This is a genomic window from Flavobacterium agricola (genome assembly GCF_025919725.1).
Classification (GTDB): domain Bacteria; phylum Bacteroidota; class Bacteroidia; order Flavobacteriales; family Flavobacteriaceae; genus Flavobacterium; species Flavobacterium agricola.
Window position 1 is genome coordinate 1,668,685 of record NZ_CP081495.1, and the last position, 57,671, is coordinate 1,726,355.

The 57,671-nt window shown below is 32.7% G+C and carries 48 protein-coding genes, 4 tRNA genes and 1 pseudogene (2 of these 53 only partly in view); 25 read left to right on the top strand and 28 right to left on the bottom strand.

The window, feature by feature from the left end; all coding sequences use genetic code 11:
• The 5 genes from K5I29_RS08350 to K5I29_RS08370 form a co-directional block, all read right to left on the bottom strand.
• Window positions 1-912 carry the 5' portion of an acyl-CoA dehydrogenase family protein gene (locus K5I29_RS08350; protein ID WP_264432399.1) on the bottom strand. It extends 231 nt beyond the left edge of the window, so only the first 912 of its 1,143 coding nucleotides appear in the window; the start codon lies at window positions 910-912; its stop codon lies off the left edge, out of view.
• 24 nt (window positions 913-936) lie between these two features.
• Window positions 937-1,833 carry a ComEA family DNA-binding protein gene (locus K5I29_RS08355; RefSeq protein WP_264432400.1) on the bottom strand — a complete coding sequence of 299 codons (897 nt, stop codon included), beginning with the start codon at window positions 1,831-1,833 and terminating at the stop codon, window positions 937-939.
• A 5-nt stretch (window positions 1,834-1,838) separates the two neighbouring features.
• Window positions 1,839-2,069, bottom strand: a complete 231-nt coding sequence (locus K5I29_RS08360; protein WP_264432402.1) for a PspC domain-containing protein — start codon at window positions 2,067-2,069, stop codon at window positions 1,839-1,841.
• Entirely contained in the window at window positions 2,066-3,328 is a 1,263-nt protein-coding gene (locus K5I29_RS08365; RefSeq protein ID WP_264432404.1) for a DUF2851 family protein, read from the bottom strand. The genes K5I29_RS08360 and K5I29_RS08365 overlap by 4 nt, the downstream gene beginning before the upstream one ends.
• 97 nt (window positions 3,329-3,425) lie before the next feature.
• Window positions 3,426-4,346 carry a helix-turn-helix transcriptional regulator gene (locus tag K5I29_RS08370; RefSeq protein WP_264432406.1) on the bottom strand — a complete coding sequence of 307 codons (921 nt, stop codon included), beginning with the start codon at window positions 4,344-4,346 and terminating at the stop codon, window positions 3,426-3,428.
• Window positions 4,347-4,518: 172 nt separating this feature from the next.
• Here K5I29_RS08370 and K5I29_RS08375 point away from each other — a divergent pair, with 172 nt between their 5' ends.
• The 3 genes from K5I29_RS08375 to K5I29_RS08385 are packed head-to-tail and all read left to right on the top strand — an operon-like array spanning window position 4,519 to window position 6,729.
• The gene (locus tag K5I29_RS08375; protein ID WP_264432408.1) at window positions 4,519-5,187 is read left to right on the top strand and encodes a hypothetical protein; all 669 of its coding nucleotides are present in this window, start codon (window positions 4,519-4,521) and stop codon (window positions 5,185-5,187) included.
• A 9-nt stretch (window positions 5,188-5,196) separates the two neighbouring features.
• On the top strand, window positions 5,197-5,976 hold the full coding sequence (locus K5I29_RS08380) for a hypothetical protein (RefSeq protein WP_264432410.1): 780 nt from the start codon (window positions 5,197-5,199) through the stop codon (window positions 5,974-5,976).
• A gap of 3 nt (window positions 5,977-5,979) precedes the next feature.
• Complete coding sequence (locus tag K5I29_RS08385; RefSeq protein WP_264432411.1) at window positions 5,980-6,729, top strand: hypothetical protein; 750 nt, start codon at window positions 5,980-5,982, stop codon at window positions 6,727-6,729.
• Window positions 6,730-6,767: 38 nt separating this feature from the next.
• On the opposite strand, the gene K5I29_RS08390 is transcribed toward K5I29_RS08385, so the two are convergent.
• The 4 genes from K5I29_RS08390 to K5I29_RS08405 all read right to left on the bottom strand — a co-directional run bounded on the left by K5I29_RS08390 (window position 6,768) and on the right by K5I29_RS08405 (window position 14,841).
• Window positions 6,768-8,129 (bottom strand): pyridoxal-phosphate dependent enzyme, encoded by a 1,362-nt coding sequence (locus K5I29_RS08390; protein ID WP_264432412.1) that lies wholly within the window; start codon window positions 8,127-8,129, stop codon window positions 6,768-6,770.
• Between the two features lie 115 nt (window positions 8,130-8,244).
• Complete coding sequence (locus K5I29_RS08395) at window positions 8,245-10,215, bottom strand: putative porin (protein ID WP_264432414.1); 1,971 nt, start codon at window positions 10,213-10,215, stop codon at window positions 8,245-8,247.
• A gap of 161 nt (window positions 10,216-10,376) precedes the next feature.
• Window positions 10,377-11,765 carry a RagB/SusD family nutrient uptake outer membrane protein gene (locus tag K5I29_RS08400; RefSeq protein ID WP_264432416.1) on the bottom strand — a complete coding sequence of 463 codons (1,389 nt, stop codon included), beginning with the start codon at window positions 11,763-11,765 and terminating at the stop codon, window positions 10,377-10,379.
• 7 nt (window positions 11,766-11,772) lie between these two features.
• Window positions 11,773-14,841: a SusC/RagA family TonB-linked outer membrane protein gene (locus tag K5I29_RS08405; RefSeq protein WP_264432419.1), complete on the bottom strand. Its 3,069-nt coding sequence runs from the start codon at window positions 14,839-14,841 to the stop codon at window positions 11,773-11,775.
• A gap of 173 nt (window positions 14,842-15,014) precedes the next feature.
• On the opposite strand from K5I29_RS08405, the gene K5I29_RS08410 reads away from it, so the two are divergent.
• Window positions 15,015-15,620, top strand: coding sequence for a ribonuclease HII (locus K5I29_RS08410; RefSeq protein WP_264432421.1), 606 nt, complete (start codon window positions 15,015-15,017; stop codon window positions 15,618-15,620).
• 37 nt (window positions 15,621-15,657) lie between these two features.
• Here K5I29_RS08410 and lipB read toward each other — a convergent pair whose 3' ends face one another.
• Together lipB and K5I29_RS08420 are read right to left on the bottom strand one after the other, a co-directional pair.
• Window positions 15,658-16,365 (bottom strand): lipoyl(octanoyl) transferase LipB, encoded by a 708-nt coding sequence (lipB, locus tag K5I29_RS08415; protein ID WP_264432424.1) that lies wholly within the window; start codon window positions 16,363-16,365, stop codon window positions 15,658-15,660.
• A gap of 6 nt (window positions 16,366-16,371) precedes the next feature.
• Window positions 16,372-16,539 carry a YqaE/Pmp3 family membrane protein gene (locus K5I29_RS08420; RefSeq protein ID WP_264432426.1) on the bottom strand — a complete coding sequence of 56 codons (168 nt, stop codon included), beginning with the start codon at window positions 16,537-16,539 and terminating at the stop codon, window positions 16,372-16,374.
• A 113-nt stretch (window positions 16,540-16,652) separates the two neighbouring features.
• Between K5I29_RS08420 and lysS the strand changes: the two genes are divergently transcribed.
• Both lysS and K5I29_RS08430 read left to right on the top strand, forming a co-directional pair.
• Window positions 16,653-18,350, top strand: a complete 1,698-nt coding sequence (gene lysS / locus K5I29_RS08425; RefSeq protein ID WP_264432429.1) for a lysine--tRNA ligase — start codon at window positions 16,653-16,655, stop codon at window positions 18,348-18,350.
• Window positions 18,351-18,546: 196 nt separating this feature from the next.
• A complete protein-coding gene (locus K5I29_RS08430) occupies window positions 18,547-19,086 on the top strand; it encodes a hypothetical protein (RefSeq protein ID WP_264432432.1) in 540 nt (179 codons plus the stop codon).
• Window positions 19,087-19,114: 28 nt separating this feature from the next.
• Here the strand turns inward: K5I29_RS08430 and hemL are convergent, their stop codons facing one another.
• From hemL to K5I29_RS08450, 4 genes are read right to left on the bottom strand one after another with little or no spacing between them, the layout of a single operon-like run.
• A complete protein-coding gene (gene hemL, locus K5I29_RS08435; protein ID WP_264432433.1) occupies window positions 19,115-20,407 on the bottom strand; it encodes a glutamate-1-semialdehyde 2,1-aminomutase in 1,293 nt (430 codons plus the stop codon).
• A gap of 3 nt (window positions 20,408-20,410) precedes the next feature.
• Window positions 20,411-21,253, bottom strand: a complete 843-nt coding sequence (locus K5I29_RS08440; RefSeq protein ID WP_264432435.1) for a glucosaminidase domain-containing protein — start codon at window positions 21,251-21,253, stop codon at window positions 20,411-20,413.
• On the bottom strand, window positions 21,253-22,149 hold the full coding sequence (locus K5I29_RS08445; RefSeq protein ID WP_264432437.1) for a 1-aminocyclopropane-1-carboxylate deaminase/D-cysteine desulfhydrase: 897 nt from the start codon (window positions 22,147-22,149) through the stop codon (window positions 21,253-21,255). Before K5I29_RS08445 ends, K5I29_RS08440 begins: the two co-directional genes overlap by 1 nt.
• A 48-nt stretch (window positions 22,150-22,197) precedes the next feature.
• Window positions 22,198-24,162 carry a T9SS type A sorting domain-containing protein gene (locus tag K5I29_RS08450; RefSeq protein ID WP_264432438.1) on the bottom strand — a complete coding sequence of 655 codons (1,965 nt, stop codon included), beginning with the start codon at window positions 24,160-24,162 and terminating at the stop codon, window positions 22,198-22,200.
• A gap of 330 nt (window positions 24,163-24,492) precedes the next feature.
• Here K5I29_RS08450 and K5I29_RS08455 point away from each other — a divergent pair, with 330 nt between their 5' ends.
• The 3 genes from K5I29_RS08455 to K5I29_RS08465 all read left to right on the top strand — a co-directional run bounded on the left by K5I29_RS08455 (window position 24,493) and on the right by K5I29_RS08465 (window position 27,358).
• Window positions 24,493-24,663: a DUF5522 domain-containing protein gene (locus K5I29_RS08455; protein WP_264432439.1), complete on the top strand. Its 171-nt coding sequence runs from the start codon at window positions 24,493-24,495 to the stop codon at window positions 24,661-24,663.
• A gap of 40 nt (window positions 24,664-24,703) precedes the next feature.
• Window positions 24,704-26,692, top strand: a complete 1,989-nt coding sequence (locus tag K5I29_RS08460; protein ID WP_264432441.1) for a urocanate hydratase — start codon at window positions 24,704-24,706, stop codon at window positions 26,690-26,692.
• A 78-nt stretch (window positions 26,693-26,770) separates the two neighbouring features.
• Entirely contained in the window at window positions 26,771-27,358 is a 588-nt protein-coding gene (locus tag K5I29_RS08465; RefSeq protein WP_264432442.1) for a DUF4136 domain-containing protein, read from the top strand.
• Window positions 27,359-27,418: 60 nt separating this feature from the next.
• Here the strand turns inward: K5I29_RS08465 and K5I29_RS08470 are convergent, their stop codons facing one another.
• The 5 genes and pseudogenes from K5I29_RS08470 to K5I29_RS08490 form a co-directional block, all read right to left on the bottom strand.
• Entirely contained in the window at window positions 27,419-28,228 is an 810-nt protein-coding gene (locus K5I29_RS08470) for a TPM domain-containing protein (protein ID WP_264432445.1), read from the bottom strand.
• Window positions 28,228-28,668, bottom strand: coding sequence for a TPM domain-containing protein (locus K5I29_RS08475; RefSeq protein WP_264432447.1), 441 nt, complete (start codon window positions 28,666-28,668; stop codon window positions 28,228-28,230). The genes K5I29_RS08470 and K5I29_RS08475 overlap by 1 nt, the downstream gene beginning before the upstream one ends.
• 11 nt (window positions 28,669-28,679) lie before the next feature.
• Window positions 28,680-29,273, bottom strand: coding sequence for a LemA family protein (locus tag K5I29_RS08480; RefSeq protein WP_264432450.1), 594 nt, complete (start codon window positions 29,271-29,273; stop codon window positions 28,680-28,682).
• A 50-nt stretch (window positions 29,274-29,323) separates the two neighbouring features.
• On the bottom strand, window positions 29,324-29,653 hold the full coding sequence (locus tag K5I29_RS08485; protein ID WP_264432453.1) for a MerR family transcriptional regulator: 330 nt from the start codon (window positions 29,651-29,653) through the stop codon (window positions 29,324-29,326).
• Window positions 29,653-30,613 (bottom strand): annotated as a pseudogene (locus tag K5I29_RS08490) (M23 family metallopeptidase). The gene K5I29_RS08485 and the pseudogene K5I29_RS08490 overlap by 1 nt, the downstream one beginning before the upstream one ends.
• Window positions 30,614-30,855: 242 nt before the next feature.
• Between K5I29_RS08490 and alaS the strand changes: the two are divergent.
• The 6 genes from alaS to K5I29_RS08520 all read left to right on the top strand — a co-directional run bounded on the left by alaS (window position 30,856) and on the right by K5I29_RS08520 (window position 39,712).
• The gene (alaS, locus tag K5I29_RS08495; RefSeq protein WP_264432456.1) at window positions 30,856-33,492 is read left to right on the top strand and encodes an alanine--tRNA ligase; all 2,637 of its coding nucleotides are present in this window, start codon (window positions 30,856-30,858) and stop codon (window positions 33,490-33,492) included.
• Window positions 33,493-33,694: 202 nt separating this feature from the next.
• Window positions 33,695-34,492, top strand: coding sequence for a GLPGLI family protein (locus tag K5I29_RS08500; RefSeq protein ID WP_264432459.1), 798 nt, complete (start codon window positions 33,695-33,697; stop codon window positions 34,490-34,492).
• A 519-nt stretch (window positions 34,493-35,011) separates the two neighbouring features.
• On the top strand, window positions 35,012-35,227 hold the full coding sequence (locus K5I29_RS08505; RefSeq protein ID WP_264432462.1) for a hypothetical protein: 216 nt from the start codon (window positions 35,012-35,014) through the stop codon (window positions 35,225-35,227).
• Window positions 35,228-35,308: 81 nt separating this feature from the next.
• Window positions 35,309-36,124 carry a GLPGLI family protein gene (locus K5I29_RS08510; RefSeq protein ID WP_264432464.1) on the top strand — a complete coding sequence of 272 codons (816 nt, stop codon included), beginning with the start codon at window positions 35,309-35,311 and terminating at the stop codon, window positions 36,122-36,124.
• 40 nt (window positions 36,125-36,164) lie between these two features.
• Window positions 36,165-38,765: a hypothetical protein gene (locus K5I29_RS08515; RefSeq protein ID WP_264432467.1), complete on the top strand. Its 2,601-nt coding sequence runs from the start codon at window positions 36,165-36,167 to the stop codon at window positions 38,763-38,765.
• 146 nt (window positions 38,766-38,911) lie between these two features.
• Window positions 38,912-39,712 (top strand): GLPGLI family protein, encoded by an 801-nt coding sequence (locus K5I29_RS08520; protein WP_264432469.1) that lies wholly within the window; start codon window positions 38,912-38,914, stop codon window positions 39,710-39,712.
• A gap of 34 nt (window positions 39,713-39,746) precedes the next feature.
• Here the strand turns inward: K5I29_RS08520 and K5I29_RS08525 are convergent, their stop codons facing one another.
• A complete protein-coding gene (locus K5I29_RS08525; protein WP_264432471.1) occupies window positions 39,747-41,525 on the bottom strand; it encodes an aminopeptidase P family protein in 1,779 nt (592 codons plus the stop codon).
• 293 nt (window positions 41,526-41,818) lie between these two features.
• Here K5I29_RS08525 and K5I29_RS08530 point away from each other — a divergent pair, with 293 nt between their 5' ends.
• Together K5I29_RS08530 and K5I29_RS08535 are read left to right on the top strand one after the other, a co-directional pair.
• Window positions 41,819-42,769 (top strand): GSCFA domain-containing protein, encoded by a 951-nt coding sequence (locus tag K5I29_RS08530; protein WP_264432474.1) that lies wholly within the window; start codon window positions 41,819-41,821, stop codon window positions 42,767-42,769.
• A gap of 6 nt (window positions 42,770-42,775) precedes the next feature.
• Entirely contained in the window at window positions 42,776-43,405 is a 630-nt protein-coding gene (locus tag K5I29_RS08535; protein ID WP_264432476.1) for a DUF4230 domain-containing protein, read from the top strand.
• 33 nt (window positions 43,406-43,438) lie between these two features.
• Here K5I29_RS08535 and K5I29_RS08540 read toward each other — a convergent pair whose 3' ends face one another.
• From K5I29_RS08540 to K5I29_RS08550, 3 genes are all read right to left on the bottom strand, one after another.
• Window positions 43,439-46,228, bottom strand: coding sequence for an outer membrane beta-barrel family protein (locus K5I29_RS08540; RefSeq protein ID WP_264432477.1), 2,790 nt, complete (start codon window positions 46,226-46,228; stop codon window positions 43,439-43,441).
• Between the two features lie 40 nt (window positions 46,229-46,268).
• A complete protein-coding gene (locus tag K5I29_RS08545; protein WP_264432480.1) occupies window positions 46,269-48,239 on the bottom strand; it encodes a sensor histidine kinase in 1,971 nt (656 codons plus the stop codon).
• Window positions 48,240-48,303: 64 nt separating this feature from the next.
• On the bottom strand, window positions 48,304-48,447 hold the full coding sequence (locus tag K5I29_RS08550) for a hypothetical protein (RefSeq protein ID WP_264432481.1): 144 nt from the start codon (window positions 48,445-48,447) through the stop codon (window positions 48,304-48,306).
• Between the two features lie 104 nt (window positions 48,448-48,551).
• Between K5I29_RS08550 and K5I29_RS08555 the strand changes: the two genes are divergently transcribed.
• Window positions 48,552-49,211: a response regulator gene (locus K5I29_RS08555; RefSeq protein WP_264432484.1), complete on the top strand. Its 660-nt coding sequence runs from the start codon at window positions 48,552-48,554 to the stop codon at window positions 49,209-49,211.
• Between the two features lie 474 nt (window positions 49,212-49,685).
• Here the strand turns inward: K5I29_RS08555 and der are convergent, their stop codons facing one another.
• Together der and era are read right to left on the bottom strand one after the other, a co-directional pair.
• Window positions 49,686-50,996, bottom strand: a complete 1,311-nt coding sequence (gene der, locus K5I29_RS08560) for a ribosome biogenesis GTPase Der (protein ID WP_264432486.1) — start codon at window positions 50,994-50,996, stop codon at window positions 49,686-49,688.
• A gap of 67 nt (window positions 50,997-51,063) precedes the next feature.
• A complete protein-coding gene (gene era / locus K5I29_RS08565) occupies window positions 51,064-51,948 on the bottom strand; it encodes a GTPase Era (protein WP_264432489.1) in 885 nt (294 codons plus the stop codon).
• Between the two features lie 115 nt (window positions 51,949-52,063).
• Between era and K5I29_RS08570 the strand changes: the two genes are divergently transcribed.
• From K5I29_RS08570 to K5I29_RS08600, 7 genes are all read left to right on the top strand, one after another.
• Window positions 52,064-52,136, top strand: a tRNA-Met gene (locus K5I29_RS08570).
• Between the two features lie 46 nt (window positions 52,137-52,182).
• Window positions 52,183-52,255: transfer RNA gene (locus K5I29_RS08575), tRNA-Met, on the top strand.
• 45 nt (window positions 52,256-52,300) lie between these two features.
• Window positions 52,301-52,373 (top strand) — tRNA-Met (locus tag K5I29_RS08580).
• Between the two features lie 46 nt (window positions 52,374-52,419).
• A tRNA-Met gene (locus K5I29_RS08585) sits at window positions 52,420-52,492 on the top strand.
• A gap of 46 nt (window positions 52,493-52,538) precedes the next feature.
• Window positions 52,539-52,991 (top strand): KTSC domain-containing protein, encoded by a 453-nt coding sequence (locus tag K5I29_RS08590; protein WP_264432492.1) that lies wholly within the window; start codon window positions 52,539-52,541, stop codon window positions 52,989-52,991.
• A gap of 174 nt (window positions 52,992-53,165) precedes the next feature.
• Window positions 53,166-54,254 (top strand): linear amide C-N hydrolase, encoded by a 1,089-nt coding sequence (locus tag K5I29_RS08595; protein WP_264432494.1) that lies wholly within the window; start codon window positions 53,166-53,168, stop codon window positions 54,252-54,254.
• A gap of 49 nt (window positions 54,255-54,303) precedes the next feature.
• Window positions 54,304-54,936 carry a SanA/YdcF family protein gene (locus K5I29_RS08600; RefSeq protein WP_264432496.1) on the top strand — a complete coding sequence of 211 codons (633 nt, stop codon included), beginning with the start codon at window positions 54,304-54,306 and terminating at the stop codon, window positions 54,934-54,936.
• A gap of 33 nt (window positions 54,937-54,969) precedes the next feature.
• Here K5I29_RS08600 and K5I29_RS08605 read toward each other — a convergent pair whose 3' ends face one another.
• Entirely contained in the window at window positions 54,970-56,901 is a 1,932-nt protein-coding gene (locus K5I29_RS08605) for an ABC-F family ATP-binding cassette domain-containing protein (protein WP_264432497.1), read from the bottom strand.
• Window positions 56,894-57,671, bottom strand: partial view of an NAD(P)/FAD-dependent oxidoreductase gene (locus tag K5I29_RS08610; RefSeq protein WP_317134273.1) — the 3' portion only. It continues 323 nt past the right edge of the window; only the last 778 of its 1,101 coding nucleotides appear in the window; its start codon lies beyond the right edge, outside the window; it ends in the stop codon at window positions 56,894-56,896. The genes K5I29_RS08605 and K5I29_RS08610 overlap by 8 nt, the downstream gene beginning before the upstream one ends.

The following is a 57,671-nucleotide window of genomic DNA, read 5'->3' on the forward strand; positions in this document are numbered from 1 at the left end:
ATATGCCGCTTTATGTAGTAATAATTCAGAAGCTTCAATTTCGGTTGCCATATCAGCCAACTTAAAACCGATAGCTTGAAACTCAGAAATTGGTTTACCAAATTGCACTCGCTCTTTAGAATATTTTAAAGCAGCCTCGTAAGCTCCTTTAGCAATTCCTAAAGATAAAGCACCGATTGAAATACGTCCTCCGTCTAAAATTTTCATGGCTTGAATAAAACCTTCGCCAACCTTACCTAAACGATTTGCATCAGGAATACGGCAATTATCAAAAATTAGTTCTGCAGTTTCTGAAGCACGCATACCCAACTTGTTTTCTTTTTTACCAGAACTAAATCCTTTGGTTCCTTTTTCAACAACAAAAGCAGTCATGCCGTGCGAATCTCCTTTTTCACCAGTTCTAACAATTACCACAGCAACATCGCCAGAAATGGCATGCGTAATAAAGTTTTTAGCGCCATTAATTATCCATTCATCTCCGTCTTTAACCGCTGTTGTTGCCATGCCTCCAGCGTCAGAACCGGTATTATGTTCTGTTAACCCCCAAGCACCAATCCATTCGGCAGTTGCAAGTTTCGGAATCCATTTTTGTTTTTGTTCTTCAGTTCCAAAAGTTAAAATATGATTGGTACACAACGAATTATGCGCTGCAACTGAAAGTCCGATTGATGAATCAACCTTAGAAATTTCTTCTACAACCGTAATATATTCGTGATAACCTAAACCAGAACCACCAAGTTCATGCGGTACTAAAACCCCCATATAACCCATTTGTCCTAATTTTTTAAACAATTCAACAGGAAAGGTTTGATTTTCATCCCAATCCATCATAAATGGTCGAATTTCTCTTTCTGCAAATTCACGAATTGCTTGCGCAATCATGCTCTGAGTTTCATTCGTTTCAAAATTCATAAAGTATTCTAGTTTTTGTTTGTTTTAATTAAAAGTAATGTAATGCTGAATGATTACTGCTTTTTCTTTCGGAAAATTAGGCACAGCAACCAAATCTTGCATGCTTTTAAAATCGCCAAATTTGCTACGATAAATTACAATTTGTTTGGCCATATTGTAATTGATGTACGGAACTTGACTAATTGTTTGTATATCTGCTTCGTTAATGTCAATTTTAGCAATGTTGGACCAATCTGAAATTTCGAAATGTTTTTGCAAGGCAACAACAACATCGGCCGATAAACCATAAATTTCTTGCACTTGCTCCCAAGCTACAAAAGCCTGCATTTTTTGTCGATCACTAATAATGCGTTGCGATAAAACCGGGCCAATGCCAACAACTTTTTGTAAATCAGTTAAAGTTGCTTTATTTAATTCTGTTTTTTGAACCGTTTGTTTCACATTTTCACGAACAGTATTTGTTGCGCGAATGCAATTTGTTTTGGATTGATTTTGCTGCGTCCAAGCAGGAAATTTAAAATATGGGCTTAAAACCTGCAACAACGAATCTGATATTTGAGTTACCTGCTGAAATTCTGAAGCCGAATTCACGAATTTATTTTTTGCCCGAAAAGCAAATAACCGATCTATTTCTGCAACCGACATGCCCAATTGATAACCTTTAAAATCGGTTAAAAAATTAGGATTAAACGGATATATAGTTTGACTATTTACCGAATCAGACGTTTGAATGCTATCTAAAATTATTTGTTGATTAAGCCAAGCTTTATCTTGATCAGATAATTCATATTTTTCTTTAGCTTGAAATTTTACATACAAAAAGATAGATCCTTGCACGCATAGTACCAAAATAGCCAAAGCAAAAATTCCTTTTCGTTGTTTTTTAGAAAATTGAAAGAGATATTGCTTAGGCCTTTTCATGAATCTTATAAATCAAAAACAGACGAACGTTTGGCGTAAACCAAATCTTTTAATCGCAATACAAAAGCCAAGGTTAAGTAAAAAGCAAAACCAAGACCTAAAGTAAAAAACGACATGTAAACAAAAAACAAACGCACCGTTGCTACACGCATGCCCAAACGTTCGGCAAAACGCGTACATACAGCAAATCCGTTTTTCTCAAAATAATGCCTCATACGGGCTACAATTTTCATCATGAAATTAAAAATTTACCAACAGCACAATGTAAACATTGAAAAGCATCGCAGTACTTATTTTTAAGTTGTAATAAAACTTGCGAATCGAACGCCGATTGTGCCTTGATATGCAATATATTAAAATTTTTTATTGTATTGTTATTTTCTGGAGGTAAAAAATTCATTAAATGCATTAAATCTTCAATATTATCTTTATTTATATTTTTATTATAAGAATAAAGCAAAGGAATTATGATATTAATCAACAAAAGTTGAACAAATGGTTTAGTTGTAGGTTTTATTTTGTGTTTGCTTTCGGATTGAAACGTATAATGGGTTTCCCAAAAAGGTGATGTTTTTGTGATAAAAACTTGCTCATAATCTGCAGCCGATTGCGCAGATAATACAGCATCAAACAAATGTTGATGTTGGGCAAACAAATGCGCTAATTGAGAAATTCGGATGGTAGGAAAATTATCTGGACGGTGCTTATAAAAACTTGGAGCAAAAGATAAAGGAGTTAATTTATATTTATGTTTTAAATATGTAAATGTTTTAACAAGTTCAGCTTCGTAAGCTGATGCAGGGTTTTCGGTAAGCAAATTTAACATTCCAAAAAACAAAGCTTCTAGCTCCAAGCTATTTTGTCGTACTTTTAAAAATACAGAAAAAGGAATACGCAGCGCCATTTGCTCAAACGCATCTTTATTGGTATTTAGGCCAAAACCTTTACAAAGGGCAATAAACAACACGTGCTCCCAATTGGATTGCGAAATTGTAATGTAATGTTGCAATCCGGTTGCTTTATCTTCTAATCGTTCAAAAAACAAACGTTCTTTATAAAACGTCCAAATATGATTGGGCACAGTATGAATTTGATTTTGACACGGAATAAAGGAAACGGACTGTTTTATGGTATTATATTTTTCGAGCAACTGCGGTGCAACATATTGTTGCAAAACCAGAACCGGAATGGGTTTGTTATCGGGGTAAAAAACATCAACATCATGTTCCCAAACTACATGTAAAATAACATTGTTATAATTTGTATCGTTTTGGTGTTGATGCGCGTACCAATCTGAAGATTTGAGGTGCATTTCTATATTTCCGGCCCAAATTTGTCCATCAATTTTAAGCAAAGCATTAAAAAAATCGGGGCCTTGGTTGCCGGTAAAAGTTCCGAAATTCAGGACTTCAACAGGAACGTTTGTTGTCGTTTTTAAATTGGTTGCATCAAGCAATTTAAACTTCCAGATGTAATGCAAAAAATCTTCTTTCATCAGTTTTGGCTAAAACTTTATAATGCGGATCTTTATTTTTTTATTGCAAGAAATGGAAAAAGAATAAAAAAACTCGGTAAAATAACCGAGTTCAATTTTATTGATATTGCTTTAAAGCATTTTGTAAAACTTCTTTCACTTTGTTTTTTAAACTTGTTGGCTGAATGACCTTAACTTCTGCGCCCAATTTTACAATTTCGTGAACCAATTCGCGGTTGATTACCAATTGATATTCCATTAAAACGCCGTCTTTGTATTTTGTATTTACAATTTCTTGTTGTGATTTATGTAAAGGTAAAGTTTTAATATATTTTGCTGTAATGGGATTGAACAACAATTGTACTTTTTCTATGTTTTGAGAGGATCCATCGCCCAATCCAAAAACATGATCTAAATGGGTTTTAATGTCAAAATCGGTTGGATATTCAAAAGTAGCATCTGTACAAACAATTGGGCCGATAATTCGGTCTAAACCGAAACTTTTTCTTGTTTTTTCTGCATCAGCAACTTCTTCTGCAACCATGTACCAACGTGAATTATGCTCGCGAATGGCTAACGGACGTACTGTACGAGTGCTAGAAACCTCTTCATTAAACTTTTGGTAGTTGAATGTTATAATTTTAGAATCGCGAATAGCAGTTAAAATATCGGCTATGTAATGAAAACCTTCAAACTTACGTTGCTCAAAAACTAAAATATCTTTGTATTGGTTGTGATTGCTTGCTAATTGAAAAAGTTGCAAGGATTCTAACAACTTATGTTTTTTCTGATCTTCATCATCATGAAAGCCTTTTTCTATTTCGTAATATTTGCCCGAACGATTAAAAGAAATTTCGAACCCGAAAATTTCTTTTATATCTGACAAATCACGAGATAAAGTTCTGCTTGAATAGCTTGAACTATAATCTTTAAAATTTTCAGCAATCTGATCTACCAATTCTTGCACGTTTAGCTTACGGCGATTGAGCAAATCGATTATAAAAAAATAACGTTGAAAAAAACGGATTTTATTAGACATGAATTTGGGATGATTAATAACGTTTTGTTACATTTTCATTAAAGTTAAAATAAATCTTTGGATTTTCATGTTAAATATAGCTACAATTTTAGTTATTATAAAAATATTGATGTAACTTTTCATTTTATTTTATGATTGAAGTAAAATAGGTTTTCTTAAGCCCCCAAATACTATGAAAAAGAAACTTATACTTACATTTTTGTTCATAAATAGTTGCTATTTATTTGCTCAAGAAGGAATCGGGATTAACAATCCGAATCCTAAGGCTCCGCTTGACATAAACGGAACCATGCGCTTAGAACATTATTCGCAAGGCGAAGGTAAAATATTGGTTTCTAACGCGGATGGGGATTCACGTTGGACTTCTCCTTTTAGCTTAAAGTTTTACACTGGCGAACTTCCTCCAAGTAGAACTGGTTTATATTTAGAAGGAATTGCGGCAAAATATACCAGTGCCAAAATTACCTTAAAGCCAGGCGGTTATTTAATAAAAACCATTCTTCTTTTAAACAACTCCGGAACATTAAATTACAATCAAAGTATTTTTGTTACGGCTTACTTTTCAGACAGCACAGAAAATCCGGATTATTCTGCCGATTATATTTTAGATTCTGCAAAAGAAATGTCAGGTTCTTTAATTGGACCCAGTGTTTACGGATTAATCGATGGTAGTGTTTTAATTAGAAATACATCTAATGAAGAAAAAACCTATTATTTATGGGCAAAAAAAGAAGATTTTAAAGACAACTCAACATCTCCAAGTCCAACAACTATTAGGTTGAATGATTTAGCTTCTCAGGCTTGGGGAGAAAATGTAATATATGCTATTCCTATTGAATAACTGCGCATCATGAAAAAACTTCTATTATTATATCTGCTTCTATTTGATTTGGGAATTTTAAATGCCCAAGTAGGAATTGGTACAGCAGAACCAACTGCAGGTTTGCATGTTTTAGCACAAGAAAAACATCCTTATATTCTTAGTATTAAAGATGGTCAAAATGCAGAAGACAGTTATGTTTTAATACATGAGAATGATGGTTTTATAAAAAAAGAATCTACCAATATTTTTAAAAATTTAAAATTTGCAAAATTAAGTGCAAAGCCAGCAATTACTTATCCAATTATCCCAAACACCGAACTTTATAAAACAAAATATGTTGGTGATTGGCTTGGTTTACCCGATGATGTTACTTTAGCATTACCTTATGGCAAATGGGCAGTATATATAACCAGCTTAATTTCATTAAACAATACCACCGATGTTTTAAGTTACAGAAGTTCAGCTATAACAACAGAAATTATGCTAATTGATTTAGATAATTATAACAACAATATATTTGATAAACCATCTAAAGATACAGAAGGAAATAGCCAGAATAGCTTAAATGGAAATGGTTTTGTAGCTGGAAACATTGTTTTTCCGAGTAGTAAAGATATTGTAAAAGGAATCATTATTATAAACAATAACGATAGTAATAGAAGAATACGCAATTACCGTTTTGCAGCGCGCATTTCTGTTGATACCAAGCACTCAAATACATTTAATAGTTTAAAAAACAATTCACTAAATGCTATTTTGCATAAAGATTTTAGACAAAATCAAGTTTATGCAATTCCGCTTAATTAAATCATGATGAAACTATTTTTAAACATCATATTATGTAGTTTATTCTATTTTAGCTCACAAGCTCAAATAGGTATAAATTTTGTGCCTAATCCAAACGAAGTTAACAACAGCCCTTTAATAATAAAAACTGATCAGCCAAATGCTTTACGCTTTGTACCTGAAGGAACTGAACCTTTACCTGGTCAGGTTTTAATATCTGATGATGAAGGAAACGTAAGATATGGTGATTTAACAGCAACAGAAATTGATTTTGTGAATGGCGTTTTTAATGGAGGTGTTAATGCCGAAGATTTATACAGAAACAATAAGGTATTTGATTCTAATGCTTATATAGATTTACCACCGGGAAGATGGGCTGTAAATTTTAGCATCAAATTTCAAGTAGTTAAGTATTCAACCGTTAATGAAACAACTGAAAATTTAGAACGTGATGAAGCCATTTGGGCGAGAATTATTTTATCAAACACTTCTGGGAACACAACAAATTACAATACTGATAGTACAAAAGATATCGCTATTCCTAATCTTTATTTAGCTTCTGGTAGTTTAGTAGGCCCAACGCAATACACGAATGTTAAAGGGGAAATTTATATTCTAAATAGCTTAACCACAACTAAAAGATACTATTTAAAAGTATTTTTAGAGAAATATAATTTAGATGATCGTAGAAGAATAAACTACAAACTAATAGATTTTGCAGCAGGTCCAATATTAAACGGAGTGGATCGTTTTTTTGCTATTCCTGCAAACTAATACAAATAAAAAAAGCCGAAACAATGTTTCGGCTTTTTTTATTTAATTGCGTTAATTATATCGTATTTAGTAATAATATGGTGTTTACCATTTTCTAATTCTAATAAAACTGCATGATTATCTTTCGTAATTAATTTAGAAACCTCATCAACCGGAGTATTTGCTTTTACTACCGGATAAGGTTGCCCCATAATTTCACGAATAGGTTTTTCTGCAATGTTTTTATCGCTTACATAAGCTGCAAATAAATCCGACTCATCAATAGAACCAACAAATCCGTTTACGTCTAAAACCGGAATTTGAGAAATTTTAAATTTACGCATTCTATCAATTGCATGCGAAACCAATTCTTCAGTACGCGCAACAACCAAAGGTTTATCAATGTGAGATTGAATTAAATCTGATGCTTTAATAATTTCATCATCTAAATACCCACGCTCACGCATCCAATCATCGTTAAAAATTTTACCTACATAACGAGAACCTGAATCATGGAACATTACCACAACCACATCTTCTGGCTTTAACTCGTCTTTTAATTGTAATAAACCTTTAATAGCAGAACCAGATGACATACCCACAAATAATCCTTCTTCTAAAGCTAAACGACGGCAATATACAGCAGCATCTTTATCTGTTACTTTAGTAAATTTATCGATTAAAGAAAAGTCCACATTTTTAGGTAAAATATCTTCACCAATACCTTCGGTTACGTACGAGTAAATTTCATTTTCGTCAAAAACACCCGTTTCATGATATTTTTTAAAAACCGAACCGTAGGTATCAACACCCCAAATTTTAACGTTAGGATTTTTTTCTTTTAAATATTTTGCAATACCAGAAATTGTTCCTCCAGTTCCAACTCCAACAATAAAGTGCGTTACTTTACCATCTGTTTGTTCCCATATTTCAGGACCAGTTTGCTCGTAATTTGCTAATGCGTTAGATGGATTATCATATTGGTTTACGTACCATCCGTTTGGTGTTTCTTCAGCTAAACGCTTAGAAACTGAATAATATGAACGTGGATCTGTTGGTTCTACATCAGTTGGGCAAACCACAACTTTAGCACCTACAGCACGTAAAATATCAACTTTTTCTTTAGATTGTTTATCAGTGGTAACACAAATTAACTTATATCCTTTAACAATTGCAGCAATAGCTAATCCCATTCCGGTATTACCAGATGTTCCTTCTACAATAGTTCCTCCTGGTTTTAGGCGGCCGTCTTTTTCTGCATCCTCAATCATTTTAAGTGCCATACGGTCTTTACATGAGTTACCAGGATTAAAGAATTCTACTTTAGCTAAAACTTGACAAGGAAGCTCTTTGGTGATATTGTTTAGCTGAACTAAAGGCGTATTTCCAATAGTTTCTAGCACGTTTTTTGCGTATTTCATTGTTTTTTATATGAAAATTTGCACAAAGGTATTGAATTTAAATGTTTTTAAAAAACATCGATGTTTAAGATTATGATAAAATAAAAACCATTGCAAAAGCAATGGTTTTTATTTGTTATGAGAAAAACATCCAGGTAATTCCGAATCGAATCATAAATGGTTTGGCTGGATAATTTGGTGAAGCATAAAAATCTTGTTTGGTAACAAATTTAGAATTGATATTTTCAGCTTTTAAAAACAATCTAAAGGTTCTAATTTTTGCGTTTACAAAAAAATCTAAAACCGGATAATCTCCAATTTCTTTATCGTGTTGCACGGTCATATCTCCCAAAATGGTATTATACTCATTGGCATAATATTTTGTAAAGTAATTTATTGTAAAACCGGTTTGCATGTACAACGCTTTATTAAAAAAGTGATTGTTGTAAAAAATACTGTTACGAGTTAAAATTTCGGGCACATTTACAATTGGATCGTTTTGCGAAACTTTTTGATACAGCACCGTGTGATCTGAACCAAATTTACCAAACTTAAATTGACGACCAACTTTAGCTGAGAAATAATTTATAGCACCGCTGTACTGAAACGGTTTTGCTAACAAGGTTGCTGGTAATCCGTCTAAATTTATTTCGTTAGATGTGTTTGCAAAATACAAATGGTTATTTAATACGCGGTAATTTACCTCTGCATTAATCCATTTGGTATTTGCTTTTGCTAAAAAGCTGGTACTTTTTTCGTTAATAAAATTATTATACCAATTGTAGTTTAAATATGAACTTTGAAAAAGCGTATAATTTAAATCAGGAATTTTTGATAAGCGCTGAAAACCAAGTTCAACAACATTTTCGTTAGCATCATCAAACGCATAACGCGCAGTTAAATCTAATTGATTGGTTGCCGGACCAACAAAACCAACTTTAGCATCTGCATAAAGTTTCCATTTATTAATCTGATAAAAATAATTCGCCCCTAATGTATTAATACGATCCGTTTGTTTATTCGGAATTAATCCGTTTAAAGAATAAACATACGATTTGTAAAAATAATTGTAATTAATATCCTCTATATAAGCTTTTAAACTTCCGTAACGATCGTGTTTGTACGCAACACCAACCTGATTGTACATGCGGTTAAAACGTGTTTTATCGTTTAGGTTTGATGTAAAATAATCGCCAAAACGCGAAGTTGCGCTAGCATTTATATAATTATAAAACTTATTATCGTAAATAAATTGATGATGTAAAACTAACGAATTAGGATTTGTTTTGTTGATACGAAACGAATGATCTATAAAAATGCGTTGACCTTTAAGCATCGAATTTCCTGTTTCCATATAAACATCAACTTGTGCTTTATTGGTATACGGTCCTTCAGGATTTTCGTATTGCGATAAATTAGAAAGCCCACCGTTTTCACGCAACATAAAATCTTGCGCAGCAAAATGTGCTTTTAAATAATATCGTTTATCAGGCGTATTATACGAGGTTAAAAATCTAAAACTTCCGGTACTGGTTAACTCGTTAAAATAATAACCAGTAGAACGCAAACCGCGGTAACCAATACCAAAGTTTAAATTAGGTTTAAGATTGGCTGTTACAAAGGCATCTAAATTTTGCCCTCGTCCCATAACCGATTTGTAATACAAATCTGTAAACGGCGTTGGTACGTGGTAGTATTTAATATCATCAACCGTTAAATAAGCCATGCTTCTGGCTTTAAACCCAAAATCGGGTAAGCTATTGGTTTTATTCAAATTAAAATCTAACGTATTGTAAACGTGTCCTTCGTTATCAAACTGCAACAAACCAAAATTATCTTTACGTAAATAATTGTGTTTGTATTCTGCCTGAATGGTTAACGTAGTATCAACATATGTGGTATCTTTATGAATACTGATGATTTTATATTCATCGATGGTTGTTTTATCGAATTTGAAAGATTTATGCTGAACCGTGTCATTTTCGGTTGCCGAAAACACATTCAGTCCGCCTTGTTGTGAAGCATTGCCGTATTGCGACCCGTTATTGAACTGAGCAATAGATACCGAGCTGAAAAGTACTAATAATGCGAAAAGTAATTGCTTCATATAAAAAAGAATTGAAAGGCAAAGAAACGAGAAATATAGAAATATCGCAAATATTTAAACAGCAATATGTGCCTTGCAAATAGGTTAAAATACTATTAAAAAGCCCAGTAAAACAAAAAGCCACGAAGTACTTCGTGGCTTTTATATAAAGTAAGAATAAATTAATACCCTTGGTTTTGTTGAATTGGAGAAACGTTAGTTTCTCTTTGTGGAATTGGGAAAGCCAATCTGTAATCACCATAAGCTGGTGTATTAGCTACACTACGTCCTGTAACTTGAGGAACATTCATTTGTAAACGCATTAAATCGTCAAAACGGAATCCTTCAGAAACAAATTCTTTATGTCTTTCATTAATAATAATGTCTAAAGTAACAGCAGTATATGCTTCAATACCTCTATTCTCAGCAATCTTATTAACTAATTCTAAAGCTTTAGCAGTGTCGCCCATTCTAAAAGCAGTTTCTGCAGCAGTTAAAACAATTTCTTCAAAACGAATAATTTTAACATTATCTGCACGGTCCCCGTATTTACCAGTATTACGTAAAACACCTTTAGCATCAACCGTTACAAAAGTACCACGAATATCATTTTCATCAGCAAAAAGTACATCTTTAACTTCTTTAACAACATAAACATCCCCGTAAGGTGTGTTATTATAAATTTGATATAATGAGTTTGTACCTAAGTTATCATTAGCTAAAAATTGTAACTCAAAAACAGAGTTAATACCAACTTCACCTAATTTAAAATTAGCAGCTAATTCAGTTGCAGTAGCTACCTGACCACCTAAAGCTAAAGCTTCAGTAGCAGCTTGATTTGCTACAACGTATTTTTGATCACCAAAGAATGGAGCTAAATATAAATTAACACGAGCTTTTAAAGCTAAAATTGCTTGCTTGTTAAATGCTGTTTTAGTAGTGATATCATTACCAGCTAAGGCAATAGCTTGATCAATATCTTCATTTAATTTCGCATCTAATTCTGTTAAAGTTATACGTGTGTAATTTGCATCTGTAACAACACCGTATAAAGAAATATAAGGAATAGTTAAAGATTCTTTAGTTAATGTAACATTTTGTTGACCAAAAAGTTTCATCAAGTCAAAATGAGCCAAAGCACGAATTGCATAAGCCTCTGCCTTAATTGCATTAATAGCATCTGGATCACCATCAGTTACATCTGCATTAATAGCAATATTTGACATAGCTATTACTTGGTAAATAGCCGCCCAAGTATCAGCTGGATATGAACTTGTAATAGTTGTTGTAAATTCTCCTTCGCTTACAAAACGACCTGAAGCACCATTTGATAAAGAGTTATCAGAGTGAACTTCATTAAAAATAACATAATCTCTACCATAATATGCTGCAGCAGACATATATTTATAAGCACCATTTACAGTCATTCTTAACTGTGTTTCACTAGAAACTGGGTTAACAGAAATATTTTCTTGGTCTACAACATTAGGTTCTAAACTATCATTACTACAAGATACAGTTGCAGCACTAAGTGCTACAATTGAAGCTATTGAATAAATTATTTTTTTCATGCTCTAATTAAAATTTAATGTTAGCAGATAACGAAACTTGTTTAATTGGAGGGTTCGCTAAATTAGTGAATCCGTCTGCACGAACTTCTGGATCATATTTTAAGTCATTGTCTTTAACCCAAGTCCACAAGTTTGTACCTCTTACTGAAACTGTTACACCATCAATATGTGTATTTCTCAATAATTCAGATGGGAATTTGTATCCGATTGCTACGTCACGTAAACGAATAAAATCACCATCGTGTAAAAATCTAGTTGAAACTTGTTCTGAAGTTGACGTAGTAGAAATTACTTTCGGAACGTTAGTAACATCACCAGGTTGTTGCCATCTATCTAAAATTGGAGTTCCGTAGTTATATGTATAAGAACGGTTACCAGTATTGTTAGTATATGTAGCCCAATCTTCGTAAATTTTATTTCCTCCAGAATAGTAGAATGTACCATCAATAAAGAAATTATAAATATCAAAATGTAACGTTAAGCCACCTGTATATTTTGGTAAAGCAGATTCACCTTGTAAAGCTACTGCAGCATCACCATAATTAGTAGTTGTAGCACCATCGTGTCCATTAATATAATATAGAGCTTGTCCTGTTTGAGAATCTACACCAGCATATTTACGCATATTCCATGCATATAATGGTTGCCCTTCTTTAATGATACGAGTTGATGAAACAATTTCCATTGGTTCACCTTGAATAGCGTCATAAGGCATTGATAAAATTTTGTTATTTACCGTTGCAAAGTTTCCGCTAATATTGAAGTTGAAGTTTTCTGTACGAACAACATCAATATCTAATTCAAATTCCCAACCTCTGTTACGCATTGCTCCAGAGTTAATTGCTTTAGTTGTATAACCAGTTGTAGATGTAATTGGGTTGTTAACAAATAATAAATCGCTTGATTTAGAATTATAGAATGCAACCGAACCAGCAATTCTGTTATTTAAAACACCAAAATCAATACCTACATCTGTTTTTGCTTGAGATTCCCAAGTAATAATAGCTGGTAATTGCCCTAATTCGTATGACATTTGACCACCATAGCTAGATGTACCTAGTAAAGATTGGTAGCTATTAATTGCAATACCGTTATTACCTGTTGTACCGTAAGAACCACGGATTCTTAATAAATCAATAAAATTAACATTCTCCATGAAGTCTTCGTTCATAATATTCCAAGCCCCACCAAGTGCCCAGAAATTACCCCAACGATTTTCAGGATTAAATTTAGAAGATGCTTCACGACGGAAAGAACCATCAATTAAGTATTTCCCATCATAGTTGTAGTTTACCATAGCTGTGTATGATAACTGCGCCCAATCATTATATGTATTGCTTGCATCCCAGTTAGCAGAAGTGTTTCCTAACATATCAAATCCTGGAGCAAGTTTTTCACCATAACCATATAAACTAGTGAATTTATTTTTTTGGTATTCCATTAATGCTTTCACATTAAATTTATTTTTACCAAAACCAAATGCGTAATCTAATGAGTTTTGAATTACGTAGTTGAAATTCTTGTTAATTATATTTTCAGCATATCCTTGTGGAGTAACACCGTCACCGTGGTAAGGATTTGCATAATAGTTATGATCAGATAAGTTAAAGTCTAAATTAGCTGTTGAATTCCAACGTAAACCTTTTGCAATTTCATAATCAACACCAAACGAACCCATTAAACGTGTTAAATCAGTAACGTTTTTGTTGTTTGAAATTGTATACAACGTATTATGTAAAGAACCTACGTTTGTATTGTAAGAACCATTTGCATTGTACGGATTGTACCATGGGCTCATGAAATACTGTGTTAACATTGGATTTGAAAAGTACGATCCATTTTCCATAATACCATTTTGTTTAGTATTAGCAATACGGATGTTTGTTTTGAATCTAAATTTGTCTGTTAACTTAGTATCGTAAGCTAAATTTCCAGTAACACGACGGAAATCACTACCAAAAGCAATAGATTCCGTTTTGTTGTATCCTAAAGATGAATAAAAGTTAGATTTTTCGTCACCACCTTGTGCAGAGAAATCTAAATTATAATACAATGCATTTTTGTTAGTTAATTTACCAGCCCAATCATAATCTTGAGATCCAGCAGCTTTCCATGCATTTAAATTATTAAAAGCAGCAGAAGCAGTAGCATTTGGTAATAACCCAGGGTTTGCAGTATAAAAATTATAGGTCTGATCTTTAGTAAAACCTTGAGCGACACCGTAATCATTAAATAATGATTCTAAAAATAATTCTTCTTTCTGAGCTCCGTTTGCCATTTGCAAACCTCTAACCGCACGATTCTGAATACCTGCTGTAGTTGTTAAAGCAAATCTAGTTCCTCCAGATTTTCCTTTTTTAGTTGTAATTACAATTACCCCAGCAGCACCACGAGCACCATAAGGAGCTGTAGCTGTTGCATCTTTTAAAACCGTAATCGACTCAATATCTGAAGAGTTAATAGATGACAACGGAGATAAAGTTGATAAACCATCTTGCCCCATGTTAGAGTTAATCATTGGCATACCGTCAATTACGAACAATGGTTCTAAATCACCACCAATACCAGAAATACCACGAATACGGATTTCTTGAGCAGAACCCGGAGTACCAGAAGTTGTAGCCATTTGTAAACCAGCCACACGTCCTTGTAATGCTTGGTCAGCAGAAACTAATGGTGTATTTTCAATTACACTACCATCAACTTTTACAGCACTACCCGTAACTTCGTTTTTCTTTTTAACTTGTCCGTATGCCATAACAATTACTTCTTCTAACTGAGAATCTGAAGTAACCATTGTTACATTAATTGTGTTGGATTCACCAACGGTTTGAGTAACAGTATCCATTCCGATGAACGAGAATAATAATGTTTCTCCTGTTTTTACTTGAATAGAATATTTTCCATCAAAATCTGTTTGTGTTCCCATTGTTGTACCTTTGACAACAATACTAACACCCGGTAATGGAAATCCATCTTCCATTACGGTTCCTGTTACAGTTTTCTCTTGTGCAAAAGATAACTGAACAAAAAACGCTGTAAGCAGCGTAAAAAACCATTTTAAATTCAATTTCATGATGATTTTATTTGAGTTAGTCATTGGCAACAAATTTGATTAATATTAAATTCGGACACAAAAATTTAATATTAAAATAATTCTTTACAACTTGTTAAAGTCAACAACAATAAGCAATAAGAAGTTTTTTATGATAATTTTATTAAAAAAACACATATTTTAACACAAAAGACATGTTATTAAAAAAATACACAGATTATAATTACGAAGCTGGCGCTGATGAAGCTGGAAGAGGATGTCTTGCAGGACCAGTAACATGCTGTTCTTTAATACTACCTTTACATTTCAGTAACAATACTTTAACAGACTCGAAAAAATTAACAAATTCCGTAAGGCAAGAGCTACGAAAAATCATTGAAGAAGAAGCTTTAACATTTAAGGTCATTCATATTTATCCAGAAGAAATAGATCGCATCAATATTTTGAACGCTTCTATAAAAGGAATGCAAGAATGTACCCTAAATCTTAACATAAAACCAGATTTTTTAATTGTTGACGGAAATAAGTTTAAACCCATAGATGGTATTCCGCATCAAACAATTGTTAAAGGCGATGCTAAGTTTATGAATATTGCGGCTGCATCTATATTAGCAAAAACACATCGAGATGCGTACATGGACAAAATTCATAAAGAATACCCCATGTACAATTGGAAAAAAAACAAAGGTTATCCAACTAAAGAGCACCGAGCGGCAATTGCCAAATTCGGCCCATCACCATATCACAGAATGTCGTTTAAACTTTTACCAGATGATGAGCAATTATCTTTAGATATATAAACAAAAAAAACCGGAAAGTTACTTTCCGGTTTTTTGTTTATTCTTTAATTAGTAGTTCTGCATCAAACAAAGTTGCAAAATGTTTTAAAATTTTAGATTTCACTTCTGCTTCATCTACTTTATCAACATCTAATTCAACATTTAATGATGCTACGCCTTTACCACGAATACCACAAGGAATAATATTATCAAAATATCCTAAATTAGAATTCACATTTAAAGCAAAACCGTGCATGGTAACCCAACGCGAAGCGCGTACTCCCATAGCGCAAATTTTACGTGCAAAAGGTGTTCCAACATCTAACCAAACGCCAGTTTCGCCTTCGCTACGCGTACCTACAATATTATATTCGGCCAACGTTAATATAATAGCTTCTTCTAAAAAGCGCAAATATTTATGAATATCAGTAAAAAAATTATCTAAATCTAAAATAGGATAACCAACAACTTGTCCTGGTCCATGATACGTAATATCTCCTCCACGGTTTATTTTATAAAAAGTTGCATCTTTTTCTTCCAGTTGTTTTTCGTTTAACAACAAATTTTCTAAATGACCGCTTTTACCTAATGTGTAGACGTGCGGATGTTCCACATAAAAAAAATAGTTCGGTGTCGGAACATCAGTAGCATTTTTTCGGTTAGCCGATTTTATATCTAAAATAGATTGAAAAACAGCTTCCTGATAATCCCATGTTTCTTTATAATCTTTATAACCTAAATCGGTTACTATAACTTTTTTATTCATTTTGTATTAGTTTTTATTGTATTTGGGATTGTTTAAAATAACCAATGCAGCAATTACGCCTGGTACCCAACCAGCTAAGGTTAAAATAAAAACGATTAAAATAGAACCGCAACCATAACCCCAAACAGCCAAAGGGGGAAATAAAATGGCTAAAAGCACTCTCCAAAAACTCATAACTTAAATTTTTATTCTTAACAAATTTACAACAAAACCGGCTATTTTAATCATAAGTTTTATAAAATTAATCCGTACCTTTGCGTGTTAAAAATTAATATTAATATAGTATCATGCAACTTTCAGAACAAGAAATCATTAGAAGAGAGAAATTGAGCAAGTTAAGAGAACTTGGCATCAATCCTTATCCAGCAAATTTGTTTCCAGTAAATCATACTTCGAAACAGGTCAAGGAAACTTTTGAAGAAGGGAAGCAGGTTATTGTTGCTGGTCGTTTAATGAGCGTTCGTGATCAAGGTAAAGCATCGTTTGCCGAGTTACAAGATTCTGAAGGACGTATTCAGCTATATTTAAACCGAGATGTAATTTGTCCTGGAGAAGACAAAACTTTATATAACACCGTTTTCAAAAAATTAATCGATTTAGGCGATTTTATTGGAATTGAAGGCGAATTGTTTACTACACAAGTTGGTGCAAAATGTATTCGCGTAACAAACGTAAGCTTATTAAGCAAAACGTTACGCCCATTACCATTACCAAAGGTAGACGAAGAAGGACATGTTTTTGATGCCTTTACCGATCCAGAATTACGTTACCGCATGCGTTATGTAGATTTAGTTGTAAATCCGCATGTAAAAGATGTGTTTGTTAAAAGAACTAAACTTTTTACTGCTATGCGAGATTTTTTCAATCGCGCAGGTTACATGGAAGTTGAAACACCTGTTTTACAAGCAATTCCTGGTGGTGCTGCAGCGCGTCCGTTTATTACCCATCACAATTCTTTAGATATTCCTTTGTATATGCGTATCGCTAACGAATTATATTTAAAAAGATTAATTGTTGGTGGTTTTGATGGAGTTTACGAATTTTCTAAAAACTTCCGTAACGAAGGAATGGACCGTACCCACAATCCAGAATTTACAGCTATGGAAATTTACGTAGCCTATAAAGATTACAATTGGATGATGGAATTTACCGAAAACTTGTTAGAATATTGTGCTACACAAGTTAACGGAACAACCGAAGCAACTTTTGGCAAACATAAAATTAATTTTAAAGCGCCTTATGCACGTGTTACCATGACCGATGCCATTAAACAATTTACTGGTTTTGATATTACAGGTAAATCAGAACAAGAAATTTTTGAAGCAGCAAAAGGAATGGGAATTGCGGTTGATGAAACCATGGGTAAAGGAAAATTAATTGATGAAATATTTGGAGAAAAATGCGAAGGCAACTTTATTCAGCCAACCTTCATCACTGATTATCCAAAAGATATGTCGCCGTTAACAAAAATGCACCGTGATAACCCAGAATTAACCGAACGTTTTGAGTTAATGGTTTGTGGAAAAGAAATTGCGAATGCGTATTCTGAGTTAAACGATCCAATTGATCAACGTGAGCGTTTTGAATCGCAAATGGCGCTTTCTGAACGTGGTGATGATGAAGCAATGTTTATTGACCAGGATTTTTTAAGAGCTTTAGAATACGGAATGCCACCAACATCTGGTTTAGGAATTGGAATGGACCGTTTAATTATGTTTTTAACTAACAATCCATCAATTCAAGAAGTTTTATTCTTCCCACAAATGCGACCAGAAAAAGCTGCTCCTGCATTTGAATTAACAGCTGAAGAAAAAATAATTGTAGATTTACTTGAAAAAAATGACAACCAATTTGAATTGGGCGCTCTAAAAATAGCTGCTGGTTTAAGCGGAAAAAAATGGGACGTTTCGATGAAAAATTTAGCAAAACACGGACTAACTTCGGTTGAAGTTTCTGATGATAAAAAAACAGTGATTTTAAAATAATCACAAAATAATAAATAAAAAGACGAGCTTAAAGCTCGTCTTTTTTTATTTGCAAAAAGAAAATCTATTTAAAAAAATAACACAACGCACTGAAAAACAAGCGCTTTAGAAGTAGTATAAAAATCTTTAACAAATAAAAATAAAGTTTGGCACGGATTTGTATAGTAGGTAAGTACAATAAAAAAATTAAAAGATTATGAAAAGAATAATTGTATTAGCTGCTATAGCTTTATTTAGCTTTGAAATGAATGCTCAGGAAGTAAAAACTGAAGTTGTTCAGAAAGAAAAAACAGAAAAAACACGTGCCATTAAAGCCAAGCGAGCTAAAATAGCCGATTCTAAACGCAATCATGCGGTAAACAGAAAACAAAACATAAAATTAACTGCAGAGCAACGTAACGATTTACGTGTTAAACAATTAACTTTAGCTTTAAACCTTTCAGACAAACAACAAAACAAAGTTGCCGAGCTTAATGCGAAAACATTTAACCAAGATACAAAATTTGTACGTGGAAAGAAATTAACAAACGATGAAGTTTACAACTTAAAAGCTGAACGTTTAGATAAGCAAATTGCTTATAAAAGAGGAATGAAAAAAATTCTTTCCAAAAATCAATTTGCACAGTGGGAAAATATGAATAAAGAAAACAGTGCTCGCTATCGTCAATTAAAGCATAAAAATAACAGAAATTTTGCACACAAACCAAAAACTGAAAACAACAGAAATAGAATGTAAAAAAAAGCCCGATTATATCGGGCTTTTTTTATTTATCTAATAATGTTGCAACCTCAGCTACAACAGCAATGGTTTGATCTAAATCAGCATACGTTAATGCATCGGTTATAAACCAAGTTTCGTAAGATGATGGTGCAATATAAACACCACGTTCTAACAATCCATGAAAAAACTTTTTAAAGTTTTCGTTATTTCCGTAACCAGCAGTTTCAAAATCAACCACTTCACGATCGTCAAAAAACACAGAAATCATTGAACCTACACGATTTATTGTATATTTTAATCCAGCAGCTGTCAAAACTTTTCGCATACCAGCTTCTAAATAAGCTGTTTTTTCTTCTAAACGCGTAAATAAATCCTTATCATTATTAATAGCTTCTAACATAGCCAATCCGGCAGCCATTGCTAAAGGATTTCCTGCTAAAGTTCCGGCTTGATAAACAGGACCAACTGGAGCTAAATAATTCATAATTTCGTTACGTGCTGCAAAGGCACCAACTGGTAATCCGCCACCAATAACTTTACCAAAAGCAACAATATCAGCATCAACACCAAACAATTGTTGTGCTCCACCTTTAGCTAAACGGAATCCCGTCATAACCTCATCAAAAATTAACAAAGCACCATTGGCAGTACATAAATCTTTTAATCCTTGCAAAAATCCTGGTTTTGGTGGTACACAGCCCATATTTCCTGCAACAGGTTCAATAATAATAGCTGCAATTTCATTTTTATTAGATTCAAAAATTTCTGCTACGTGAGCCAAATCATTGTAACGAGCTAAAATGGTATCTTTTGCTGTACCTTGCGTAACGCCAGGAGAATTTGGTGTACCAAAAGTACTTAGTCCTGATCCGGCTTGAATTAAAAATGAATCAGAATGTCCGTGATAACAACCAGCAAATTTTATAATTTTATCGCGATTGGTGTAACCACGAGCTAATCGAATTGCCGACATACAAGCTTCTGTACCAGAGTTTACAAATCGGATTTTATCAATATTAGGAACCATAGCAACTGCTAATTCAGCAATTTTAGTTTCTAATTCAGTTGGCATCCCAAAAGATGTTCCTTGTTTTGCTTTTTCAATCACTGCATTAACAACAGGTTCAAAAGCATGACCCAATAATAACGGCCCCCAAGAATTTATATAATCAATATATTTATTATCATCTTCATCATAAATATAAGCTCCTTTAGCTGACTTGGCAAAAACAGGCGTTCCTCCTACTCCTTTAAAAGCGCGAACTGGTGAATTTACACCACCAGGAATAACTTTTTCTGCTTCAGCAAAAAGTTTACTACTTCTTTGATATAACATAGTTTAAATTTTTAAAATTTGTCCAACACTAATAATATCAGTGCTTAAATTATTTACAGTTTTAATATTTTGAACGGAAGTATTAAACTTGCGCGCAATTGAATATAATGTATCACCAGCGCTTACAACATAAGTTGCAGCAGTTGCTTGCGAATTAGATTCTGAAGATGCAATTTGCCCTTTATAACCAGGCATTTGTTTATCTAATTCTTGCAAATTGTAGCGCTCTATTAACGAAATTAATTTATCTGGGTATTTTGGATCTGTCGCATAACCTGCAGCTTTTAAACCGCGAGCCCACGCTTTATAATCATAAATATCTAATTTAAACAAGTTGTTATAACGGCTTCTTGTAGTTAAAAATAAAGAATGATCGCGGTATGATTCTGCCGGATCGTTATATTTCCTAAAACATTCTTGTGCCGCATCATCATCATGGCGCACGCTGGCTCCCGTCCAACCTGAATGGCATTTTATGCCAAAATGATTATTTGCTTTTTGAGCTAAAGTTCCGTTTCCTGAACCCGATTCTAAAATTCCTTGAGCCATAGTAATACTTGCAGGAATTTTATGCGTTTTCATATTATCTATAGCAATATGTTTATAACTTTCAATATAATCAGTAACCGAATTTTTAGCAGTAGATTGGGTTGGTGCAGATTCTATAACAACAGTTTTAGAATCGGTATCAACATTATTTTTTGTTGAAGACGAAGTACTTTGTGTAGATTTGATTTTGTGCGTCTTGCTTGATTTTTGCTTCTGTTTGGTAACTCGAATTTTATTTGATGTTGAACATCCAACCAGAACAAAAGCGATAACCGATAAATAAATATATTTTTTCATTAAAAAACCACTTGAATTGTTGTTTTATTTTTTTTTATACGTTGTTTATTGATTCCATCAATCCCTTGTAAACCACCGGTATGAATAGCTAAAATTTGAGAACCTGGAGCTATAATTTGTTTGTCAATTAAATCAATAATTCCGAAAAACATTTTACCCGTATAGATCGGATCTAATGGAATTCCAAATTTATTAAAAAAATCATTAATAAAGGCTATCAGCGCATCATTGATTTTTGCGTAAGCACCTAAGTTATAGTCAAAACAAAAATATAAATCATTCCTGCGGTTGGTCGTCCAATTAACAACAGCATCTAACACCGAATAATCATTTAAGGCCATAAAAGCAATCGCTTTTTGATGGGGTTGTAATTGATTGTAAATTCCTGATATTGTTGCCCCCGTACCTGCAGCACAACAAACATAATCAAACTTTGCATCTTGCTCAGGGTTTATAATCTCTTCACATCCTAAAACCGCAAGCTTATTTGAACCGCCTTCTGGTACAAAATAATAATCTGGAAATAAGTTTTGTAATTCTTGAATTACAGAAACATCTTGTTTATTTCGATATTTATCTCTGCTAAAAAAATGTAAATGCATTCCGTTTTGTTTTGCAAAAAGCAACGTAGGATTTTCATCACTTTTAAACTGCCATTCTTCTCCGCGAATTACTCCTACTGTTGGAATACTATATGCAAAACCGGCTGCCGCTGTGGCAGCAATATGATTAGAAAATGCACCACCAAAGGTTAAAATTCCTTTGAATTTATTTTGTTTAACAATTTCAATATTATGTTTTAATTTTCTGAATTTATTACCCGAAATAAAAGGATGCAACAAATCGTCTCGCCTAATGGTTATAGTAACTTTTTTATATGTAATAATTTGATCCATAAAAAAAAGCAACCAATATTGGTTGCTTTTATAAATATAGTTTAAAATTTAATTTTTAACAATAACTTTTTTACTTACTGGTTTACCAGTTGCTGTTGCAATTTTAACAATATAAATACCGTCTGCTAAACCTGAAGTTGAAAATCTATATTCTGGTTCACTACCTAAGTTTTTCTTAGCTAAAACCAATCTACCTCTAATATCAAACATTTCGGCTGAAGTTAAATTCAATGCTTCTGGATTGCTAATAGTTAACGCTCTTTCTTTGTTGTTTTGTAACACAACAAATGAGTTGTTATTTACTACATCATCAATTCCATTTTTATTATCACGGTTAAACGTAATAAAATATCTTCCTTTATTTACACCAGCCGGAACGTTAAAAGAAACTCTTTCTGATTTTACATCTTTATATTCTCCTGTATAATCATCATAAATATAAATATTATCAGCTAACTTAAAGTTTACTAAATTGTCTAATTGGAAGTAAACTGATCCTTCTTTAGGATTATCAACCGTTAATGGAATTCTTTCATTAACATCAAACTTGTCTGTTAAAAAATTAAAGTTCTTATCGTATTTTTCAACATATAGATTAAAGTTACCTTCAGTAGGTGTAACTTCTGTTCTCGACATTCTAAGTAAGTTTTCATCATTTAAATCATTAAAAACAAAACCTAAAGCTTTTATTTCATTTTCCTGATTTGCTACAATACTAAACATAGGAGCTGGAGCTTTTGAAACTTTAGTATAATCAACTCCGTTAGTATTAATTATATTAGAATAGTTACCATATTCAGTAACTTCACTGTTTGAGCGCGCAGCACCAGCAGCACCTAGCGCTGTTGTCATTAATTCTGACTGATCTGACACAGCTAAACGGTGACTGTTATTAAAAACTACTGTTGTTCCAGGAAGAACACCTTCTTTAGCTCTAACCCAGAAACCTGTTCCTAAAGGTAAAAATGAAGGAACATCATTTGAAACAACTGGCTGATTAGCACCATCTTGAGGACTTTCAGCTTCACTAACAAAAACTCCTTGATTTCCAACTTTATAGAAAGAAGTTGGAGCAACTAAATTTCCTCTTGTTCCTTCAGGAGCTTCAGGATCACCAGGGGTAGGCGTAGGAACATATTTAATATAACCATAGTTATATTGATCTAGATGATGAGAATTTTTATTTAACTCAGCGTAAAAATAAACTCCTTCAATAACAGCATCATTGTCTTTAATAAATTTATTTAAATTAAAATCTGATGGGTAAGGGTTACCCAGCATAAACAAAACACCTGGTTGATCAACAACAACTTTAATTTCACCATCATTTGGTATACCACGAAAATCAAATCTTTGAGGTAGCTTATTTCCAGCCTTATTATCATTAAGTTCACCATGAGCTTTTGTATCATCTGTACCACTAGTCCCTTTCATGTACAAACCAACCCCTTTAGGAATTGCATTGTCACTTGCAGGTCTTCTTAAAGGATATCTCCAGCTACTGTACTGTCCGGCTCCATCCATCCAAGCAATATAATTTGGAACCAAACGTATGCTTCCGCCATTTCCAGCTTCACCATCTTTACTATAAGGCACTCCACTAAAATCAATTGGTTTATGAGTTCTGACATCAACAACTCCTCCAACAGATGTAGTATTGAATTTAAAAACATTAGATTTATTAGCACCCGAAACCTCATTTGTACTTACAGGTAAACCGTAATGCGAATAATTAAAATGATCTGTAGGTTTAGACATTACAAAAGCAGAAAGCGCACCAGAAGGCGTTCCAACATTATTATCTACTTTTGCTCCATTATTACCTTGAAGTAATTTTGCATTACGTCTTAAATATATTTTTCCATCATCAAGTCGTACTTCTTGATTTACAAACAATGTTTCATCGCCAACATACATGAACGCATCATTTCCCTTAACTGTTAGCTGAGCATTCATATCAGATATCTGAAATAAAGCGAATGCTATAAAGCTATGAAATATTATTTTCTTCATAATTTTTTAATTAATAATAATTAAACCATATCATATAAACTTCATTTTTCACAAAATATTATATAACACGTATTATATTTTCTCTCTTTTTATCCTTTTGCAAATTTACGAGTTATTACCTAATTTACAATAATTTACAATGTTTTTTTAACAAAAAAACAAAGCTTATAATCCTATTCTTACACTCTGTATTAACAATATTTTATAAACCTTATTTTTGTAATAAATAAAACTTTTTTCAAAAACAACGGTGGTGTTAAAATTTAAACATAAGTTTCAGATAACGCGTTTATCAAATCAAAAATTCAAAACATTTATTAAATTTGTTATATGACTATAAATAAAAATCATGCCAAAATTGACGAAGATTATTATTTAACCACAGAAGGTTACAAAATTTTTACGGCAAAATGGCATTTAAAACGTGGGCATTGTTGCAAAAGCGGCTGTAAACATTGCCCATACGGATTTGATAAAAAAACTGGATTAATAAAAAAATAATTTTCATTTTTTATAAAATGGAAACTTAAAATTATAAATTATGACTTTCAAAGAAATCATTCAACAAGGAATCCCGACTGTATTACCAGCAGTAAAACCTTATGAATCAGACATAAACCATGCACCAAAACGCAAAGAAATTTTAAATGATGCTGAAAAAAAATTAGCATTACAAAATGCTTTGCGTTATTTTAAGCCAGAACATCATGCAACCTTATTACCTGAATTTAAAGAAGAATTAGAAAAATACGGCCGCATTTATATGTATCGTTTTCGTCCCGATTATAAAATGTACGCGCGTGATATAAACGAATATCCAGGAAATTCGTTACAAGCCAAAGCAATCATGATGATGATTCAGAATAATCTGGATTATGCCGTAGCACAACATCCGCACGAACTTATAACATATGGAGGTAATGGAGCTGTGTTTAGCAACTGGGCGCAGTATTTACTAACCATGCAATATTTGTCTGAAATGACAGACGAGCAAACGTTGGTTATGTATTCTGGCCACCCAATGGGATTATTTCCTTCGCATAAAAACGCACCTCGCGTTGTTGTTACAAACGGCATGATGATTCCGAACTACTCAAAACCGGACGATTGGGAAAAGTTTAATGCTTTGGGTGTTACGCAATACGGACAAATGACCGCAGGTTCTTACATGTACATTGGTCCACAAGGAATTGTTCACGGAACCACGATTACGGTTTTAAATGGATTCAGAAAAATTGGTAAAGAACCGAAAGGGAATTTATTTGTAACTTCTGGATTAGGTGGAATGAGTGGCGCTCAACCTAAAGCAGGAACAATTGCTGGCTGTATTACGGTTTGTGCCGAAGTAAATCCAAAAATCACTAAAATTCGTCACGAGCAAGGTTGGATTCATGAAGTGATTTCAGATTTAAATGAATTGGTTGCTCGCGTTAAAAAAGCAAAAGAAAATCAAGAAATTGTTTCTATCGCCTATTTAGGTAACGTAGTAGATGTTTGGGAAAAATTTGATTCCGAAAACATTCAAATTGATTTAGGATCAGATCAAACTTCATTACATAATCCTTGGGCTGGTGGATATTATCCTGCAGGAATTTCGTTTGAAGATGCAAATGAAATGATGGCAAATCAGCCGGAATTGTTTAAAGAAAAAGTGCAAAAAACCTTGCGTCGTCATGCAGCAGCGATTAATAAACATACCGCAAAAGGAACGTACTTTTTTGATTACGGAAATGCCTTTTTATTAGAAGCTTCTCGCGCTGGAGCCGATGTTATGAATCCAAACCCTTCTTTAGGACGTGAATTTAAATATCCGTCATACGTACAAGATATTATGGGTCCAATGTGCTTTGATTATGGTTTTGGTCCTTTCCGTTGGGTTTGTGCATCAAACAACCCGGAAGATTTAGCTAAAACAGATGCCATTGCTTGTGTAGTTTTAGAAGAGATGATAAAAACTTCTCCTGCAGAAATTCAGCAACAAATGAAAGATAATATTCAGTGGATTAAAGGCGCTCAGGAAAATAAATTAGTAGTCGGATCTCAAGCTCGAATATTATATGCTGATGCACAAGGTAGAACAAATATTGCTAAAGCTTTTAATGATGCAATTGCAGCTGGTAAAATTGGTCCGGTTGTTTTAGGACGAGATCATCATGATGTTTCTGGAACAGATTCACCGTACCGTGAAACATCAAATATTTATGATGGTTCTCGTTTTACAGCAGATATGGCCATTCAAAACGTAATTGGAGATAGCTTTAGAGGTGCAACTTGGGTATCTATTCACAACGGCGGTGGCGTTGGTTGGGGAGAAGTTATTAATGGTGGTTTTGGCATGTTACTTGACGGAACTGCTGAGGCGGAACAACGTTTAAAATCGATGCTTTTTTGGGATGTAAATAACGGAATTTCACGCAGAAGCTGGGCTCGTAATGAAGGTGCTATGTTTGCAATTCAGCGTGCCATGGAAGCAGAACCTTTATTAAAAGTTACTATGCCAAATATAGTTGACGATTCTTTATTAGAATAATATTTTTTTTTAACAGCTAATGCATACTAAAAATGTACGATATTTCGTTGAAATGTATAAGAAATAAAAAATAAACTTATGAAACACATTAAATTTTTACCCGCATTAATTCTTTCTTTATTTATTGCTTCTTGTAGCAGTATTTCTGTAAGTTCAGATTACGAAAGCAATGTAAATTATTCAGGTTTTAAAACCTATGCTTTTCATGAAGAAGGTGTAAAAAACTCGAAAATAAACGACATTGATAAAAGAAGAATTTTAAAAGCAATTGAAACACAATTGGATGCTAAAGGTTTAACTTTATCTAACAATCCGGATTTAATTGTAAACTTTTTTACTAAAGAAAATACAGATTTAAATGTTTACACATACAACAACAATTACGGTTGGGGTTGGGGTGCACCTGGTTATCCTGGATATTACGGAGCATGGGGATATATGGGACCATGGGGACCAAGTATTTCTAATACGTCTGTAAGCACAGTACAAGAAGGAACTTTATATATTGATATTGTTGATGCTAAAAAGAAACAATTAATTTGGCAAGGTGTTGGAAAAGGAACAATTAATCCGACAAGCAATGTTGAAAAAAGAGAACAAAAAATTCAAGAATTTGTTACAGACATCTTAGCACAATATCCTCCAAAACCAGGAGCTAAAAAATAAGCATAAAAAAACCGAGATAAATATCTCGGTTTTTTTATTTCTATAAATAAGCTGTTTGTTTTACCAACTTCCTCCTGCTCCACCGCCAGAGAAACCTCCGCCGCCAAAACCACCAGAAAATCCGCCACCGCCAAATCCGCCGGAAGAACTTCCTCCACCAAATCCGCCAGAACTACGTCCTAAACTGCTTAATAAAATTACATCCATTAAATCTAATCCGCCAGAACGATGCCCACGATTGCCTCCGCCACCTTTACCTCCTTTGCTCATAAAAGCAAATAGTAAAAATAGAACTACAATGGCAAAAAACAAAATTGCCCCAGCAGGAAATTCTTCTTGATTCTTTTCTTTGGCTTTATACGTTCCAGAAAAAAGTTCCATTAAAGCAGTTGTACCATCGTACAAACCTTGATAATAATCGCCTTGTTTAAAATTTGGGATAATTACATTTCTAATAATTTCACCATTTATTCCGGCTGTTAAAATATGTTCTAAACCATAACCTGGAGAAATCCATATTTTACGTTCATCTACAGCTAATAAAATAAAAACGCCATTATCGGTTCCTTTTTGACCTATTCCCCATTTTTGCGCCCATTCAGGAGTTAACATGCCAATATTTTCACCTTTAAGGCTCGGAATTATAGCAATCACAATTTGGGTTGAAGTTGTATCGGCATAATTTATTAATCTACTTTCTAACGTTTTTTTCTGAGATGCATCTAATAAATTTGCATAATCGTAAACGCTGGTTTGACTACTGCTCTTAGGTTGAGTTGGAATATCAAATTGCGCCCAACCAATACTAGAAAGTAAAAAAATAAAAACACCAATAATAAACTTGGATATTTTTACAATAATTTGTGTCATTAGCTTCTTGATATTTCGTTAGATAATTCATCCACATCAGTAGCTGCGCAATATGGAAAGTGTTCTTTTAGCGCTTCGCCCGCTTTTAAAATACCGCGAATTAATCCTTCTTTATTCTGGCCTTGTTTAAAATGTGAAATAACCACATCTTTTGTTTCATGCCAAAAATCGGGAGCAACAACTTTATTAATTCCTTCGTCACCTAAAATAACAAAATGATGATCTACAACACAAACATAGAAAAGTACGCCGTTTCTAGAAGCGGTATTGTGCATCTGTAAAGACAAAAAAACCTCCTTAGCTCTTTCTAGAGGAGGTTTTTTTGATGAATCTTCAAGATGAACCCTTATTTCACCCGATGTACTTGTTTCTGCTTGTTGTATAGCTTCAACAATGGCACGTTCGTCGGCTACTGATAAAAATTGTTCACTTGCTGACATAGTTTATTTTTTTAATTAAAATCAAATTGAACTTCTGGTGCTTTTTCTGCTCCAGCTTCAGATTTAAAGAATGCGCGTTCTGCATAACCAGTTAAGAAAAACTTATTAGGCACGCTTAATACATATTTGTTGTATTCACGAACCGCATCGTTATAACGCGTACGAGCAGTTAAAATTTGATTTTCTGTGCTTGCTAATTCGTCTTGTAATTTTAAAAAGTTCTGATTTGTTTTTAAATCAGGATATCTTTCTACCGTTACCAATAAACGTGATAAAGCACTAGAAACACCAGATTGTGCTTGTTGAAATTGTTCTAATTCTGCCGGTGTAATGTTAGACGGATCAATTTGCACTGAAGTTGCTTTTGCTCTTGCATTTACAACCGCTTCTAAAGTAGATTTTTCGAAATCTGCTGCACCTTTAACGGTATTTACTAAATTTCCGATTAAATCATTTCTTCTTTGATATGCGCCTTCTACGTCTGCCCATGTTTTATCTGCATTTTGCTTTACGTTTAATGCGCCGTTTTGATAAATCATAGATAGGATAAAATATCCACCAATAAGTACTACAAGTACAAGGATAATAGGAAGTGCTTTCTTCATCTTTAAATTTTAATTTAGTTATTGTATAAGTCGATAAAAATTGGATTTTGTTACAAACTTTCTTTAAGTAATAACAAATCGGCTTTAATTTGTTTTAATTTGGTTAGTAAAGTTATTTTATCTGTTGGTTCATTTAGCTTGGCTTTTAAGTGCATTTTGGCTCCGTCTAAGGTAAATCCACGTTCTTTCACTAAATGATAAATCATGGTTAGGTTTTTTACATCTTCTTGTGTGAACATGCGATTGCCTTTCGCATTTTTTTTAGGCTGAATAATATCAAATTCTTTTTCCCAAAAACGCAACAACGAAGCATTTACTCCAAAATGTTTAGCCAATTCGCCAATAGAAAAATATCGTTTATTTGGTAATTTTTTTAGCATTAATCTAAAGACTGATTTTCTTGTTCGGCTTGCTCACGTAATAATTTATATTCAATAGGCAGCATAGAACTGTAATAAAAATTAATTGGGTTAACGGCTTGTCCATTTTTATAAACCTCGTAATGTAAATGCGGCGCTTCACTCCTACCGGTACTACCTACATAACCAATTACATCACCGCGTTTTACTTTTTGACCAACTTTTACGTTGTATTTACTTAAATGGGCATATAAGGTTTGGTAACCAAATCCATGATCAATCATAATATGATTTCCGTAACCGCTTAACGAATTATCTGCGCGTTTAACCGTTCCGTTTGCAGTTGCAAAAATAGGCGTTCCGGTTGGGGCTGTAAAATCCATACCTTTATGGAACTTTCTGATTTTTGTAAACGGGTCATTTCGGTAACCAAAACCAGAAGCCATGCGTTTTAAATCTTCGTTTCGAACGGGCTGAATTGCCGGAATTGCCAACAAAAGTTCTTCCTTATTTTTTAGCAATTCAATTACCTCATCTAAATGTTCAGATTGTAAAGCGATTTCTTTAGCCATGTTTTCTACACGGTTTTCGGTAAACTTTACAATATTTTCGCTTGATGCTAAAGATAAAGATTTCATGCGATCATGAATACTCGTATCTTCTTCAAAATTATCATTAAAATATTTTCGGTATAAGTTACGCTCGCGTTCATCCAATTGCAGCAAAACTTCTTGTAATTGCGACACGCGCTTATTTAACAAGTTGTAATTTATATTTAGTTCTGCCAATTCTCTCGATTTTTGTTTTTCTTTAGGAGATTCGAAAAAAGGAACCATCATATAGGTAGCAAAACAAAAATATCCAAAAAAGGCGAGAAGCTATTAAAAACAACAAAACCGAAAGTATTTTATTGGTTTTTTTAGGCTCTATCCTTTTATACGCTAACTTTTCGGGATCGTAATAATATTTTACCTTCGCCATATGCTAAAAATATACTATTTTTGCACCTTAAAAATGCAGTTAAATTTTGCATTTAAAAATGCGTTGTCAACAAAGATAATTATTTTTTAAATATTTACTTTTTAATAAAGGTTTAGTTTTACCTTTTTTAATGGATTTGTTTTAAGAATACACAATTAAAAACAAATATTTTAGTAGCTTTATCTTAAATAGCGTATAAAAATTAGTGCAAACAGTTATTAAATAATTCGATAATTCGACCTATGAAATCACAGGACATTAGAAAACAATTTCTACAATTTTTTGAAAGCAAAGGGCATTTAATTGTTCCTTCGGCTCCTATCGTTTTAAAAGACGATCCAACTTTAATGTTCAATAACTCGGGAATGGCCCAGTTTAAAGAATATTTTTTAGGAAACGCCACGCCAAAAAGTAACAGAATTGCCGATACGCAAAAATGTCTTCGTGTTTCTGGTAAGCATAATGATTTAGAAGATGTAGGTTTTGATACCTACCACCATACCATGTTCGAAATGTTAGGAAACTGGAGTTTTGGTGATTATTTTAAAAAAGAAGCAATTACTTGGGCTTGGGAATTTTTAACCGAAGTTTTAAAGTTAGATAAAGATCGTTTGTACGTTTCGGTTTTTGAAGGAAACCCAGACGAAAATGTTCCTTTTGATCAAGAAGCTTGGGATATTTGGAAACAATTTGTAGCCGAAGACCGCATTATTTTAGGAAACAAAAAGGATAACTTTTGGGAAATGGGCGACCAAGGACCATGCGGGCCTTGTTCTGAAATTCATATCGATTTACGTACCGATGCAGAAAGAGCTGCTGTTGCAGGCCGATCTTTAGTTAACGAAGATCATCCACAAGTTGTTGAGATTTGGAATAACGTATTTATGGAATTTAACCGTAAAGCAGACGGATCTTTAGAAAAACTTCCTGCGCAGCACGTAGATACCGGAATGGGGTTTGAACGTTTATGTATGGCAATGCAAAACGTAACATCAAACTACGATACAGACGTATTTACACCGCTTATTGCAAAAGTTGAAGCCATTACAGGTTTAAAATATACCGACAATACTGTTAAAAATATTTCGGAAGAACAAAACAAAATTAACATTGCTATTCGTGTAATTGTAGATCACGTTCGTGCGGTTGCTTTTGCTATTGCAGACGGACAATTACCATCTAACAACGGAGCAGGTTACGTTATTCGTCGTATTTTACGTCGTGCCATTCGTTACGGATTTACTTTTTTAGGAACAAAAGAACCATTTATTTATCAATTGGTTGATGTTTTAGCTGCTCAAATGGGTGAGTTTTTCCCAGAAATTGTTGCTCAAAAAGATTTAGTAAAAAATGTAATTAAAGAAGAAGAAGCTTCTTTTTTACGTACGTTAGATCAAGGTTTACATTTATTAGATACTGTTATTGTTGGTACTGAAGGTAAATTTGTTGACGGAGCTAAGGCGTTTGAATTATACGATACGTTTGGTTTCCCGATTGATTTAACTGCACTTATTTTACGTGAAAAAGGTTATGAGTTAGATGAAGCTGGTTTTGAAGCAGCAATGAAAGCACAAAAAGATCGTTCTCGTGCAGCTTCTGAAGTTTCTAAAGACGACTGGAATGTTTTAATTGAAGGAAATGTTGAAACTTTTGAAGGTTACGATAAAGTTGAAAACGAGGTAAAAATTACGCGTATTCGTAAAGTAGAATCTAAAAAAGACGGAACTTTATACCAAATTGTTTTAAACCATACGCCGTTTTACGCAGAAGGTGGAGGGCAAGTTGGGGATAAAGGTGTTTTAATTTCGGCAAACGAAACCATCGAAATCATCGATACCAAAAAAGAAAACAACCTCATTATTCATTTCACCAAACAATTGCCTGAAAATTTAGAAGCCAACTTTGTTGCTAAAGTAAATACAAATTTACGTAGTGCATCTTCTAAAAATCACTCAGCAACGCACTTATTGCACCAAGCTTTACGTGCCGTTTTAGGTACGCATGTAGAACAAAAAGGATCGTTAGTTGCACCGAATTATTTACGTTTTGACTTTTCGCATTTTTCTAAAGTAACTGACGAAGAATTAAAAAAAATCGAAACATTTGTAAACGCACGTATTGCAGAACAATTACCATTAATTGAACGCAGAGCAATTCCGTTTAACCAAGCGGTTGAAGAAGGAGCAATGGCTTTATTTGGCGAAAAATATGGCGATTTAGTTCGTGCTATAAAATTTGGCGATTCAATGGAATTATGTGGAGGAATTCACGTAGCAAATACAGCCGAAATTTGGTCGTTCAAAATTATTTCAGAAGGAGCGGTTGCAGCCGGTATTCGTCGTATTGAAGCGATTACAGGCGATGCTGTACGCGATTTTTATGTAGCACAAGAAAATACGATAAAAGATATTAAAGAAACGCTTAAAAATCCTCAAGATGTTTTAAAAGCGGTACATTCTTTACAAGATGATAATGCGAAACTGAAAAAACAAGTTGAGCAATTATTAAAAGAAAAAGCAAAAAATTTAAAAGGCGATTTATTAGCCGAAGTTCAAGAAATTAACGGCGTTCAGTTTTTGGCAAAACAAATAGATTTAGATGCTAACGGAGCTAAAGATTTGGTTTACGAAATTGGAGGAACAGGAAATAACTTCTTTATTGTTTTAGGAACGGTAACCGAAGGAAAGCCGATGTTAACCGCTTATGTTTCTAAAGAAATTGTTGAAAGTAAAAACTTAAATGCAGGGCAAGTAGTTCGTGAATTAGGAAAGCACATTCAAGGCGGCGGAGGCGGTCAAGCATTTTTTGCTACTGCAGGAGGTAAAAATCCGGATGGAATGGCAGATGCAATTACAAACGCTATACAATTCATAAAATAACAAAGAATTCAAGTAATAATAAAACCCCAATCATTTAAAGATTGGGGTTTTTGTTTGCATTACCAACGATTAGCATATTAACAAAAAGTAACTTAAAAAACGCAACATCGTTAAACATATAATAAAACTTACTTAACAAAATAATAAACACGTTACGATTAAAATGATTTAATCGTAATTTAGATATATAAATTCACTGATTATGAAACATTTAGCAACAATGCTATTTTCATTGATTTGGATATCAGGAATAGCACAGGTAGATGAAGGATTTATGAGATATTATTTTGATTTAACCATTACCAAAACGACAGATTCTACTCAGGTTAGAAAAATTACTACCGTTTTAGATGTGTTTAAAGACCGAAGTTTTTTTGCAGAAAAGAATTTTATTTTATACCAAAACGGATTACATGAAGCAAACAATTCTATTGGAACTAAAGAATATGTTAACCTACTTAAACAAGCTGCAGCAAATTACGACAGACCAGCCTATTTATTAGTAAAATCAAATGCAAATGAAAATAAAGTATTCGAAAAATTTAAAAACAAAAAATTTTATGTAATTCACGATAAAAAAAACTTAATCTGGGATGTTGAAGACAGCATTTATGTTTGGAATAATTATAAAGTTAAAAAAGCGACTACACAAACAGACGGTAGAAATTGGACCGCACTTTTTATTTATGATATTAGTGTACATTCTGGCCCTTATAAATTTAACAACTTACCAGGTTTTGTTGTAAAAGCATGGGATGAAGGCGAATATTTTGTTTTTGAATATAAAGACAGAAAAAATGTAGCTGACTTAAATGTTTACCTGGTTAAACCAGAAACGTATGATGAAATCAGTTTTCATGAAAGAAAATTAATTAAAGAAGTTTATTATCCTGACTTAGCTTCAACCAAAAATGACAAATCTAGAGCTAGTAAAATTGCCATTGATGACATACAAAATCCAATTGATATAAGTTTTATAGAACAATTGGCTTATAAATAAAAAAAGAAAGCGCTTGATTATCAAGCGCTTTCTTTTTTATTTATTCTCATTCATGTTATCAATTTAATTTTGTTAACAAAAAATTAACTATAAATTAAAAAACCGTAACATATTAGATATAAAACACTTAACTATAAATTAAATTATAAACTTAATATTGAATGTGTTTAAGAAACGTATAAAAGACAACAAAAAAATGGAATTTATAAACAATCGAAGATGATTAAAAATTATTGAAACAAGCAAAAATCCCTATACCAAACTATTTGAATTTGAAAATAAATTCAAACTAAAAAATCGCTTGGTACCCTTAATCAAACCTCGATGCATTTAATAATCTCATTATTAATTTTTTTTAAATTCAGTCTTTTTAAAAAAAATCTCGAAAATTTCGAGATTTTTTTATTAAAATAAAAACCGCAACAATTTTAACAAAAAAACCGTAACATTATATATATATATATTAGTAAAACTAACTAAAAACGGGAAACAGCGGTTTAATTCTGAATTCAATAAATTATGAAAAAAATATTTTTAAGCACAGCTTTTATGCTAATTAGCGGTTTTTCATTTGCAAACGAAATGAAAAATGAAGAAATAGTTGTAGATGCTTCAGAACAAGATTACCATTGTATGTACTTGACTAATGGTTGCAATCAATTAGTTTTAGTATGTTGGCCTGATAGCAGACATCCAAGCACAGATGATTTTGCTGATCTAGACTGGTCATGCTAATAACAAATATGACATTGTTATAAACAATAATCTAACTTAAAAGCAAGAAACTTTTAGGTTAGATTATTTAATTTTAATCAAATGAAAAAAAAAATCCTTTTATTACTAATGCTTGTTACTTATTGTCTACAAGCACAAACTAACGAATCTTTTACACGTTATACTTATGAGCTTACATATACCAAAAGATTAGATAGCAAAACAAAGCAAACAAGTATTTGCTATTTAGATGTTTATAAAAACAAAAGTATTTTTGGAGATAAATATCTAATAGAATTCCAAAATATTTGGACAAAAAACGATACTCTAAAAGATCGAGATAAACGATACAACATATTAGCTGATGCAAAACAAAAGTATTCAGGTCAGGCTTTTTCATTCATTATAGAAAAAGAGAATAATAAATTCAAACAATACAACAAAATTTGGACCAATGCTTTTTATGTAATACAAAATGCTAATGAAATAATTTGGCACATTGAACCTCAAACAATAAAATGGAATAACTATACCGTACAACAAGCAACTGCATTTTTTGAAGGTAGAAACTGGACCGTTTTATTTACTAAAGAAATTGCGCTTAATAACGGTCCGTATAAGTTTACAAACTTACCTGGTTTTGTTGTTAAAGCTTGGGACAGCGACTTACATTATACTTTTGAATTTATTAACAGTGAAAAAATAACGGAACATTACAATTATTTAGCGAGAATAAATCAATATCAAGAAGTTACATTACCTCAATATCAAAAATTATTTAAAAACCATTACAACAAAACTTACAGAGCATTTTGGGGAGAAAGCCAAACCAATGTAGAGCAAATGGCAATAGCATTTCCTTTAGATAAGAAAATAGGAGAAGTGGAAAACCCAATAGATTTAAGTTATAAACAATAAATTATACATGAAATACTTATCTTTTTTTCTGTTTTTTAGCATGAGTATTTTAAAGGCTCAAAACAGTTTTAGCGGTAAAGTTATACACACAGATTCAGAATCTATAATAGATCATGCTATTGTTTCTATAAACCACCCTGAAAATCAAGCTGTTTTGTCTTATACATTAGTGAATGAAAAAGGGGAGTTTAAAATTACAGTAAACTCCGACTTACCCGAATTGCTATTAGAAGTTACAGCAATGAATTTCGAAAAGTTTTCTGTTTTAATACCAAACCAAAGTCAAAACAAAATTATTGCGCTTAATCCACAAGAAACAATTTTAGAAGAAATTATAATTAAACCCACTTTAATTACTCAAAGAGGAGATACTATAAGTTATGATTTAAACAAGTTTGCAACAAAAAATGATCGTGTTTTAGAAGATGTTTTAAAACGAATTCCCGGCATTGAGGTTGAGGCAGGAGGTAAAATAAAATATCAGGGCCAAGCTATAAACAAGTTTTATGTTGAAGGCATGGATTTGATGCAAGGTCGCTATGCTTCTATTACTCAAGCTATGCCCAATGTACATGTTAGTAAATTAGAAGTTTTAGAAAACCATCAACCAATAAAAATGCTAGACGGCAAAGTTGTATCAGACAGCCCAGCTATAAACATAAAACTTAAAAGAAACATTAGTGTTAGCGGAAGTGCTAAAATAGGACTGGGATGTACTCCGTTTATAGGCCAAGCAAACATAACACCGATGTTCTTCAATAAAAACATTCAGTTTTTGGCAAATTATGATGCAAATAATGTAGGTAAGGATGTGAGCGGAAAATTAACAAACTTAACAAGTTTTGGAAGGTTTGAGAACTATAACTTTAGCTCTCAAGTTACAAACTTACTTCAAATATCTGATATCGGTTTACCCACTATTAATAAAGAACGCTATAATTTTAATAAAACACACTTAGCATCTATTAATACTTTATTTAAGCTAAACAAAACTTTAGACTTAAACACGAGCTTATTTTATTACAACAACGAGTTTGATAGTAATGGAAAACAAGTAACTCAAATCAAAGATCTAGAAAACAACAACGTAATTGAATATTATAAAATAAGCGAAGCTGCCTTGTTTAACGAAAACATGAAAGCTGTTTTTACTTTTACAAATAATACCGAAACAAATTTTTTAAAAAACATAGTAACTATTGATATACAAAAAAATAAAAACAGGAATAATTTAGAATTAAACAATAATCCTATACTACAAAATGTAGTATCACCGAATTATGCAATTCAAAATTCATTAAGCACCTTAATCCCGTTTAGAAAAAAACTATTTATAAACTTAAAATCTATTTTAGATTTTACTAATGATAAACAAACGTATCAAGTTTCACCAACCCAACATTTGTTTTTACCAGATTCGCAGTTGTATCAAAACAACAAGTTATTTCAACATTACTTAAACACACATTTTTATACTCAAAACTCAGTCTCAATATCTTTTGCTTACAAAAATTGGAGAATTACTCCACAATATGAAATAGAACTAACCAATAAAAAATTAAATACAAATTTATCTGGAGATCAGAATACTCATCCTGTATTTGTAAATAACTTAAACTACAGTTTTTTAAAAAACAACTTTAATATCTTATTGAATTATAAAAAAGATAAGTTTAATGTTTCGGTTACATTACCAATAATTTTAAATAGCATTCAATTAAACAATCAAGAAAATTTTAATAATCTGAACAGAAATAGTTTTGTATTTAATCCTACTATTCATGCTAACTATGAGATAAATTCAAGAGTAAAAATTAGAGGTGGAGGTAAATATACAAATACTTTCACCCCTTTAAGCCAACTATATTCAAACTACATTTTTAGTGGCTTAAACTTTACTACATACAACAATACAATACAAAAAAGTGGTTTTTATAGTACAAATATTGCTGCTGAATATAAAAACCCTTTCAACAATATATTTAGCAACTTTGGGGTAAATTATAACTTTGGACAAAACGCAGTCCTTCTTAGTACATTTATAAGTGAAAATGGGCAACAAGTAATTGAAGCTATTGACAGAAAAAATAAAAACAAGAATAAAAATGCTTGGATTTCTTTAGGTAAATATTTCACAGATTTGTCAACAAATTTAAAAGGCGATGCAAAGTTTATGCAAACGGAAAGTGAAGTGTTAATCAATAGTTTATTAAGTGATGTTAATATTTCTAGTCAAACGTATTCTATTCAGTTATCAAACGCTACTTTAAATTGGATGGGAGTAGTTTACACGTATAATTATACAAAACAAGAACGAAAACAATTAAGTAATGTAACCAATACTTATAATTCAGGTCATTTATTAAAAACAGAATTATTTTTAATAAAAAACCAAAGTATTTCTTGGCAAATAGATTACCAGGAAAGTAAATTTAATAAACAAACATTTGTAAACAAATTTATGGATTTGAAGTATCGTTATAAATGGACACAGAAACGCATTGATTTTGACATAGACTGGACTAATATTTTAAATACGAAATTATACGAACAAGTAGTAATTAACAACATTCAAACTACTGGAACAAGCTATAGAATAAGACCATCGCAAATTTTAGCTTCCATCCGTTTTAATTTTTAAATCGTTTACTTAAATGTTAATTTTTTAAGTTTTAACAGTATTATTTAAAAAATTCAGTTAAATGTATCTTAAAAAAGCATATATTTATATCACTCAAAAAAAACACGCAACACAAACAGAATCAAGATGATATAAATATTCTTACTATGAAACTCCCCCATTTTCTCGTTATAATACTATGCAGCCTGGCCGGATATGCCCAACCGCCAAGTGCCAAAATTAGATATGAATATTATTTAACCATGGTAAATGATACAAATCCGGATTTGTCAAGCAAGGTTGAAATGGTTTTGGACGTTGCTCCAGACACCACTTTTTTTGCTGAAAAAAACTTCATTAATTTTCAGAATGACGTACATACCGCTTATCAATCTACCGATAGAAAAACATACATTAAGCTTTTACAACAAGCCAATCAAAAAAATAACCAATCACATTACTTACTAATAAAATCGACCGATAACGAAAATATTACGTACGAAAAGTTTAAACAACAAAAGTTTTACATTAATGAAACGCGTAAAAATTTAGTTTGGGATATTGATTCAACTGAATTTACTTGGAACAACTTTACCGTTAAAAAAGCAACAGCAGTTTGTGACGGACGTTTGTGGACCGTATATTTTACAGAAGATATTGCAACCCAATCGGGGCCTTATAAATTAAACAACTTACCTGGATTTGTGGTAAAAGCATGGGACAAACACAATCATTTTATTTTTGAATATGTAAAAAGCGAAAATTTGATTCATACTCCTGTTTACATTCATAAACCTGAAAGTTATGCCGAATTATCGGTGCATGAAAAAAAGGTCTTAAAAGAAGTTTTTTATCCGCATTTGGCATCTAATAAAAATGATGAAACCCGAGCAACTTTAGATAAATTGAGAGATATAGAAAACCCAATTGATTTGAGCTTTATAGAAAAAACGACCATAATGCATTAAAAAACGCCAACTTTAAAGTTGGCGTTTTTTAAATTTATATAGCTAATGTTTTTGAACGTAACCAGGTTGCATCTTCATCAGATAATCTTGTAGAAAGCACGTTGTATACGTTTTGGTTGTATTCATTCAACCAATTAATTTGATCATCGCTTAGTAATGATTTTTCAACCAAAGCTGTATCAATATAACATAAGGTTAAAGTTTCAAAATCCATAAAATCACCGAATTGATTGCTAACTAAATCACGAGAAACAACTAAGTTTTCGATACGAATTCCGTGTTTACCTTCACGATATAATCCAGGTTCAATAGAAGTTATCATACCGGTTAAAATTGGAATATCAGTTGCTGTACCGTTAAATACATGCGGACCTTCGTGCACGTTTAAAAAGAAACCAACGCCGTGCCCAGTTCCGTGTCCGTAATTTCGTAATGAAGCTAACAAAGGCTGACGTGTTAAAGCATCAATTTGATATCCGCGTGTACCTTTGGTATAAATAGCACGAGAACCTTCTATTAAACCTTTTAAAACATAGGTATAATCTTCTTTCTCTTCGGCTGTTATTTCACCTAACGAAATAACACGAGTAATATCTGTAGTTCCGGTTAAATATTGTCCGCCAGAATCTACTAATAATAATCCTTTTGGTTCTAATTTGTAATTTGAATCTTCTTCTGCTTTATAATGCGGTAAAGCTCCGTGATCTTTATAACCAGCAATGGTATCAAAAGAAATATCTTTAAAACCAGGTTGTGCAGCACGTAAACTTTGTAATTTTTCTGCAATAGAAATTTCTGACAATTCGCCAGATGCAACATTTTCTTCAACCCATTTAAAAAACTGCGTCATAGCAACGCCGTCGTTTATCATAGCTTGACGCGTATGTGCCAATTCAACTTCGTTTTTAACAGCTTTTAATAAGTTTGAAGGATTTAATGCTTCAATAATTTCGACTTGTTCCGGAATTGAATCGTAAATAGCAAAACAAGTACGTTTTGGATCGATTAAAATACGATCGTTACTTGTTAAGTTTTTTAAATCGGCATAAACCGAATTATATGGTTTAATGGTAACACCAAATTGTTCTAAAGTTTTTTGGCTTTGAATATCTAACTTGTTCTCGGCAATGTAAAAGTTTACCGCTTTTTCTGTTACCAAAACAAAACCTAAAACAACCGGATTAGAATTTACATCGGTACCACGAACGTTTAAAAACCAAGCTAAATCGTCTAAAGATGAAATTAGATGCGTGTTGCAACGTTGCTTTTTCATTTCAGCACGTACCTCAGCAATTTTTGTTGCGGTATCTTTTCCAATAATTTTTTCGTCTAAAACATAAGCAGGATTAGTTGGTAAGGTTGGGCGCCCTTCCCAAATTGGAGCTAATAAATCTTCGTGCCCATTAATTTCAAAACCTAAAGGTTGTAACGTGCTTTTTACAGCATTTGCAACTTGTAATGAAGCTAAGTTTCCGTCAAAAGCTACGGTAGCTGGTACAGTAAATTGCTCGCTAATCCAAGTAATATATTCGGGTGCATGTTGCACTTTTAATTTTACCAACTCAAAACCAGAACCTGCTAATTGCTGATTTGCTTGCACAAAATAGCGAGAATCGGTCCATAAACCGGCAAAGTTTTGGGTAATAACTAAAGTTCCGGCTGAACCGGTAAACCCAGAAACCCAAGCAATACAGCGGTAATGTTCTGGCAAATATTCGCTAATATGCGGATCTGAAGATGGAATGATGTAGGCATCAATCTTTTTAGTTTGCATTAACTGGCGAATAGCAGCCAACTTTTCTATATGTTTCATTTTTTGGATACATTTATTTAGGGCAATTTACAAAATTTTATTATGGCAAAAACGTATATTTTGTATTTATGTACGTTAAATGTTGCGCAGCTGCGTTAGGGATTGGAGCGTTTGTTTGAGCTCGTTGCGCATAAAATGCAGCAACAGCGAGTGCGAAAAGCCCGACCGCAGGGAACGCCCAAATAAAAACAGCTTTTTAGGCACATTTTGCTTTAATTTTAGGCACGGCTGGTTGTTATTTTGTAACTTATACCTGTAAATTTGTAATTTATTTATGCTTTTAGTTTTATAAGATGAAGTGGAGTACCGAAGTTGGTTTGGTTGATTTGCCTGAAAAAATAACATACGATTCGCAATTGCTGGCATTGGGTTCGTGCTTTGCGGTAAATATGGCTGATGCGTTTAAAAATTATCAGTTTAGAAATGTGATAAATCCGTTTGGCATTTTATTTCATCCGGTGGCGCTAGGTAATTTGTTTGAATTTGCTGCTCAGAATAAAGTTTTTGAACCGGATTCTGTTTTTTGCAATCAGGATGTTTGGAGTTGTTTTGATGCGCATTCGGATTTAAATGCGCTAGATGAATTAGATATTTTGCTGGCTTTAAACCAAAAATTGCAACTTTTTAAACAAACGCTTCAATCGGCTAGCCATGTTATTATAACATTAGGTACAGCTTGGGTTTACCGACATATTGAATCGGGAAAGTTGGTTGCGAATTGCCATAAATTACCACAGAAATTATTTGTAAAAGAACTTTTAACAGCGGATGAAATCACCAAAAGTTTGCAACGCATGCAGGAATTGGCGTTACAAATAAACCCGAAAGTTCAGTTTATTTTTACCATTTCGCCAGTGCGCCATATTAAAGATGGCGTGGTAGAAAACCAACGCAGTAAATCGAACTTATTTGTTGGTTTGCATCAATTTTTAGATCTAAACAAAAAAGCATATTATTTTCCGACATACGAAATTATGATGGATGAATTGCGTGATTATCGTTTTTACGGGCGTGATTTGTTGCATCCTAACGAAATGGCAATTACTTATATTTGGGAAAAGTTTAAAAAACATTGTATTGCAGAAACGGCATACCCAACCATGCAGTTGGTTGACGAGGTGCAAAAAGGTTTAGCACACCGCCCATTTAATCCGCATTCGGAGCAACATGAATTGTTTTTAAATAAATTGGCCCAAAAATTGGATGTACTTTTAGAGCAATATCCGTTTATGAACTTTAGATAATTGATTATGAAAAAGCTTGTTTATATTTTTTTGATTCTGTTTTTTATGGGTTTAGGTGCTTTTATTTTAGATACCTACACCAAATATACCACGATTAAAAATCAGGAACAATTTGTACCAGAATCGGCCATTATTCAAGAACAGCTGAAAAACGTAAGCAAGTTGGTGGTTAACGAGGCAAAATATTCGCAAGTTTATACCTATAAAAGCTCGAAATCGTATTTGGGTGATTTGTTTAAGTTTGATAAAAAAGCGGTTGTTTTGGTTAATGCCGACGTATTAATTTCGTACGATTTATCTCAAATTGAATATGAAATTGATGAGGAGAAAAAAATAGTGAAGCTGACCAATATTCCGAAAGAAGAAGTAAAATGTTTTCCGGAAATTAAAATTTTAGATGTAAACGAATCTACCTTTAATACTTTTGTTGGTAACGATTACAATAAAGTTAATGAAAAAATTAAAGCTGAATTTTTAAAGAAAATAAACAATTCTAACTTAAAAATAAATGCTAAAGATCGGTTGGTTTCTGAATTGGCTAAATTTTTAGTAATTACTAACAGCTTGGGTTGGACATTGGTTTATGAAAACCAGCCTATAAATTCTACCACAGATTTTAATGCTTTACCATTATAAAAAAAGGAGTTCAATTGGTTTTGAACACCTTTTTTATTCTTCATCTTCGTAATCACGAACCTTGTATTTGTTTTTTTCTTTTCCGCCAAACTTAGCTAATTTATACGTTAGCGAAAACATAACATAGCGTTTTAAAATGCTGTTGTACTGATCTATAACTTGGGTTGCGTTGGCGGTACGGCGCACGTTGGTATTTTGATTTAGCACGTCGTAAACTTTAATTTTGGCAATAAACGTTTCGTCTAAAAACTTATGCCCGATAGATAAATTCCACAACAGAAAATCTTTTTTAAATCCGGGAGTAATATTGCCATTATGGGTAAAGTTTAAATCGTTTGCAAAAAACACATTTTTAGGCCAATATAACGTAGTTTGTAAGCTTGCAACATAGCTTGTATATTGCGTTTTATCTACTACATAATTGTTGTAATTTAAATTACTAAAATTAAATTCGTACGTGGCTTTTACATCAAAATCTTTTTTATAGCGCCAGCTTAACATAATTTCTGGATAAATAGAAAACCATTGGCTGGTATATTTTTGTTGATTGGTAATTCCGTAGTTTTTATCAAAACCAAATCCTAAATAATATTCGTATTTAAACGTATTGTTATCGTTTACTTTAATGCTTTGGTACACGCCTGAATTAAAATACCCAACATAACCGGCACGTCCGGAAAGGTAATTTAAGGTTCCTTTAAAGTTTTCGTCGTATTCTAATTGCTTAATTATACCTACCGAATTTATTTTAAAATTGGTATTCACATAAGTTCCTAATTTTGATTCGGTATTAAAAGTAAAAGTTCGTAACTGAAACAAATGTTGCTCAGTATTTTTTAAATCAGGATTACCTACCACGGTTAAAAACGGATTAACCAAATCGGTAACCGGTGCTAAATAATTTAAACTATTTATAGCTTGATTGTATGTGTACGAAAACACAACTTTGCGATTTGCATTTACCGGCACACGTAAAGCTGCATGAACATGAGGCAATACCTGCGTTTTTTGTTGACGAAACGGTGTGTTTAAATACGCGTTATTGATGTTGTAATCTACAATTTTAGGGCTAGCATTTACCTCAAAATAGCCGTCTTTTAAAACATATTTGTAGGCAAATGTTGGAGCAAATTCGTTAACCTGCATGTTGTTGGTAAACGATAAGCTAGGATCTGCTAAGTTGTAGGTTGCGTTTATTTGATTAAAATCAGCTCCTTCACGATTCCATCGTGAAAATGTATTTTCGTACTGCATTCCCACGGTAAGTTCTTGATTGGGTGCAATCGGTTCTTTATACTTAAATACAAGATGCGTTTTGTTTTCGTTATTAATCGTTTGCAGTTGCTGATTTCTAATATCTTGCGTTTGAGATTCTAAAAAATTAGTTTGCGATTGATTAATGGCTGTTGCATCTTTCTGATTGAAATTGGTTGTAATTTGAGCGACAATGTTTCGATTCTGCTTTTCAAAATTATGAACCAAAAGCAAATTAGCGCCAACATTTTTTTGTTTTGAATTTTGATGCTTTTGATAGGTTTGGTTGTTTACCATTTCTTGATGCTGATTTACCGTTGTACTGTTTCCTGCTTCGGTACCCTGCATATCTAAATAATCAATTTTAGGATCGATTTGTAAGGTTGTATTTTTACCAAGTTTAACCTCAAAAGATACTGCAGCATTGTTAGATTTTGTTAACTTATTTTCGTTTGCTTCTGCATCTGTTACAAACAAATTCCCAGGAATTAAGTTTTCGGTACGTGTTTTTGCTTGATTAGAAAAGTTGATTTCGTTAAAAATATAATTACTGCTTAAGTTTACTTTTTTATTAAAAATATCGCTGTAATTAAAACCGGCTAATTTATTGGAATAAATACCTTTATCTCCGCCAATATTCTGATCGTTAATTGCAATAGCGCCATTGGCTGCTTGGCTTAAACTTACATTTCGCCCGCTTACCAAATTGTCAAAAATTTCGTTGTTACTAAAACCTAAGGAATTGATGTTATTTGCTGAACCCAAAACACTGATTTTGGTATCGTTATTAAAATAATTTAATAACAAAGAGCCTTCATATTTTTCATCGGTTCCGTATCCTCCGGTAACATTTCCAAAAAAGCCTTTATTTTTATCGTCTTTAATGGTTAAGTTGATGGTTTTTTCTGTTGAAGAAGCTTTTTCATTAGCCAACTTTTGCGCCTTGGTTTTGTAATCAGAAACCTGAATTTTACTAATAATATGTGCAGGAAGGTTGTTTAAAATAATTTGGCCGTTGGTATCAAAAAACGGTTTGCCGTTTAATAAAAATTCGCTTACCTCCTGCCCATTTACTATAACCTTTCCGTTATCTGCTACCATAACCCCAGGCAATTGTTCTAATAAAGATTTAACGGTTGCATCGGGACGAATATCAAACGAATTGGCATTAAATTCAATCGTATCTTTTTTTATTTTAACTGGAGCAACATGGGTAGTAACCACCAATTCTTTTAAGGTTTGGTTAGATGCAGGTTCTAAAACAATGGTTCCTAAATTTTGATGCTCATGAATTGCATCAAAAACCAAAACATGTTCTTTATAACCAGCTGCGCTTACCACAAAAAATGTTTTTTGATTTATGGGTTGAACCGGTAAATGAAAATCGCCATTTACTTTAGAAATAGAATAATTTACTAAACTTGAATCGGCAACAGCATTTAAATAAACGGTTGCAGCTTCAATAGGTAATTCGGCAGCAGTAATTACCTTACCTGTAATAGATACCGCATTTTGGCCGTAGAAAAACGACACACAAAAGCATGTAAAAAGTAAAAGGTAAGTTTTCATTTTTTAGTAGTAGTAGTTTTTTGGTTGGTTTGTTTTTAGTTTATAATTGGATTGGTATTTTTATTTTTATTGTAAATCCTGGTTTAGTACTAATTTCAATAGTTCCTTTTAAGGTTTTTACGCGTTGTTGCATATTTTTCATTCCGATTCCGGGGTTGGCTGATTTTGATCCGCCCACGCCATCATCTTGAATGGTTAAAAAACAATAATCAGCATCAAAATCAATAGTTATTTGTGCATGTTTTGCATGTGCATGTTTTAAAATATTCTGACACGCTTCTTGCACAATCCGATATATATTTACTTTTAAAACCGTTGAAATTTCTAACAAAACAGCTTCTTGATTAACGGCAATATCAAAATGTGTTTGATGCAATTCGTTGTTGCTTTGTACCAAATCTAAAAGCAGCTTTTTATAATCGTTAGAAAACTCACCCGTTTGATTGCTTAAGTTATGAGACAGCGCGCGGATTTCGGCTTCAATATTTTGTAAATCCTTAATCAATTTTTTACGCGTTTCAATCGCTTCTTCGTCAGAACTTTTATTCAGCATGCCTAAATTTAAGCGCGTGCTGTATAATTTATTCATTACGCCATCGTGTAATTCTAAAGCAATACGTTCTTTTTCAGTTTTTTGCGCTTTATCAATTAGTTTTTGTTGTTCTTGTAATAAAGAAAACAACATTTCTTCGGCCTTGTTTTTAAGCAAGGCATTGTTTAACGCGGTTTTATTTGATTGATTGATGCGCCACAAGGCAATGGTACCAATAACCAATAAAACAATTATGGTGATGTAAATGCCGTACTGGATGCGCGCGGACAAGGATTTGTTCATATCCTCAATTCGGCTTGTATCATATTCTATACGTGCAAATTTATTTTTGGTTTTAATTTGTTTGTCAATTAATTGCTGGTAACGATCTAAATAATTAGAATGGTAGCTATCAAAGTTTTCTGGATCTGATTTAGATAAGGTTTTTAAAATATTTAAAATTTCAATATTATAATTGGTATTTAATGCGGCATCTAAAGCCCATTTAAAATATTTATTGGCAGCTTCTTTATCTTGTATTTCTAAGTAGTATTCGCCTAAATATTTGTATTTGTACACCAAATCTATTTCTTTACCGTGCTCTTTGGTAATTTGTACTGCATCAACTAAATAATCTTTAATCTCAGTATTTGGTCCGTATAACTTTAATTGGTTGTTACCAATATTAGAAATTACGGTAGCATATTGAATGGGTAAACTTGATTGTAATCGTTTTAAATCTATTTTATTTAAAACATGTAATGCATTTTTATAATCTTTTTGAGCGGCATAAACGTTAGATAAATCTACCGTATTAATTACCTGATAATAAAACTTTTTTTCATCAGAAACAGTAAGTTTAGCAATCATTTTTTCAGCTTCTTTATAATAATGCAACGCATCACTATAAAGCGCTAAGGCTTCTAAATTTCCGCCTTGTAAGCTAAAACACTGGTACTTTAGCAAATAATTATCCGAATCTTTTAGGTAATGTAATGCTCGGGTAAGTTCCATTTCACTTTCGGTATAAACACCATCATAAAATAAAACATAACCTTTATTGAACAGTACTTTAGCTAAACGATCGGTATTTTTGGTAGCTGCGTAAATTTTCTCGGCTTGCTTATAAAAATAATACGCGCTGTCTTTGTATGTAAATTCATAACAATCGCCAATATAATAATAGGCGCGCCCGATATTAGCACTGTCTTTTTCGGCTTTGGCATGTTTTAAAATGTTACGGCTAACATTGTTTGATTTTTCTAAATCACGTAAGTAATAAAATTCCTCAGCGATTTTAAAATACAACGAAGAATTGTATTTAGAATTAAGAAATAACGAATCTAAATACTGCGCTTGGTTAAGCGAATCTAATTGTTCAAAATAAGAATCGTTAAAATTTAATACCGTAACTGGTTCTTTTTTATTGCACGCCAATAAAAGCAGTAAAAAACTAAAAAGTGGAATAAAATATTTCAAATCAATTTTTTAGCTAAATTAAAAAAACTATGTAATTTCTTACATAGTTTTTTATATAGAAGTGTTAATCCTTTGTTTTATCAACAATTTTTTCCCCATCAACAGCTTCTTCTACGTTATTCAATTTTGTTTGAGATTCTACATCATCTGCAGTACACGAAGCCAAAAATGCTACCGTAGCAATAGCCATAAATAAAAACTTTTTCATAATTTTACTTAAATTTTAATAGTTTGATTGTTTTCAAAACTAAAACTAATTTTTAACAGTTAATTACGGTTTTTTTTTAAAAATCGTTACGGTTTTTTTATTTTATGAGAAATATTATTATCATTGATGATCATCCTTTAACAATAAGTGCTTACAAAAGTTTATTAACTCAGGAATTTGAAAACAATATATGCGTACATACTGCACATAATGGAAATGAGGTTATTCAGAAAGTTAGTGCACTGGCTGCAAATCAGGAAAAAATTTGCTTAGCAATTGTAGATTATAGCATTCCGCCAAGCGACGATGGTACAATTAAAAACGGTACCGATGTTGCTGCTTTAATAAAAAAGCATTTTAAAAATTGCATGTTGGTATTTTTAACTATGCATAATGAGCCGCTGCTTTTACATAACTTACATTTAAAATTTAGCCCACAAGGCATTATTTCTAAAAATGACATTGATGCCGACTCGTTTGCAGGCATTATAAAAAGCATTTCAGAAGGAAAAATATACAGAAGTGATACCATGATAGAATCTTTAAGTATCATAATGAACAAAAAAATAAATTTTGATGAAATTGACAGTCAAATTTTACTTTTGTTATCAAAAAAAGTTAAAAGTAAAGATTTACCAAAATATATTGAGCTGTCACAGAGCGCAATAGAAAAGCGCAAGTATAAAATTAAAGAGCAATTGTTAGGAGAAAAAGGCACCGATAAAGAATTGGTTGCGGTTGCTAAAGCATATAATTTAATATAAAACCGTAATAGTTTTAACAGAAAAACCGTAACGCAGAATGTAAGACGTTACTTATATTTGTAATAAGAAAGTGATAATAATTCCCTTATTATTCCCAAATTCACTTTCTTAAATAGTAATAATTTTATGGTACTTAAAAAGCAACCTCCCCAAAAGGTTGCTTTTTAAATTTAAAACAGACAGTGTTAATTTTTAAAATGTTTTTTAATAAAAAACCGTAACAGATTTAACACAAAAACCGTAACAAACAACTTCGCGGTCTGTCTATATTTGTAACAAGGAAATGAAAATAATTCCCTTATTATTCCCAAATTCATTTTCTTAATATAGTAATAATTTTATGGTAATTAAAAAGCAACCTCCCCAAAGGTTGCTTTTTAAATAAATGTAGCTACAAAATTTTGACTTTCTTATTTATAGATTTTAATTGTAAAAAAAACGTTTAGCCCTTTACTAAACGTTTTTTTTATTTTATTATTTCTGACGAATATAAATATCAATCGGAACTCCGGTAAAATTAAAGTTTTCACGAATTTTATTTTCTAAAAATCGTTTGTACGGATCTTTAACATATTGCGGTAAGTTTGCAAACAACACAAATTGCGGTGTTGGCGTTGGCAATTGCATACAATATTTAATTTTTACGTACTTACCTTTAATTGCCGGTGGTGGCATATTTTCTATAATTGGTAAAATAAAATCGTTTAATTTAGAAGTTGCGATACGTTGTTTGCGGTTTTCATAAACTTCAACAGCTGCTTCTAAGGCTTTTAATAAACGTTGTTTAGTTAATGCCGATGTAAATATAATTGGCACGTCGGTAAACGGTGCAATTTCTTCTCTAATTTTTTGTTCGTACATTTTAGTAGTCATAGAATCTTTTTCTACCAAATCCCATTTATTTACTAAAATCACAATGCCTTTACGGTTTTTTTCGGCTAACCAAAAAATATTTTGGTCTTGACTTTCAAAACCGCGCGTTGCATCAATCATTAAAATACAAACATCTGAATGTTCTATAGCACGAACCGAACGCATTACAGAGTAAAATTCTAAATCTTCTTTTACTTTTGCTTTACGACGAATTCCTGCGGTATCAACCAAATTAAACTCAAATCCAAAACGGTTGTATTTGGTATCAATAGCATCACGGGTTGTACCAGCAATATCGGTAACCACAAAACGATCTTCACCAATTAAAGCATTAATAAAAGATGATTTACCAGCATTAGGGCGCCCAACAACAGTAAAACGAGGTAAAGCTTCTTCATCTTCATTTACTTCTGGTAATTCAGGTAAAACTTCAACCAGCTTATCTAATAATTCACCTGTTCCAGAACCATTCATTCCGGCAATAGGATAAAATTCTCCTAAACCTAAATTGTAAAATTCGTAAGCATCTTCTAAACGCTTTCCGTTATCTACTTTATTTACTGCTAATAAAACAGGTTTTGTTACTTTACGTAAAAGTTTTGCAACTTCTTCGTCCATTGGTGTAATACCTTCTTCAACATCAACTACAAAAATAATAGCATCTGCTTCATCAATAGCTAATTCAACCTGACGGCGAATTTCGCCTTCAAAAACATCATCAGATCCTTTAATATATCCACCGGTATCAATTACCGAAAATTCTTTTCCATTCCACTCACTTTTTCCGTAATTACGGTCACGAGTAACACCGCTAACTGAGTCAACAATCGCATCACGACGTTGAATTAAACGGTTGAAAAACGTAGATTTCCCAACATTTGGGCGTCCAACTATGGCTACGATATTATTCATTTATCTAAATATTTAGTGCAAAGTACATTTGAAAAATCCGCTTGTAGCAAATGCACTTTTTTAATTATTATTTGTTGTTATATCCGAAACGACGTAATTGATAATCGTTGCTTCTCCAGTCTTTATTTACTTTTACAAAAAGCTCAATATGTACTTTTTTGTCAAAAAACTTTTCTAAATCAATACGAGCTTCGGTTCCTACCCTTTTAATTGCTTCTCCTTTATGGCCTATAATAATTCCTTTTTGAGAATTACGTTCTACCATAATTAAGCATTTAATACGGATGATATCTTCTTCTTCTAAAAACTCTTCTGTTTCAACTTCAACTGCATACGGAATTTCCTTTTCGTAATGTAATAATATTTTTTCACGAATGGTTTCGTTCACAAAAAAGCGTTCGGGCTTGTCTGTTAACGCATCTTTAGGGAAATAAGGCGGTGAAACAGGAAGCAATTCTACAATTCTATTAAAAACAACATCAATATTAAAACTGTTTAATGCAGATATTGGATAAATTTCTGCATTAGGCACTTTTTCATGCCATAAAGCAACTTGCTCTTCTAACTGTTCTTGGTTTGATTTATCAATTTTGTTTAATAATAGCAATACAGGGATTTTTGCATGAATTATTTTATTAAAAAAAGCTTCATCCTTTAAATCCTTCTCACCTATTTCAACCATGTAAATTAAAATATCCGCATCTTCAAAAGCAGATTTTACAAAATCCATCATCGAATTTTGCAGCTCGTACGCAGGTTTAATAATTCCAGGCGTATCTGAAAATAAAATTTGAAAATCATCTCCATTAACAATACCCAAAATTCTGTGACGGGTTGTTTGTGCTTTAGAGGTAATAATAGATAATCTTTCTCCAACAAAAGCATTCATTAAGGTTGATTTACCTACGTTCGGATTTCCAATAATATTTACGTATCCAGCTTTGTGCGACATAACATTTAATTTAGCCTACAAAGTTAAACATTTTAGAACAGAAATTTAAAATTCCTTTTTATTTTTAAAAAAAGTTTGGTATTCTAAAAAATGGTTGTACTTTTGCAATCGAAATAACGGGATAGAGCAGTAGGCAGCTCGTCGGGCTCATAACCCGAAGGTCACAGGTTCGAGTCCTGTTCCCGCTACTAAGTTTTTACTGAAAATACTTTCAACAAAGGTTGAAATTCGCACAGCGGGATAGAGCAGTAGGCAGCTCGTCGGGCTCATAACCCGAAGGTCACAGGTTCGAGTCCTGTTCCCGCTACTAAGTTTTACTGAAAATACATTCAACAAAGGTTGAAATTCGTACAGCGGGATAGAGCAGTAGGCAGCTCGTCGGGCTCATAACCCGAAGGTCACAGGTTCGAGTCCTGTTCCCGCTACTAAGTTTTTACTGAAAATACATTCAACAAAAGTTGAAATTCGCACAGCGGGATAGAGCAGTAGGCAGCTCGTCGGGCTCATAACCCGAAGGTCACAGGTTCGAGTCCTGTTCCCGCTACTAAGTAAGCCACTTTTATAAAGTGGCTTTTTTTATATCTAAAGCAATGAGTACAAAAAAAATTAATGGCTATCGCACGCTTTTAAATGTTACCAAAAACGTAACGCTTAAAGAACTTAAAACTATTTACAGAAATAGTATGAAGCAATATCACCCTGATTTATTTCCGTCGGATGCAGAAAAAGCAGAAGCTGATGAGAAAAGCCAGGCAATTATTGAAGCGTACCATTTTTTAGTGAGCATTGCCAATGAAACCGTAGAAAAAAACAAAGAAGAATTTGAGGCCATAATTGCAGCTAACAACATTGCTGAATTTTATATGGAAGAAGGTATTTTGTTTGTTACCTTAGTTAACGGTAGTAAATTTGAATATTACGGTGTACCAAAAGTTACCTACGTAAAAATGATTAACGCAGATTCGCCAGCGCGTTTTGCAAAACGACACATATACGGTAAATTTGTTTACCGTAGTGCTGTTAAAATGACTGGTTTAGAATAATAATAAAAGAGAGCAAATTGCTCTCTTTTTTATTTTCTTAGTACTTGTAAATACTACAATAAATAAAAATAAAATTCGTTGGTATGTAGTAACCAATTCAATAAAAAAAATTATATTAGTTAACGCTAAATTTGTAGCTAATTACTTTTAATTTATTCGATATCTCATATTCCAATGGCACAAAATGTAACCTTTAAAAATTTTGATGAGTTTAAACAACCTCTTCAAAAATTTAATGCTCCTTTTGCATGTACATCATTAATCGTTAAAGACCTAAACAACAACGTTTATCACGGTCGCGGAATGGAACTAACTTTTGGCGAAGCCTTAACCAGCTTAACTTATTACCCAAAAGGTTATTCGTTTCAGCATTTAGCACCAAATAAAACACCAGGGCTTCAGTACACAGCTAAATATGCTATTTTAGCATTAACCACACCGGTAAGTGTTTTTGATGTGAAAGATGCTTTAGAAGGTTTTAACGATGCAGGATTAGCATTTAGTTTAAACATGATGCCATCTCCGCCATTAAACGAAATTAAACCGGAAGAATACAAAAACGCAGTTCCTTATGCATCATTTGGCGAATGGGTTCTAGCTAACTTTGCAACCGTTGATGAAGTAAAAGCAGGATTAACACAAGGCGTAGTTTTTTGGTCTGAAGCTTTAGAAATGTTAGGTGGTTTAGAAACACCTTTTCATTTTGCAGTTTACGATAAAGCGGGCGGATCTATTGTGGTAGAAGTTAAAAATGGTGCTTTAGTGGTTTATGACAACCCAACGGGCGTTATGACAAACGGACCAGAATTTCCGTGGCATATGGAAAACTTAAATAATTATTCGCACATTACAAACATTGATACAACAATTGGTAAAGTTGGCGACTTAAATTTAAGACAACCAGATAGCGGAATTGCAACAAGCGTTTTACCATCATCAGCAACTTCGGTTGGACGTTTTATTAAAGCTTTCTATTTTTCTACCTATGCAAATCGTGTAGCTGATCCGGATTTACAATTAGTAGAACTTGGTCACGTAATGAATAACTTTGACCGCCCTAAAAATATTACTAAAGATTTAAGCGGTGAAGGAGAACAAGCAACTCCGGCAAAATACATGACCGAATTTACGCTTTGGACGGTATTAACTGATTTAACTCGCGGACAAATGTACGTGCGTTTGTACGATTCTTTAAATTACCAAAAATTCACATTTGCTGATTATAAAGACAAAACCGAAATGGTTTCATTTTTAATAAAATAAAAAAAACTAAGCTTTGAATTTTTCAAAGCTTTTTTTAAATCCAATAAGCATGAAGTTTAAAATAAAACTATTCCTTTTTATTTGTGTACTTATTATAGGTAGTATTATTTATTGTGATGCAGTTGTAACCAATCAAGCGCAAAACAAAGTTTATGAAACAACCGAAACCATTCCGTACAACAAAGTTGGTTTATTACTAGGTACCGGAAAGTACCTAAAAAACGGTGCAATCAATCCGTATTACGCAAACCGAATTACAGCTGCAGCTGCTTTATATCATGCCAACAAAATTAGCACATTGGTTATTAGCGGCGATAATAGTACCCCAACATATAACGAACCGCAAAGCATGATGGACGATTTACTTGCTTTGGGCATTCCGGCCCAGCATATGTATTTAGATTATGCAGGATTTAGAACTTTAGATTCTGTTTATCGCTTACAAGCTATTTTTGGACAACAGCAATTTACTGTAATTTCTCAAAAATTTCATAACGAGCGCGCTTTGTTTATAGCCGATTATTTAGGTTTAAACGGCATCGGTTATAACGCGGCTGATGTTTCGGCAAAACAAGGACTAAAAACCAATCTGCGCGAAAAATTAGCTCGAGTAAAGGTATTTATTGATAAGTTTGTTGATAAAGAACCAAAATTTCAGGGCGAAAAAATTAATATATCATAAAAAAAGCGAAGATTAACCTTCGCTTTTTTTATATTAAAATTCAAAATTATCTATTTCTTCTTGAATCAATTCCCAATCCGACATGGCTTGATCTAAATCTTTTTTCATTTTTTCATAACGATCAAAAAATTTACTATCGTTCATTAACTTTTCGTAATCATTTGCTAATTCAGCATCAGCTTTAGCAATATCTTTTTCCAATTGCGCAATTTGGCTTTCGGTTTTAGACAGCTTATTTTGTAAAGCTTTTAGTTTTTTCTGATCTTCGTACGAAAGAGCGGGTTTTGCTTCAACCTTTTTTACAGGTTCATTGCTTTTTTTATTAGTTTCAGTTTTCTTTTCTACTTCTCTAAAATTTTCAACATTACGCTGTTCTAAAAAGTAATTAATATCGCCTAAATATTGTTTTATGGCCTGATCTTTAAATTCATAAACCATATTGGTTAATCCTTGTAAAAAATCACGGTCGTGAGAAACTAAAATTAAGGTACCTTCAAACTTTTCTAGAGCAGCCTTTAGTACGTTTTTAGATTTAATATCTAAGTGATTGGTTGGCTCGTCCATTAATAAAACATTAAACGGATGCAACAACATACGGCATAATGCTAAACGGTTACGTTCGCCCCCAGAAAGTACTTTTACTTTTTTATCTACATCATCGCCACGAAATAAAAAAGCACCAAGCATATCGCGAACTTTAGATCGGTTGCTATCGGTTGCGGCATCAATCATGGTATCTAAAACGGTTAATTCGCCATCTAAATATTCGGCCTGATTTTGTGCAAAATAACCAACCTGAACGTTGTGCCCCAATTTTATATGTCCTTCGTACTCAAATTCATTCATTATGGCTTTAATGAAGGTAGATTTTCCTTGACCGTTTTGTCCAACAAAAGCAATTTTACTACCACGTTCTACCGCTAAATCAATATTTTTAAATATCAATTTATCATCAAAACGTTTGGTTACATTTTCAGCTTCTACCACTAACCTACCCGGCACAATTGAAACCGGAAAGTTAATTGCCATAACCGAATTATCATCTTCATCAACTTCAATACGTTCAACCTTATCTAATTTTTTAATTAAAGATTGAGCCATTGATGCTTTTGATGCTTTTGCACGAAACTTTTCGATCAGCTTTTCGGTTTCTTCAATTTTTTTAGCTTGGTTTTTCTGCGTTGCTAATTGCTTTTCACGAATTTCGTGACGTAAGGTTAAATATTGCGAATATGGTTTATTAAAATCATACGCTTTACCTAACGAAATTTCGATGGTACGATTGGTAACGTTATCTAAAAACATTTTATCGTGCGATACAATAACTACAACGCCGGGAAAGTTTTTTAAAAATCCTTCTAACCAAATAATAGATTCGATATCTAAGTGATTGGTTGGCTCATCTAAAAGTAAAATATCGTTAGATTGAAGTAATAACTTAGCCAGTTCAATACGCATACGCCATCCGCCAGAAAAAGTTTCGGTTTGGCGGTTAAAATCGTCACGTTTAAATCCTAAACCAAGCAAAATACGTTCGGTATTACCTACGTAGTTATATCCGCCTAAAATATCGTATAAATGATTGTAATCAGAAATTTTGTCAATTAAATCTGCGTAAGCTTCTGATTCGTAATCGGCACGCGAACCTAATTGGTAATTGATATCGTCAATCTTAACTTCTAAATCTTTAATTTCTTTAAAAGCTTGATACGCTTCTTCTAAAACGGTACGTCCAGGAACAAAGTCAATATCCTGACGTAAAAAACCAATTTTAATTTCTTTTTCGCTAGCAATAACGCCTTCGTCTGGTTTAATATCACCAGCCAACATTTTAAGCATGGTAGATTTACCTGCTCCGTTTTTACCCACTAATCCCACGCGATCACCTGCGCCTAAACGAAAGGTAATATCTTGGTACAAATACGTTCCTCCAAAAGAAACGGATATATTTGAAATATTAAGCATTTTTATGTTGAATTCGAATATCTAATTTTTTATAGATACGATTAATATTAATTTCTTTTTCTAATTCCGCACCTTCATAAATAAATTGGTACAAAGCTTGGGCCAAAAACGGTCCAAACATAACACCACGCGTACCTAAACCATTTAAAACAAATAGGTTTTTATGCTCATAATGCTGACCAACTAACGGACGACGATCGCGAACGGTTGGACGTACACCAGCAAAATGATGCACAACCTCAAAATTGCAAGTAATTAGTTGCTTTAGTTCGGTAAGTAATTCTTGTTTTCCTTCTTCTGTTATTGCATCGGTTTTATCGGTCCAATTGTAGGTTGCACCAACTTTATATAAATCATTACCGATTGGCATGATAAAAATTGATGATTTTAAAATGAAATTGATTTGTAAATCGGGTGCTTTAATGATTAATAATTCACCTTTGGTGCCGTCTAAAGGTAAGTTATTAAAATACGGATTAGCGTGTAAACCAAACCCGTCTGCAAATACAATATTTTTATAGCTTTCACCTTTATAAACCACAGCATCATTTTGCACTTGCAACGCATTGTAATCAAAATGTTCTTGTTGCAAATTGGCTTGTGAAAGTAATTCGGCAGCATAAACTTCGGTTAACAATTTGGTATCTAAATATCCCGAATGTAAAACTTCACCATATCCGTAAGGTGCATAAATGCTTGGAACTTGAATTTTAATCAATTTGGTTGAAAGAAATGGAGCCATTTTGGGTTTATCTGCAGCAATAAACCAA

Coding starts and splice junctions, on each gene's coding strand:
- K5I29_RS08355 (WP_264432400.1), bottom strand. CDS start 1,833: ATGAAAAGGCCTAAGCAATATCTCTTTCAATTTTCTAAAAAACAACGA.
- K5I29_RS08360 (WP_264432402.1), bottom strand. CDS start 2,069: ATGATGAAAATTGTAGCCCGTATGAGGCATTATTTTGAGAAAAACGGA.
- K5I29_RS08365 (WP_264432404.1), bottom strand. CDS start 3,328: ATGAAAGAAGATTTTTTGCATTACATCTGGAAGTTTAAATTGCTTGAT.
- K5I29_RS08370 (WP_264432406.1), bottom strand. CDS start 4,346: ATGTCTAATAAAATCCGTTTTTTTCAACGTTATTTTTTTATAATCGAT.
- K5I29_RS08375 (WP_264432408.1), top strand. CDS start 4,519: ATGAAAAAGAAACTTATACTTACATTTTTGTTCATAAATAGTTGCTAT.
- K5I29_RS08380 (WP_264432410.1), top strand. CDS start 5,197: ATGAAAAAACTTCTATTATTATATCTGCTTCTATTTGATTTGGGAATT.
- K5I29_RS08385 (WP_264432411.1), top strand. CDS start 5,980: ATGATGAAACTATTTTTAAACATCATATTATGTAGTTTATTCTATTTT.
- K5I29_RS08390 (WP_264432412.1), bottom strand. CDS start 8,129: ATGAAATACGCAAAAAACGTGCTAGAAACTATTGGAAATACGCCTTTA.
- K5I29_RS08395 (WP_264432414.1), bottom strand. CDS start 10,215: ATGAAGCAATTACTTTTCGCATTATTAGTACTTTTCAGCTCGGTATCT.
- K5I29_RS08400 (WP_264432416.1), bottom strand. CDS start 11,765: ATGAAAAAAATAATTTATTCAATAGCTTCAATTGTAGCACTTAGTGCT.
- K5I29_RS08405 (WP_264432419.1), bottom strand. CDS start 14,841: ATGAAATTGAATTTAAAATGGTTTTTTACGCTGCTTACAGCGTTTTTT.
- K5I29_RS08410 (WP_264432421.1), top strand. CDS start 15,015: ATGTTATTAAAAAAATACACAGATTATAATTACGAAGCTGGCGCTGAT.
- lipB (WP_264432424.1), bottom strand. CDS start 16,365: ATGAATAAAAAAGTTATAGTAACCGATTTAGGTTATAAAGATTATAAA.
- K5I29_RS08420 (WP_264432426.1), bottom strand. CDS start 16,539: ATGAGTTTTTGGAGAGTGCTTTTAGCCATTTTATTTCCCCCTTTGGCT.
- lysS (WP_264432429.1), top strand. CDS start 16,653: ATGCAACTTTCAGAACAAGAAATCATTAGAAGAGAGAAATTGAGCAAG.
- K5I29_RS08430 (WP_264432432.1), top strand. CDS start 18,547: ATGAAAAGAATAATTGTATTAGCTGCTATAGCTTTATTTAGCTTTGAA.
- hemL (WP_264432433.1), bottom strand. CDS start 20,407: ATGTTATATCAAAGAAGTAGTAAACTTTTTGCTGAAGCAGAAAAAGTT.
- K5I29_RS08440 (WP_264432435.1), bottom strand. CDS start 21,253: ATGAAAAAATATATTTATTTATCGGTTATCGCTTTTGTTCTGGTTGGA.
- K5I29_RS08445 (WP_264432437.1), bottom strand. CDS start 22,149: ATGGATCAAATTATTACATATAAAAAAGTTACTATAACCATTAGGCGA.
- K5I29_RS08450 (WP_264432438.1), bottom strand. CDS start 24,162: ATGAAGAAAATAATATTTCATAGCTTTATAGCATTCGCTTTATTTCAG.
- K5I29_RS08455 (WP_264432439.1), top strand. CDS start 24,493: ATGACTATAAATAAAAATCATGCCAAAATTGACGAAGATTATTATTTA.
- K5I29_RS08460 (WP_264432441.1), top strand. CDS start 24,704: ATGACTTTCAAAGAAATCATTCAACAAGGAATCCCGACTGTATTACCA.
- K5I29_RS08465 (WP_264432442.1), top strand. CDS start 26,771: ATGAAACACATTAAATTTTTACCCGCATTAATTCTTTCTTTATTTATT.
- K5I29_RS08470 (WP_264432445.1), bottom strand. CDS start 28,228: ATGACACAAATTATTGTAAAAATATCCAAGTTTATTATTGGTGTTTTT.
- K5I29_RS08475 (WP_264432447.1), bottom strand. CDS start 28,668: ATGTCAGCAAGTGAACAATTTTTATCAGTAGCCGACGAACGTGCCATT.
- K5I29_RS08480 (WP_264432450.1), bottom strand. CDS start 29,273: ATGAAGAAAGCACTTCCTATTATCCTTGTACTTGTAGTACTTATTGGT.
- K5I29_RS08485 (WP_264432453.1), bottom strand. CDS start 29,653: ATGCTAAAAAAATTACCAAATAAACGATATTTTTCTATTGGCGAATTG.
- alaS (WP_264432456.1), top strand. CDS start 30,856: ATGAAATCACAGGACATTAGAAAACAATTTCTACAATTTTTTGAAAGC.
- K5I29_RS08500 (WP_264432459.1), top strand. CDS start 33,695: ATGAAACATTTAGCAACAATGCTATTTTCATTGATTTGGATATCAGGA.
- K5I29_RS08505 (WP_264432462.1), top strand. CDS start 35,012: ATGAAAAAAATATTTTTAAGCACAGCTTTTATGCTAATTAGCGGTTTT.
- K5I29_RS08510 (WP_264432464.1), top strand. CDS start 35,309: ATGAAAAAAAAAATCCTTTTATTACTAATGCTTGTTACTTATTGTCTA.
- K5I29_RS08515 (WP_264432467.1), top strand. CDS start 36,165: ATGAGTATTTTAAAGGCTCAAAACAGTTTTAGCGGTAAAGTTATACAC.
- K5I29_RS08520 (WP_264432469.1), top strand. CDS start 38,912: ATGAAACTCCCCCATTTTCTCGTTATAATACTATGCAGCCTGGCCGGA.
- K5I29_RS08525 (WP_264432471.1), bottom strand. CDS start 41,525: ATGAAACATATAGAAAAGTTGGCTGCTATTCGCCAGTTAATGCAAACT.
- K5I29_RS08530 (WP_264432474.1), top strand. CDS start 41,819: ATGAAGTGGAGTACCGAAGTTGGTTTGGTTGATTTGCCTGAAAAAATA.
- K5I29_RS08535 (WP_264432476.1), top strand. CDS start 42,776: ATGAAAAAGCTTGTTTATATTTTTTTGATTCTGTTTTTTATGGGTTTA.
- K5I29_RS08540 (WP_264432477.1), bottom strand. CDS start 46,228: ATGAAAACTTACCTTTTACTTTTTACATGCTTTTGTGTGTCGTTTTTC.
- K5I29_RS08550 (WP_264432481.1), bottom strand. CDS start 48,447: ATGAAAAAGTTTTTATTTATGGCTATTGCTACGGTAGCATTTTTGGCT.
- K5I29_RS08555 (WP_264432484.1), top strand. CDS start 48,552: ATGAGAAATATTATTATCATTGATGATCATCCTTTAACAATAAGTGCT.
- der (WP_264432486.1), bottom strand. CDS start 50,996: ATGAATAATATCGTAGCCATAGTTGGACGCCCAAATGTTGGGAAATCT.
- era (WP_264432489.1), bottom strand. CDS start 51,948: ATGTCGCACAAAGCTGGATACGTAAATATTATTGGAAATCCGAACGTA.
- K5I29_RS08590 (WP_264432492.1), top strand. CDS start 52,539: ATGAGTACAAAAAAAATTAATGGCTATCGCACGCTTTTAAATGTTACC.
- K5I29_RS08595 (WP_264432494.1), top strand. CDS start 53,166: ATGGCACAAAATGTAACCTTTAAAAATTTTGATGAGTTTAAACAACCT.
- K5I29_RS08600 (WP_264432496.1), top strand. CDS start 54,304: ATGAAGTTTAAAATAAAACTATTCCTTTTTATTTGTGTACTTATTATA.
- K5I29_RS08605 (WP_264432497.1), bottom strand. CDS start 56,901: ATGCTTAATATTTCAAATATATCCGTTTCTTTTGGAGGAACGTATTTG.